Origin of the sequence: Azotobacter bryophylli, from assembly GCF_042643485.1 — a bacterium.
GTDB classification, from domain to species: Bacteria; Pseudomonadota; Gammaproteobacteria; order Pseudomonadales; family Pseudomonadaceae; genus Azotobacter; species Azotobacter bryophylli.
Genome location: NZ_JBHRSJ010000002.1, coordinates 1 through 53,238, shown reverse-complemented (window position 1 = coordinate 53,238; position 53,238 = coordinate 1). Strand labels below are relative to the sequence as shown.

The 53,238-nt window shown below is 66.8% G+C and carries 58 protein-coding genes and 1 tRNA gene (1 of these 59 only partly in view); 36 read left to right on the top strand and 23 right to left on the bottom strand.

Annotated features, from left to right (window positions below; genetic code table 11):
• Both pelF and pelG read left to right on the top strand, forming a co-directional pair.
• Positions 1–105: the final stretch of a GT4 family glycosyltransferase PelF gene (gene pelF, locus ACFOJE_RS02635; protein ID WP_377812697.1), read on the top strand. Its footprint begins 1,428 nt before the window's first position; 105 of the gene's 1,533 nt are visible here — the last part of the coding sequence; its start codon lies off the left edge, out of view; it ends in the stop codon at positions 103–105.
• Complete coding sequence (gene pelG / locus ACFOJE_RS02630) at positions 93–1,463, top strand: exopolysaccharide Pel transporter PelG (protein ID WP_377812696.1); 1,371 nt, start codon at positions 93–95, stop codon at positions 1,461–1,463. The genes pelF and pelG overlap by 13 nt, the downstream gene beginning before the upstream one ends.
• Before the next feature lie 4 nt (positions 1,464–1,467).
• On the opposite strand, the gene chrA is transcribed toward pelG, so the two are convergent.
• From chrA to phbB, 4 genes are all read right to left on the bottom strand, one after another.
• Entirely contained in the window at positions 1,468–2,685 is a 1,218-nt protein-coding gene (chrA, locus tag ACFOJE_RS02625) for a chromate efflux transporter (protein ID WP_377812695.1), read from the bottom strand.
• Between the two features lie 249 nt (positions 2,686–2,934).
• On the bottom strand, positions 2,935–4,641 hold the full coding sequence (gene phaC / locus ACFOJE_RS02620; RefSeq protein WP_377812694.1) for a class I poly(R)-hydroxyalkanoic acid synthase: 1,707 nt from the start codon (positions 4,639–4,641) through the stop codon (positions 2,935–2,937).
• A gap of 152 nt (positions 4,642–4,793) precedes the next feature.
• Positions 4,794–5,972, bottom strand: coding sequence for an acetyl-CoA C-acetyltransferase (locus ACFOJE_RS02615; RefSeq protein ID WP_377812693.1), 1,179 nt, complete (start codon positions 5,970–5,972; stop codon positions 4,794–4,796).
• A gap of 63 nt (positions 5,973–6,035) precedes the next feature.
• Positions 6,036–6,779: an acetoacetyl-CoA reductase gene (phbB, locus tag ACFOJE_RS02610; protein ID WP_377812692.1), complete on the bottom strand. Its 744-nt coding sequence runs from the start codon at positions 6,777–6,779 to the stop codon at positions 6,036–6,038.
• Between the two features lie 570 nt (positions 6,780–7,349).
• Between phbB and ACFOJE_RS02605 the strand changes: the two genes are divergently transcribed.
• The gene (locus ACFOJE_RS02605; protein ID WP_377812691.1) at positions 7,350–8,327 is read left to right on the top strand and encodes an AraC family transcriptional regulator; all 978 of its coding nucleotides are present in this window, start codon (positions 7,350–7,352) and stop codon (positions 8,325–8,327) included.
• A 98-nt stretch (positions 8,328–8,425) separates the two neighbouring features.
• Here ACFOJE_RS02605 and ACFOJE_RS02600 read toward each other — a convergent pair whose 3' ends face one another.
• Positions 8,426–11,011, bottom strand: coding sequence for a DUF3141 domain-containing protein (locus ACFOJE_RS02600; protein WP_377812690.1), 2,586 nt, complete (start codon positions 11,009–11,011; stop codon positions 8,426–8,428).
• Between the two features lie 281 nt (positions 11,012–11,292).
• Here ACFOJE_RS02600 and ACFOJE_RS02595 point away from each other — a divergent pair, with 281 nt between their 5' ends.
• Positions 11,293–11,847 carry a phasin family protein gene (locus ACFOJE_RS02595; protein ID WP_377812689.1) on the top strand — a complete coding sequence of 185 codons (555 nt, stop codon included), beginning with the start codon at positions 11,293–11,295 and terminating at the stop codon, positions 11,845–11,847.
• Between the two features lie 79 nt (positions 11,848–11,926).
• Here ACFOJE_RS02595 and phaR read toward each other — a convergent pair whose 3' ends face one another.
• From phaR to ACFOJE_RS02570, 5 genes are all read right to left on the bottom strand, one after another.
• A complete protein-coding gene (phaR, locus tag ACFOJE_RS02590; RefSeq protein ID WP_377812688.1) occupies positions 11,927–12,460 on the bottom strand; it encodes a polyhydroxyalkanoate synthesis repressor PhaR in 534 nt (177 codons plus the stop codon).
• A 170-nt stretch (positions 12,461–12,630) separates the two neighbouring features.
• The gene (gene folE, locus ACFOJE_RS02585; protein ID WP_377812687.1) at positions 12,631–13,176 is read right to left on the bottom strand and encodes a GTP cyclohydrolase I FolE; all 546 of its coding nucleotides are present in this window, start codon (positions 13,174–13,176) and stop codon (positions 12,631–12,633) included.
• Between the two features lie 102 nt (positions 13,177–13,278).
• Positions 13,279–13,836, bottom strand: a complete 558-nt coding sequence (locus tag ACFOJE_RS02580) for a Smr/MutS family protein (protein ID WP_377812686.1) — start codon at positions 13,834–13,836, stop codon at positions 13,279–13,281.
• Positions 13,837–13,882: 46 nt separating this feature from the next.
• Positions 13,883–14,206 (bottom strand): hypothetical protein, encoded by a 324-nt coding sequence (locus ACFOJE_RS02575; RefSeq protein WP_377812685.1) that lies wholly within the window; start codon positions 14,204–14,206, stop codon positions 13,883–13,885.
• 126 nt (positions 14,207–14,332) lie between these two features.
• Positions 14,333–14,929, bottom strand: coding sequence for a cysteine hydrolase family protein (locus ACFOJE_RS02570; RefSeq protein ID WP_377812684.1), 597 nt, complete (start codon positions 14,927–14,929; stop codon positions 14,333–14,335).
• 420 nt (positions 14,930–15,349) lie between these two features.
• On the opposite strand from ACFOJE_RS02570, the gene prmB reads away from it, so the two are divergent.
• The gene (prmB, locus tag ACFOJE_RS02565; RefSeq protein ID WP_377812683.1) at positions 15,350–16,270 is read left to right on the top strand and encodes a 50S ribosomal protein L3 N(5)-glutamine methyltransferase; all 921 of its coding nucleotides are present in this window, start codon (positions 15,350–15,352) and stop codon (positions 16,268–16,270) included.
• 12 nt (positions 16,271–16,282) lie between these two features.
• On the opposite strand, the gene ACFOJE_RS02560 is transcribed toward prmB, so the two are convergent.
• Positions 16,283–17,224: an alpha/beta hydrolase gene (locus ACFOJE_RS02560; RefSeq protein WP_377812682.1), complete on the bottom strand. Its 942-nt coding sequence runs from the start codon at positions 17,222–17,224 to the stop codon at positions 16,283–16,285.
• Between the two features lie 136 nt (positions 17,225–17,360).
• On the opposite strand from ACFOJE_RS02560, the gene aroC reads away from it, so the two are divergent.
• The 7 genes from aroC (at position 17,361) to ACFOJE_RS02525 (ending at position 23,183) form a co-directional block, all read left to right on the top strand.
• Entirely contained in the window at positions 17,361–18,452 is a 1,092-nt protein-coding gene (aroC, locus tag ACFOJE_RS02555) for a chorismate synthase (RefSeq protein ID WP_377812681.1), read from the top strand.
• Between the two features lie 61 nt (positions 18,453–18,513).
• Entirely contained in the window at positions 18,514–19,665 is a 1,152-nt protein-coding gene (locus tag ACFOJE_RS02550) for an MFS transporter (RefSeq protein ID WP_377812680.1), read from the top strand.
• A complete protein-coding gene (locus tag ACFOJE_RS02545; RefSeq protein WP_377812679.1) occupies positions 19,662–20,282 on the top strand; it encodes a methylthioribulose 1-phosphate dehydratase in 621 nt (206 codons plus the stop codon). The genes ACFOJE_RS02550 and ACFOJE_RS02545 overlap by 4 nt, the downstream gene beginning before the upstream one ends.
• A 38-nt stretch (positions 20,283–20,320) precedes the next feature.
• Entirely contained in the window at positions 20,321–20,866 is a 546-nt protein-coding gene (locus ACFOJE_RS02540) for a 1,2-dihydroxy-3-keto-5-methylthiopentene dioxygenase (protein WP_377812678.1), read from the top strand.
• Positions 20,867–20,892: 26 nt separating this feature from the next.
• Positions 20,893–21,576 (top strand): acireductone synthase, encoded by a 684-nt coding sequence (gene mtnC, locus ACFOJE_RS02535; RefSeq protein WP_377812677.1) that lies wholly within the window; start codon positions 20,893–20,895, stop codon positions 21,574–21,576.
• A gap of 114 nt (positions 21,577–21,690) precedes the next feature.
• Positions 21,691–22,551: a polyamine aminopropyltransferase gene (gene speE, locus ACFOJE_RS02530; protein WP_377812676.1), complete on the top strand. Its 861-nt coding sequence runs from the start codon at positions 21,691–21,693 to the stop codon at positions 22,549–22,551.
• A gap of 281 nt (positions 22,552–22,832) precedes the next feature.
• Positions 22,833–23,183 carry a ribonuclease E inhibitor RraB gene (locus ACFOJE_RS02525; protein WP_377812675.1) on the top strand — a complete coding sequence of 117 codons (351 nt, stop codon included), beginning with the start codon at positions 22,833–22,835 and terminating at the stop codon, positions 23,181–23,183.
• Between the two features lie 76 nt (positions 23,184–23,259).
• On the opposite strand, the gene ACFOJE_RS02520 is transcribed toward ACFOJE_RS02525, so the two are convergent.
• On the bottom strand, positions 23,260–24,063 hold the full coding sequence (locus tag ACFOJE_RS02520; RefSeq protein WP_377812674.1) for a c-type cytochrome: 804 nt from the start codon (positions 24,061–24,063) through the stop codon (positions 23,260–23,262).
• Between the two features lie 159 nt (positions 24,064–24,222).
• Here ACFOJE_RS02520 and ACFOJE_RS02515 point away from each other — a divergent pair, with 159 nt between their 5' ends.
• From ACFOJE_RS02515 to ACFOJE_RS02505, 3 genes are all read left to right on the top strand, one after another.
• The gene (locus ACFOJE_RS02515) at positions 24,223–25,110 is read left to right on the top strand and encodes an AEC family transporter (protein WP_377812673.1); all 888 of its coding nucleotides are present in this window, start codon (positions 24,223–24,225) and stop codon (positions 25,108–25,110) included.
• Between the two features lie 521 nt (positions 25,111–25,631).
• Positions 25,632–25,862 (top strand): hypothetical protein, encoded by a 231-nt coding sequence (locus ACFOJE_RS02510; RefSeq protein ID WP_377812672.1) that lies wholly within the window; start codon positions 25,632–25,634, stop codon positions 25,860–25,862.
• A gap of 82 nt (positions 25,863–25,944) precedes the next feature.
• Positions 25,945–26,034: transfer RNA gene (locus ACFOJE_RS02505), tRNA-Ser, on the top strand.
• Positions 26,035–26,275: 241 nt separating this feature from the next.
• Here ACFOJE_RS02505 and ACFOJE_RS02500 read toward each other — a convergent pair.
• The 3 genes from ACFOJE_RS02500 to ACFOJE_RS02490 form a co-directional block, all read right to left on the bottom strand.
• Positions 26,276–26,560 (bottom strand): hypothetical protein, encoded by a 285-nt coding sequence (locus ACFOJE_RS02500; protein WP_377812671.1) that lies wholly within the window; start codon positions 26,558–26,560, stop codon positions 26,276–26,278.
• A 177-nt stretch (positions 26,561–26,737) separates the two neighbouring features.
• Positions 26,738–27,133, bottom strand: a complete 396-nt coding sequence (locus ACFOJE_RS02495; RefSeq protein ID WP_377812670.1) for a diacylglycerol kinase — start codon at positions 27,131–27,133, stop codon at positions 26,738–26,740.
• 94 nt (positions 27,134–27,227) lie between these two features.
• A complete protein-coding gene (locus tag ACFOJE_RS02490) occupies positions 27,228–27,710 on the bottom strand; it encodes an MgtC/SapB family protein (RefSeq protein ID WP_377812669.1) in 483 nt (160 codons plus the stop codon).
• Between the two features lie 161 nt (positions 27,711–27,871).
• Here ACFOJE_RS02490 and ACFOJE_RS02485 point away from each other — a divergent pair, with 161 nt between their 5' ends.
• Positions 27,872–28,096, top strand: coding sequence for a hypothetical protein (locus tag ACFOJE_RS02485; RefSeq protein WP_377812668.1), 225 nt, complete (start codon positions 27,872–27,874; stop codon positions 28,094–28,096).
• Between the two features lie 60 nt (positions 28,097–28,156).
• Here the strand turns inward: ACFOJE_RS02485 and ACFOJE_RS02480 are convergent, their stop codons facing one another.
• Positions 28,157–28,627 (bottom strand): hemerythrin domain-containing protein, encoded by a 471-nt coding sequence (locus ACFOJE_RS02480; protein WP_377812667.1) that lies wholly within the window; start codon positions 28,625–28,627, stop codon positions 28,157–28,159.
• Positions 28,628–28,829: 202 nt separating this feature from the next.
• Between ACFOJE_RS02480 and ACFOJE_RS02475 the strand changes: the two genes are divergently transcribed.
• Entirely contained in the window at positions 28,830–29,957 is a 1,128-nt protein-coding gene (locus ACFOJE_RS02475; protein WP_377812666.1) for a DUF3182 family protein, read from the top strand.
• Positions 29,941–30,711 (top strand): alpha/beta hydrolase family protein, encoded by a 771-nt coding sequence (locus tag ACFOJE_RS02470; protein ID WP_377812665.1) that lies wholly within the window; start codon positions 29,941–29,943, stop codon positions 30,709–30,711. Before ACFOJE_RS02475 ends, ACFOJE_RS02470 begins: the two co-directional genes overlap by 17 nt.
• 3 nt (positions 30,712–30,714) lie before the next feature.
• Here the strand turns inward: ACFOJE_RS02470 and ACFOJE_RS02465 are convergent, their stop codons facing one another.
• Positions 30,715–31,785 carry a DUF748 domain-containing protein gene (locus ACFOJE_RS02465; protein ID WP_377812664.1) on the bottom strand — a complete coding sequence of 357 codons (1,071 nt, stop codon included), beginning with the start codon at positions 31,783–31,785 and terminating at the stop codon, positions 30,715–30,717.
• A 154-nt stretch (positions 31,786–31,939) separates the two neighbouring features.
• On the opposite strand from ACFOJE_RS02465, the gene ACFOJE_RS02460 reads away from it, so the two are divergent.
• Together ACFOJE_RS02460 and treF are read left to right on the top strand one after the other, a co-directional pair.
• Positions 31,940–32,707 (top strand): SDR family NAD(P)-dependent oxidoreductase, encoded by a 768-nt coding sequence (locus ACFOJE_RS02460; protein ID WP_377812663.1) that lies wholly within the window; start codon positions 31,940–31,942, stop codon positions 32,705–32,707.
• Positions 32,704–34,314 (top strand): alpha,alpha-trehalase TreF, encoded by a 1,611-nt coding sequence (treF, locus tag ACFOJE_RS02455; protein ID WP_377812662.1) that lies wholly within the window; start codon positions 32,704–32,706, stop codon positions 34,312–34,314. Before ACFOJE_RS02460 ends, treF begins: the two co-directional genes overlap by 4 nt.
• Positions 34,315–34,333: 19 nt before the next feature.
• Here the strand turns inward: treF and ACFOJE_RS02450 are convergent, their stop codons facing one another.
• Positions 34,334–34,768, bottom strand: coding sequence for a hypothetical protein (locus ACFOJE_RS02450; RefSeq protein WP_377812661.1), 435 nt, complete (start codon positions 34,766–34,768; stop codon positions 34,334–34,336).
• On the opposite strand from ACFOJE_RS02450, the gene ACFOJE_RS02445 reads away from it, so the two are divergent.
• Positions 34,767–34,898, top strand: coding sequence for a hypothetical protein (locus ACFOJE_RS02445; RefSeq protein WP_377812660.1), 132 nt, complete (start codon positions 34,767–34,769; stop codon positions 34,896–34,898). The genes ACFOJE_RS02450 and ACFOJE_RS02445 overlap by 2 nt on opposite strands.
• A gap of 508 nt (positions 34,899–35,406) precedes the next feature.
• Positions 35,407–35,799, top strand: coding sequence for a DUF421 domain-containing protein (locus tag ACFOJE_RS02440; protein WP_377812706.1), 393 nt, complete (start codon positions 35,407–35,409; stop codon positions 35,797–35,799).
• A gap of 57 nt (positions 35,800–35,856) precedes the next feature.
• Here ACFOJE_RS02440 and ACFOJE_RS02435 read toward each other — a convergent pair whose 3' ends face one another.
• Positions 35,857–36,033 carry a con-10 family general stress protein gene (locus tag ACFOJE_RS02435; RefSeq protein WP_377812659.1) on the bottom strand — a complete coding sequence of 59 codons (177 nt, stop codon included), beginning with the start codon at positions 36,031–36,033 and terminating at the stop codon, positions 35,857–35,859.
• A 199-nt stretch (positions 36,034–36,232) separates the two neighbouring features.
• Here ACFOJE_RS02435 and ACFOJE_RS02430 point away from each other — a divergent pair, with 199 nt between their 5' ends.
• Complete coding sequence (locus ACFOJE_RS02430; RefSeq protein ID WP_377812658.1) at positions 36,233–36,661, top strand: CopD family protein; 429 nt, start codon at positions 36,233–36,235, stop codon at positions 36,659–36,661.
• Position 36,662: 1 nt separating this feature from the next.
• Here the strand turns inward: ACFOJE_RS02430 and ACFOJE_RS02425 are convergent, their stop codons facing one another.
• Complete coding sequence (locus ACFOJE_RS02425) at positions 36,663–37,112, bottom strand: DUF2231 domain-containing protein (protein ID WP_377812657.1); 450 nt, start codon at positions 37,110–37,112, stop codon at positions 36,663–36,665.
• Between the two features lie 66 nt (positions 37,113–37,178).
• On the opposite strand from ACFOJE_RS02425, the gene coxB reads away from it, so the two are divergent.
• From coxB to ACFOJE_RS02400, 5 genes are read left to right on the top strand one after another with little or no spacing between them, the layout of a single operon-like run.
• On the top strand, positions 37,179–38,126 hold the full coding sequence (gene coxB, locus ACFOJE_RS02420; protein WP_377812705.1) for a cytochrome c oxidase subunit II: 948 nt from the start codon (positions 37,179–37,181) through the stop codon (positions 38,124–38,126).
• Positions 38,123–40,633, top strand: a complete 2,511-nt coding sequence (gene ctaD, locus ACFOJE_RS02415; RefSeq protein ID WP_377812656.1) for a cytochrome c oxidase subunit I — start codon at positions 38,123–38,125, stop codon at positions 40,631–40,633. The genes coxB and ctaD overlap by 4 nt, the downstream gene beginning before the upstream one ends.
• Positions 40,630–40,959: a hypothetical protein gene (locus tag ACFOJE_RS02410; RefSeq protein ID WP_377812655.1), complete on the top strand. Its 330-nt coding sequence runs from the start codon at positions 40,630–40,632 to the stop codon at positions 40,957–40,959. The genes ctaD and ACFOJE_RS02410 overlap by 4 nt, the downstream gene beginning before the upstream one ends.
• Positions 40,950–41,783: a cytochrome c oxidase assembly protein gene (locus ACFOJE_RS02405; protein ID WP_377812654.1), complete on the top strand. Its 834-nt coding sequence runs from the start codon at positions 40,950–40,952 to the stop codon at positions 41,781–41,783. The genes ACFOJE_RS02410 and ACFOJE_RS02405 overlap by 10 nt, the downstream gene beginning before the upstream one ends.
• 34 nt (positions 41,784–41,817) lie before the next feature.
• Positions 41,818–42,114: an encapsulin-associated ferritin-like protein gene (locus tag ACFOJE_RS02400; RefSeq protein ID WP_377812653.1), complete on the top strand. Its 297-nt coding sequence runs from the start codon at positions 41,818–41,820 to the stop codon at positions 42,112–42,114.
• A gap of 38 nt (positions 42,115–42,152) precedes the next feature.
• Here the strand turns inward: ACFOJE_RS02400 and ACFOJE_RS02395 are convergent, their stop codons facing one another.
• Complete coding sequence (locus tag ACFOJE_RS02395) at positions 42,153–42,446, bottom strand: hypothetical protein (RefSeq protein ID WP_377812651.1); 294 nt, start codon at positions 42,444–42,446, stop codon at positions 42,153–42,155.
• Positions 42,447–42,645: 199 nt separating this feature from the next.
• On the opposite strand from ACFOJE_RS02395, the gene ACFOJE_RS02390 reads away from it, so the two are divergent.
• The 5 genes from ACFOJE_RS02390 to ACFOJE_RS02370 all read left to right on the top strand — a co-directional run bounded on the left by ACFOJE_RS02390 (position 42,646) and on the right by ACFOJE_RS02370 (position 46,915).
• The gene (locus tag ACFOJE_RS02390; RefSeq protein WP_377812650.1) at positions 42,646–43,395 is read left to right on the top strand and encodes a hypothetical protein; all 750 of its coding nucleotides are present in this window, start codon (positions 42,646–42,648) and stop codon (positions 43,393–43,395) included.
• Between the two features lie 116 nt (positions 43,396–43,511).
• Positions 43,512–43,925, top strand: coding sequence for a phage holin family protein (locus ACFOJE_RS02385; RefSeq protein WP_377812704.1), 414 nt, complete (start codon positions 43,512–43,514; stop codon positions 43,923–43,925).
• On the top strand, positions 43,922–44,680 hold the full coding sequence (locus tag ACFOJE_RS02380) for a DUF3618 domain-containing protein (RefSeq protein WP_377812649.1): 759 nt from the start codon (positions 43,922–43,924) through the stop codon (positions 44,678–44,680). The genes ACFOJE_RS02385 and ACFOJE_RS02380 overlap by 4 nt, the downstream gene beginning before the upstream one ends.
• Positions 44,681–44,717: 37 nt before the next feature.
• Positions 44,718–45,578: an SDR family oxidoreductase gene (locus tag ACFOJE_RS02375; protein WP_377812648.1), complete on the top strand. Its 861-nt coding sequence runs from the start codon at positions 44,718–44,720 to the stop codon at positions 45,576–45,578.
• Positions 45,579–45,724: 146 nt separating this feature from the next.
• On the top strand, positions 45,725–46,915 hold the full coding sequence (locus ACFOJE_RS02370; protein ID WP_377812647.1) for an NnrS family protein: 1,191 nt from the start codon (positions 45,725–45,727) through the stop codon (positions 46,913–46,915).
• Between the two features lie 12 nt (positions 46,916–46,927).
• Here the strand turns inward: ACFOJE_RS02370 and ligD are convergent, their stop codons facing one another.
• Positions 46,928–49,432 carry a DNA ligase D gene (ligD, locus tag ACFOJE_RS02365; protein WP_377812646.1) on the bottom strand — a complete coding sequence of 835 codons (2,505 nt, stop codon included), beginning with the start codon at positions 49,430–49,432 and terminating at the stop codon, positions 46,928–46,930.
• A gap of 189 nt (positions 49,433–49,621) precedes the next feature.
• Positions 49,622–50,131, bottom strand: coding sequence for a ferritin-like domain-containing protein (locus ACFOJE_RS02360; RefSeq protein ID WP_377812645.1), 510 nt, complete (start codon positions 50,129–50,131; stop codon positions 49,622–49,624).
• A gap of 266 nt (positions 50,132–50,397) precedes the next feature.
• On the opposite strand from ACFOJE_RS02360, the gene ACFOJE_RS02355 reads away from it, so the two are divergent.
• From ACFOJE_RS02355 to ACFOJE_RS02345, 3 genes are all read left to right on the top strand, one after another.
• On the top strand, positions 50,398–50,895 hold the full coding sequence (locus ACFOJE_RS02355; protein WP_377812644.1) for a DUF4142 domain-containing protein: 498 nt from the start codon (positions 50,398–50,400) through the stop codon (positions 50,893–50,895).
• 291 nt (positions 50,896–51,186) lie between these two features.
• The gene (locus ACFOJE_RS02350; protein WP_377812643.1) at positions 51,187–52,356 is read left to right on the top strand and encodes a hypothetical protein; all 1,170 of its coding nucleotides are present in this window, start codon (positions 51,187–51,189) and stop codon (positions 52,354–52,356) included.
• An 11-nt stretch (positions 52,357–52,367) separates the two neighbouring features.
• A complete protein-coding gene (locus ACFOJE_RS02345) occupies positions 52,368–53,087 on the top strand; it encodes a ferritin Dps family protein (RefSeq protein WP_377812642.1) in 720 nt (239 codons plus the stop codon).
• The last annotated feature ends 151 nt before the right edge of the window (positions 53,088–53,238 follow it).

The following is a 53,238-nucleotide window of genomic DNA, read 5'->3' as shown; positions in this document are numbered from 1 at the left end:
GTGGGGCTGGAGCGGGTCGGGCGCTATTACGGCGAGGCCCTGATGCTGGAGCGCTACCGGCGCCTGTACCGGGACGCCATGGAGGGTGCCCGATGGCCGGCATAGGCTTCCAGTTGCGGCGAATCCTCTCCGAGGACACCTACACGGCGACCCTGCGCGCCTATTTCTACGCCGGGCTGATCGGCTCCGGGCCCTGGGTGCTGTCCATCGTCAGCGTGATGCTGATCGGCGTGTTCAGTCTCGGCGAGCGGATGCCGGCGCAGCACGTGCGCCAGTTCCTGGTGACCGTCACCTACCTGATGGCGGTGTCGCTGATCGTCACCGGAGGGCTGCAGCTGTTCTTCACCCGCTTCGTCTCCGACCGCCTGTTCGAGCGCCAGCACGGGCGGGTCGTGCCCAACCTGCTGGGCATCCTGCTGCTGGTGAGCGTGGTCGCGGCAGTCCTCGCGCTGTTGGCCCTCGGGCTGCTGTTCGACCAGCCGTTCGCCTACCGGCTCCTGGTGCTGGCCAATTTCGTGGTGCTCTGCAACCTGTGGCTGGTGATCATCTTCCTGTCCGGGATGAAGGCCTACAACCGCATCCTCGCGGTGATGCTGGTCGGCTATGCGCTGATGGTGCTGAGCGCCTATCTGCTGCGCTTCCTGCAGATGGAGGGGCTGCTGCTGGCCCTGCTGATCGGCCACGCCAGCCTGCTGTTCATCTTCCTCCACGACATCCTGCGTGAGTATCCGGCCGACCGTCTGCTGGCCTTCGACTTCCTCGACCGCCGGCAGACGTTCGTCAGCCTGCTGACCACCGGGTTCTGCTACAACCTGGGGATCTGGGTGGACAAGTTCATCTTCTGGTTCAACCCGCACACCTCCTCGGCGGTGATCGGGCCGTTGCGGGCGTCGATCTTCTACGACCTGCCGATCTTCCTCGCCTACCTGTCGATCATTCCCGGCATGGCGGTGTTCCTGGTGCGCATCGAGACGGATTTCGCCGAGTGGTACGAGCGCGTCTACGCGGCGATCCGCGGCGGCGAGACGCTGCAGCGGATCGGCCGGCTCAAGGAGGAAATGACCCTGTCGATCCGCCAGGGCCTGCTGGAGATCTGCAAGGTGCAGGGGCTGACGGTGGTGCTGCTGGTCCTGCTGGCGCCGCGCCTGCTCGAATGGCTGGGCATCTCCAGCTACCACCTGCCGCTGTTCTACGTGGACCTGGTCGGGGTGAGCGTCCAGGTGGTGTTCATGGCGCTGCTCAACGTGTTCTTCTACCTGGACAAGCGCGCCACGGTGCTGAAGCTCTGCCTGCTGTTCGTCGTTCTCAACGGGGCGCTGACGGTATTCAGCCAGCGGCTCGGGCCGGTCTTCTTCGGCTACGGCTTCACCCTCTCGCTGCTAGTCTGCGTTCTGGTCGGACTGCAGCTGCTCTCCAGCGCCCTGGAGGATCTGGAGTACGAGACCTTCATGCTCGGCCGCTGAGGTCTCAGGCCGGCAGGGCGAGCAGCCAGCCGGCGATTCCGCTGAGCAGGACCACCAGCCAGGGCGGCAGCTTCCAGACCATCAGGGCGACCAGTGCCAAGAGGGCCAGCCCGAAGTCGCCGGGGCCGTGGATGGCACTGGTCCAGACCGGCTGGTACAGCGCCGCCAGCAGCAGCCCGACCACCGCCGCATTGATGCCGGCCAGCGCCGCCTGCACCCGCATGCTGCCGCGCAGCCGCTCCCAGAAGGGCAGCGCGCCGATCACCAGCAGGAAGGACGGGGCGAAGATGGCGATCAGGCAGATCAGGCCGCCGAGCCAGCCGTTCGGCGCGACCTTCGAGGAGGCACCGAGAAAGGCCGAAAAGGTGAACAGCGGACCGGGCACCGCCTGGGCGGCGCCATAGCCGGCCAGGAAGGTGTCGTTGTCCACCCAGCCCGGCGGCACCACCTCGGCCTGCAGCAGCGGCAGCACCACGTGGCCGCCGCCGAACACCAGCGAGCCGGCGCGGTAGAAGGAGTCGATCAGCCGGGTGGCCTGATTCGGCCAGAGCTCGGCCAGCAGCGGCAGGCCCAGCAGCAGGGCGAGAAACAGCCCGAGCGACAGGCTGGCCGCGCCGCGTCCCACCCGTATCGTCAGTTGATCGTGGGACTCCGGACGGGCCGGCTTGAACAGCCAGAGGCCGAGGGCCCCCGCCGCGAGGATCACGCCGATCTGGCCCAGGGCCGTGGGGCGGAGCAGCACGGCGCAGGCGGCCGCGGCCATGATGGTGATGCGCGGGGTATCCGTGCAGAGGTTGCGCGCCATGCCCCAGACCGCCTGGGCCACCACGGCGACGGCGACGACCTTGAGTCCGTGCAGGGCGCCGGATGGCAGGGCCTCGCCCCAGGTCGCGATGCCCTGCGCGAACAGGATCAGGGCGAGCGCGGAGGGCAGGGTGAAACCGGTCCAGGCCGCCAGTGCCCCGGCATAGCCGGCGCGGGACAGGCCGAGCGCCATGCCCACCTGGCTGCTGGCCGGGCCGGGGAGGAACTGGCAGAGGGCGACCAGATCGGCGTAGCTGCGCTCGCTCAGCCAGCGGCGGCGGGCGACGAACTCCTCCCGGAAGTAGCCCAGGTGGGCGATGGGGCCGCCGAAGGAAGTGAGCCCGAGGCGCAGGAAGGCGAGGAAGACCTCCCAGGCGCCGGCCGCCCCGGTGGCGGTGGCCTGTCGTGGTGGCAGCATGATTCCGATGCTCTCCTGATAGGGCGATGACCATGTTCCGGAAGACGTTCGCCATGGCTCCGGAGTCTCTCCGGGTCCATTCATCGACCGTTGAGTTGGGCAGAGACTACCCCGAACGACCCGGGGCCCGTGCATGAGTTTTACCTACTCATCAGGCGGCTGCTGGAGAGCGGAGCCGGAAGCGGATGGCCGGCGAGGGGGAGGGGCAAGGCCGACCGCGACTAGCGGGCCGGCCTTGAGGCGGGACGATCAGCCCAGGACGTAGCGGCCGGGGGCCGCTTCCAGCGGCGGGAACTTGGCGTTGCCGCTGCGCTTCACGGCCGGGCGCTGCTCGCCGGCATGCTGGGCCAGCCAGGCGAACCAGTCGCTCCACCAGCTACCGGGCTTCTTCTCGGCGCTTTCGAACCAGGCGTCCGGGTCGGCAGGGGTCTGCTCGTTGATCCAGTACTGACGCTTGTTCTGCGCCGGCGGGTTGATGATGCCGGCGATGTGCCCCGAAGCGCCGAGCACGAAGCGGGTGTCGCCGGAGAGCAGGTTGGCGCTCTGGTAGGCACCGCGCCAGGGCACGATGTGGTCGTCCTGGGTGCCGACCAGATAGGCCGGTGCGGTGATCTTGCTCAGGTCCAGCTTCACCCCGCAGCAGTCCAGCTCGCCGGACTTGAGATCGTTCTGCAGGTAGGTGTGGCGCAGATACCAGCAGTACATGGGGCCGGGCAGGTTGGTGCTGTCGTTGTTCCAGAACAGCAGGTCCAGCGCGCGCGGCTTCTGGCCCTTCAGGTACTTGTCGACGTTGTAGTTCCACCACAGCTCGTTGGGGCGCAGCAGGGAGAAGGTGTTGGCCATGTCCTGACCGCGGAACAGGCCGATCCGCCCGCCGCCTTGGCCGCCGATGGCCCGCTCCCAGTAGGTGACCAGCTGTTCGTCCACGTACACGTCGAGAACGCCGGTATCGGAGTAGTCGAGGAAGGTGACCAGCAGCGTCAGGCTGCTCGCGCTGTCCGTGTCGCCCTGCGCCGCCAGGACCGCCAGGGCGCTGCACAGCAGGGTTCCGCCGATGCAGTAGCCGACGCAGTTGACCCGGCGTTCGCCACTGATCGCCTGGGTGACCCGGATGGCCTTGATCACGGCATCCTGAACGAAGTCGTCCCAGGTCAGCTCCACGCAGCTGTCGTCGAAGTTGCGCCAGGAAACCAGGAACACCTGATGGCCCTGCTCAAGGGCATGGCGGATCAGCGAATTTTGCGGCTGCAGATCCAGGATGTAGTACTTGTTGATCGCCGGCGGAACGATCAGCAGCGGACGCTTGTACTGCTGCTCGGTGCGCGGGCGGTACTGGATCAGCTGGAACAGCTCGTTCTCGAATACCACGTCGCCCGGCGTGGTCGCCATGTGCTCGCCGACCTTGAAGTCGCCGCTGTCGCACTGGCGCAGCTTGCCTTCCTTCAGGTCGCTGGCCAGATGCAGCATGCCGTTGAACAGGCTGACCCCGTTGGTCTTCACCAGGGTGTCGATGGCGTCCGGGTTGCTGGCGAGGAAGTTGCTCGGCGCACTGGCGGCGATCGCCTGCTCTACCAGGTAGCGCAGGCGCAGGCGAGGCTTGTCTTCCTCGATCTTCAGCTCGTCGAGCAGCGCCATCATGTAGCGGGCGTTGAGCAGGTAATAGGCTGCCAGCGAACCGAACAGAGGCGTGTTCCAGTTCTCGCTGGCGAAGCGCTTGTCGGTGAAGCTGAAGGGCTGGCGGGTGAGAAGCTGCACCCCTAGCTGATACCACTCGCGCTGGTAGTCGTCCTGCATCTGCCGAAGGCGATCTTTCGGGACATCGAACCATTCCGCATCGTCCTCCCCGGAGAACCAGGGAGTGGTTTTGATCCAGAGGCGCAACTGCTGCAAGGCGAAGCTGGCGATGAACGGCGTCTGAGCTGTCCAGAAGCTTGAAAACGGTGTGGCTTGATCCATGGAATTCTTCCCGTAAGGCATACCGGATTTGAGGCTGTAGCGATCCTGCCCGAACGGCAGATGACCGAAGGATATGGGTGGCTGGAATACAAATGAGCCCCACAGGGGCTCATTCGCTCTGATGACTGGCAGATATCGCGAGGCCCGGGCGATCAGCGCTCGATGGCGATAGCCACGCCTTGGCCGCCGCCGATGCAGAGGGTGGCCAGGCCTTTCTTGGCGTCGCGACGGATCATTTCGTGCACCAGGGTCACCAGGATACGGCAGCCGGAGGCACCGATCGGGTGACCGAGGGCAATGGCTCCGCCGTTGATGTTGACCTTGCTGGTATCCCAGCCGAGCTCCTTGTTGACGCTCAGGGCCTGGGCGGCGAAGGCTTCGTTGGCCTCGATCAGGTCCAGATCGTTCACGGACCAGCCGGCCTTTTCCAGGCAGCGGCGGGTGGCCGGGACCGGGCCGATGCCCATGATCGACGGATCGACGCCAGCGTTGGCATAGGCGGCGATGCGGGCCAGCACCGGCAGGCCGAGAGCCTTGGCCTTTTCCGCGCTCATCAGCAGGACTGCGGCGGCGCCGTCGTTGATGCTGGAGGAGTTACCGGCGGTGACGGTGCCGTCTTTTTTGAAGGCCGGCTTGAGCTTGGCCAGGGCCTCGCTGGTGGTTTCGGCGCGCGGCTGCTCGTCGGTGTCGAACACGAGCGGGTCGCCCTTGCGCTGGGGAATCGAGATCGGGGTGATCTGGTTCTTGAAGTGGCCGGCTTCGATGGCGGCTACGGCCTTCTGCTGGGAGGCAGCGGCGAAGGCGTCTTGCTCTTCGCGGGTGAGGCTGTATTTCTCGACCAGGTTTTCCGCGGTGATGCCCATGTGGTAGTCGTTGAAGATATCCCACAGACCGTCCTGGATCATGCTGTCGACCAGCTTGGCGTGGCCCATGCGCAGGCCGGTGCGGACGGCGGGAGCCACGTAGGGGGACAGGCTCATGTTTTCCTGGCCGCCGGCGATGATGACGTCGGCGTCGCCACAACGGATGGCCTGGGTGGCCAGATGCAGGGCCTTGAGACCCGAGCCGCAGACCTTGTTCAGGGTCATCGCCGGAACGGCTGCCGGCAGGCCGGCCTTGATGACGGCCTGGCGGGCGGGGTTCTGACCCACGCCTGCGGTCAGCACCTGGCCCAGGATCACTTCATCCACCTCAGTACCTTCGAGCCGGGTCTGCTGGAGCAGTTGGCGGATCACCGCTGCACCCAGATCGGCGGCAGGGATGTTGGCAAGGGAGCCCTGGAAGCTGCCGACGGCTGTACGGGTCGCGGCGACGATTACAACCTCTTTCATGTAACACCTCTTGAAATGGGGGAGAGGGACGGCTCGGGAAGCTTAGTCGCTTCCCGAGGGGCGTCATTGCATGTTCAGACCGCCGTTGACGGAGAAGTCGGCGCCGGTGGCATAGGCCGCGTCTTCCGAGGCGAGCCAGGCGACCATGCTGGCGATTTCTTCCGGCTGACCCAGGCGGCCGACCGGGATGCCGGCAGCGATCTGCTCGAGGACTTCCGGACGCATGGCACCGGTCATTTCAGTGAGGATGTAACCGGGGGAGATGGTGTTGACGGTCACGCCTTTGCCAGCCACTTCGCGCGCCAGGGCCATGGTGAAACCATGGATGCCGGCTTTGGCAGCGGAGTAGTTGGTCTGGCCGAATTGGCCGCGCTGACCGTTGATGGAGGAGATGTTGATGATCCGGCCCCAGCCCTTGCCCAGCATGTCCTCGACCACCTGCTTGGTGGTGTTGAACAGGCCGTTGAGGTTGGTGTTGATCACCGCGTGCCAGTTTTCCGGAGTGAGTTTGCGGAAGCTCGCGTCGCGGGTGATGCCGGCGTTGTTGACCAGTACGTCGATGCTACCGACCTGCTCGCGCAGTTCGGCGAAAGCCCGGCTGGTGCTTTCCCAGTCGGCCACGTCATGTTCGCAGACGAGGAAGTTGAAGCCCTCGTCGCGCTGGGCTGCTAACCAGCCATCCTTGCGCTTGGATTGCGGAGTGCAGCCGACGACTACCTTGAAGTTTTCCTTGTAGAGGCGACGGCTGATTGCGGCTCCGATTCCACCCATGCCACCCGTTACGAACGCAATACGTTGATTGCTCATAGATTTCCCTTCCTTTGTCGGGGACCGAGGCAGACTCGCGACTGGATGAGCAGTACACGTGCTGCACTGGGTCGATGGTGTGATTGCCGAAATCGATTCTGTGCCGTGACGCGTCCGAGGGTAGTGCCCGTCGGTGACATCGTACTGGCTATCGGTGCCACCTCGGGATCGACCGGCGGATGACTTTTGCGATGGGTTGCGGCACCCTAGTCCGGCTTGCCCGACGCACGCTCGTAACACAATGGCTTTTTAATTTCATGGCGTTATGAGGTGCAATCAAGCGGCTATCAGTCGGGAAAGGAAAGCAATCGGCCAGCCGAGCCTGGGTGTCATGCGCCCCGCCAAGGAAGAGCGTTCGGTATGCGCATTGCACAGGCGGTAGTGGCTGTCTGGATATGGAAATCCGGGAACAGACGAGAGTGATCCGGCCAGGAACCAAGGCCGCGGCCTCAAGGTCTCTCGCTTCTGTTTCGGTCTTATGGGCCCATGGAAAATAGAGCGGTAAGGGATATGTTTACAGTCAGTGTGGGATATGCACGACTCGTCGAGGAGACGCTCAGGGCTGAGGGATTGAAGGTCGAGACCCTGCTGAGGGAATTGGAGCTGAGTTCCGATCTGTTCAAGGACCCCGCAGGGTGTCGCGTCAACGATCTGGCCCGGCTTATCAGCCGGGCGGTTGTGCACAGCAGCAACCCGGATATCGGATTGAAGGCATACGGGCAGGTCAGGCCGGGGATTTATGACGTGGTGGGCTACGTGATGATGTCCAGCCCCACCTTGAAGCGTGCCCTGGAACATTTGGTCCGGTTCAGTGCATTGATCGATAACGGCATGGAGCTCTCCTTGCAGAAGGAGGGTTCCGTTTATCGGCTGCGAAGTGATCGGCATGGCGGCTGCAAAGGCATACCGCGCCAGTTCTACGACGTGGGGACGGCGGCGTTGCTGTCCTATCTGCGCTGGATGTGCGGCGACCGGCAGTTCAAGCCGCTGCGTGTAGAGTTCATGCACGCCGAGCCGGCCGATACCAGCGAGTACGAGCGCGTGCTCCAATGCCCCTTCCAGTTCGACTCGTCCTCCTATTCCATCCTGTTCGAGCAGGAGGCGCTCGAGGCCCGTCTGAGCACGGCCGACGAGGCCTTGGCGGATATGCACGAGCGTTTCGCCGAGCTGCGCCTCAACGAGCAGACCTCTCAGCTCAGCGCCTGGCGCGTCCAGCAGTTGATCATCGAGCGTCTGACCGAGGGCGAGCCGACCATCGAGGAAGTCGCGGCAGCGCTCTTCGTCAGCAAGCGCACCTTGCAGAGGTGTCTCAAGAAGGAGGGTACCCAGTACAAGGACCTGCTCAATGAAACCCGCCGCCAGCAGGCGCACCTGTATTTGCGTCATTCCCATTTCAGTCTGCAGGAAGTGGCCTATCTGCTGGGTTTCCATGAGCACAGCAGCTTTTTCCGGGCCTGTTCGCGCTGGTTCGGCATGACGCCGGGCCAGTATCGCGCCGATCGCGGGTTCGCTGCGGGGGGCGGAGCGCCTTTGGCTGCCTATGGTTGACCTGGCATAGCGTGGATCCTCCGTCTGGGTGCATCCCGCTCCTTGTGTGGGTTGGCATGAGGCCATACCCGTGCGGGAATGGCCTTGCCCCGGGCCCGTTATTCGGGCCGGTCTTCCTGACGTGGTTTGGTCGTTCTCCGCCGGCCAGGCTTCCATGGGCCGCTGAGGATTTCCGCCGAGGTCTTGGCTGCCTTGCTGGCCGCCTGGGGCCTCGCCGCCGCTTTGCTGCGTGCGCTCTTCCTGGCCGGGGCCGTCTCGGCGAGTGGGGGCTCCAACGAGGTGATATCGGCGCAGGGCGTCGGTGCCACAGCGGTCTCGCCCGCGTCGGGCAGGCTATTCCAGGCGCCAGCTTGGGAAACCTCGTCCGTTGCCGGCAGGGTCTGAGTATTATCGACTGGTAGCGGTTCATCGTCCTGCCGAGGCCGGATGGCCGGCTCCGCCAGCGGCTGTCCCAGCACGGCATGCAGCTCGCGCCAGCACTCGCCGAGGCGACCTTCCGCATGCGCCAGCATGGGCTCGCTCCTGAGGGCGAGCTCCAGTGCCTGCTTGCGCGATGCATCGTCGGGCAGCAGCAGGGGGAGGGTGCGCAGGCTTTCTGCGGGATGGGCGAAGACCAATAGGCTCTGCAGGCGTGCCGTTTCGCGCAGAGCCACCGGATCGAGCGATCCGCTCGGCCCGAAAAGGTCGCGGAGATGTTCGGCAAAGCGGTCGATGCTGGCTTTGCCGTGCGCCCCCGCCGCCTGTCCGAGCAGAAGGAAAATGCGCAGGATGGCTTCGATGCGGCCCCCCGCGGGCAAGGCTTCCTGCAGCCGCTCGCTCAGGTCACGGTCCTGCTGGAGGGCGTGCTCGTTCTCTCGTTTCGGTGCCTTCTCGCCCATCATGGCGGCGAGCCAGCCGTAGGCACCATGGAAGCAGGCTTCGTGGATGGCATCGCGGATATCCCGGTATGTGTCCAGCGCGTCCTCCACCTGCAGGGAGAACAGGGTCTGCCATTGGAAGAGCGGATTCTGCGGGTGGACCCGGTAGCGGTTTTCTCGGGCAGCGGTGGAGGCAGCCGGGAGCCACCATAGCGCCGGATTCAGGCTGCTCCAGACGGCTTGGCTCATCTGGAACGGATGAGCTTTGCGCAGGGCTTCGGCCGTGGGTTCGTTGATCGCACGGCTCAGCCAGGGGCGCACGCAACAGTCGTAGAGGCTGCTGTTCAGTCGGGAGATGCGGTCGACCAGGGCAAACTCCCGTTCGTCCTCTTTTCCGTCCCGGTCATGAGCGAGGATATCGGCGATCTGCCGGTGCTCGAAATGAACTTGGTAGCTTTCCTCCCCGTCCAGCGTCTCTTCGCCGTCGATGATCAGCTCGTACAGCCCGGGCGGAAGAGCGGTGATGACAGCGAAGGCGTCGATCAGTTGGCGGTGCTCCCGGCGAGTGACCTGGGACGAGGTGAATATCCCCAGGTGGCCGATGCTGGTGTGCTTCAGATAGACAATGGTGCGTCCGGCATCGCGCAGGGCCAGATCGCTCGGATAGATGTCGGCGATCCAGTTGAGCGCCTGTTGCGGGGGCGTGATGTTGTCGCCATCGGAACAGAACACGACCACCGGCGCTTCGATCCGGCGCAGGTCGACATGGCGCTGGCCAGGGTCGCCGCCGACCAGACGGTTGCCGATGAACAGGTCGTCGACGATGGTTTCGATCTCCTCGCTGTTGTGCAGGGTCGGGCTGCCCCACCAGCGCTCGAAGTCCAGGAAGCGCGGAGCCTCGCTGTCGATGTTGGCGAAGAGGTTGTAGTACTTGTTCCAGAGGTTGGTGGCAGGGTCGAGGGCCTCGAAGTTGCTGACCAGCCAGGTGCCGTCAAAGCGTCCGTTGCCCAGGTCGCTGCCCAGACGGGTCATCCAGGCGCCGCCGAACAGCCCGCCGACATAGCGCATCGGATTGCTGCCGCTGACCCCGGCCCAGTAAGACAGCGGCGCGCCGTTGATGACGACGAGGCCGGGCAGCTCAGGCCGGGTCGCGGCCAGGCCCATGATCGCCCAGCCGGCCTGACAGTTGCCGATGATGATCGGCTTTCCGCTTCCCGGATGGCGCTGGGCGACCAGTTCGATGAACCGGGCTTCGGCATGGGCGATGTCGGCAAGGGTCTGGCCCCGGGCCGGCGCATGGCTGAAGCCGACGAAGTAGGTCGGGTGACCCGCGCGCAGGCTCTCGCCGATGATCGAATCCTGCTTGAATCCGCCGATACCTGCGCCCTGGCCGCCGCGCGGATCGACCACGATGACCGGCGGGTGATGGTCGTCAATCATCAGGTCTTCTGCGGGAAGAATGTGCAGCAGCGAGTAATTGACCGGGCGCGGCAGATCTTGCCCGTCGAGCAATACCTCGTAGTCGAACTTGAGCAGCAGGGGATAGCCCGCGCGGGCGTAGTCCAGGGAGTTGTCGCCGCGCTGGCGCAATGTGTCCCAGAACAGCAGGCTGCGCTGGCCGAGGTCCACCAGATATTCGGACCAGTCGGTCATGCTCGGCGGCTGCAGGCGACCTTCGCGCAAGAGTCGAAGCTTGCCCTCCTGGCGCCGTTGCAATCCATCCGCAATCACTTGGCCCTGCCGGTTCAGCAATGCACCTAGGCGCTTGATCAATCCTGCCAGTAAGACAACTGTATCTTGCTTCGCAAAAAAAGAATCCCTGTTCATGGCTGTGCCTCCTGGCTCGGATCGTGTGGTCGCGTACGGTAAGGAACGTCCTCAAGGGGCTGGAAGTCTAGTTTTCACCCTTGCGCGCACCGGTCGGCGCGCTGGAGCCCTGGGGTTTATAACGTGACGGGGTAGGCTTGGCAAAAATATTTTTTGCAGTGCAAAAAGTGGTTGCGCAAATCATTTTGCGGCGCAACAATGAATCTGCCCGTTGAGCCAGTCATTCGTAACCAGCGGCACGCAAGGCCGGCACGGCCCAAATCCTTCGTAGGAGATACGACATGTCCGTTTTTGATCTGGAAAAACTGGAAAGCGCTTCGAAATCCCACCTGGATACCCTGCAGCAGCTGAACAGCCGGCTGTTTGCGAGTGTCGAAGAGTTCTCCCAACTGCAGTTCAAGACCCTGCGCCAAACCACCGACGACAACTTCGAGAACGTGCGCAAGCTGCTGTCGGTCCGTGATCCGCAGGCCTTCATCGAACTGCAGGCCTCCTTCTTCAAGCCGAACGAGCAAGCCGAGCGTTTCGTCGAGTTCAGCCGCCAGGCTTACGACCTGTTCTCCCGCTTCCAGGGCGAGGTCACCAAGCTGGCCGAGCGTCAGATCGAAATCGGCACCCAGCAGGTGCAGGAACTGGTGGAAGAAATCAGCAAGAACGCTCCGGCGGGCGCCGAGCCGGTGGTTTCCGTGTTCAAGTCGGCTGTGGAAAGCGCCGGCAACGTCTACGAAAGCGCCCAGAAGGCCGCCAAGCAGGCCTCGAAGCAGGCGGCCGATATTGCTGAGAGCGGCATCGACGCTGCCGCTGCCGCTGCTGCGCAGGGCAAGAAGACTGCCTGATCGGCAGATCGCGGCTCCCGCTTCCGAAGCCGCCGTGGTGTGGTTGTACCCTCCTAACAAGTCCCCCTAGGCGGTGAGGTCAGGCTTTCTGACCCTCATCGCCCTCTTTTTTGCTGCTGCCTGCGCCGGCGCCTCCTAGTCCGGAGAACACTCCGAACATGTTCTGCGTGTTCAGGTAGAGCTTCTTGGTTTGCTCGACGTACTGACGCATCAGGTCCTGCATCATCGGGGCCTGGGCTTGCATGAACTCGCTCCAGGCTTGGCTCGACTGCAGCCCGGCTTGGGTCTGCACGTCGATGACCGACTGGATGCTCTTCTCCAGATAGCTGCCGAGCATGCCCTGGAAGGGGCCGTAGAAGCGGATGATCCCCTTGAGCATCTCGGTGCTGAAGATCGGTTCGCCGTCACCTTCGGCCTCCTGGATGATCTGCAGGAGAATGCTCCGCGTCAGATCTTCGCCGGTCTTCGCATCGACGACCTGGAAGGGCTCTTCGCTGATCACCAGCTGGCGGATATCGGCAAGCGTGATATGACTGCTGGTGCGTGTGTCATACAGGCGGCGGTTGGGGTATTTCTTGATCAGGCGGACATCGTTCCGGCCAGTGGCAGACATACGCGTATCCCGTTACATGACAGATGTTGTCATGTTAGCCGAACGAGATCGGCCTGTCTGGCCGGGACCTGTACCTGGGCGAGGAGGAGGGCTGTCCGGCGCCAGTGGAGGTCACTGGCGGCCGACGGATGGCGCGTCGATTCTGTCCGGAGGGGCGCTCGGCTTCCGATTCAGTTGATCAGGCTGAGGAACTCGCTGCGGGTCGCAGCATTGGCCCGGAACTGGCCGAGCATCACCGAAGTGACCATCGAGGAGTTCTGCTTCTCCACGCCGCGCATCATCATGCACATGTGCTGGGCTTCGATCACCACGGCGACCCCGGCCGCGCCGGTGACCGACTCGACCGCCTCGGCGATCTGGCGAGTCAGGTTTTCCTGGATCTGCAGGCGACGTGCATACATGTCGACGATGCGTGCGACCTTCGACAGGCCTAGCACCTTGCCGTTGGGCAGATAGGCCACGTGAGCCTTGCCGATGAATGGGAGCATGTGGTGCTCGCAAAGGGAATACAGCTCGATGTTCTTCACCAGCACCATTTCGCTGTTGTCCGAGCTGAACAGCGCGCCGTTGACGATTTCCTCGAGGGTCTGCTGATAACCGCGGCAGAGATACTGCATGGCTTTGGCTGCACGCTTGGGCGTATCGACCAGACCTTCACGGCTTACGTCCTCGCCAAGATAGCCGAGAATCGCGGTGTACTGCTGTTCCAGGGACATGGGTCTTCCTGTGGGGGGCTTGTTTGAAGTACCAGGCGCAGGTTAGGGCGCGCGCGTCAGGCTTGCAAGCGTACCGTGATGTGGTCGAGGGAGGTCAGGACTTCATTCATCGCGGCCTTCGAGCATGTTTCGCTTGAGCAGGACGTAGAGAGCGCCGGTGCCGCCGTGCTTCGCCTGGCAGGAGACGAAACCGAGCACTTGCGGATGCTGGCGCAGCCAGGTGTTCACATGGCTCTTCAGCATCGGCCGCTTGCCGTCCAGGCGCGCAGCCTTGCCGTGGGTGACCCGTACGCACCGCACCTCGAATTTCACTGCTTCGGCGAGAAAATCCCAGAGTGTCTCGCGAGCCTTCTCCATGCTCATGCCATGCAGGTCCAGACTGCCTTCGAAGCTGATCTGGCCAGCCTTGAGCTTACGCATCTGGCCTTCCTGAACGCCTTCGCGAGCCCAGTACAGTTCGTCCTCGGCGCCTACGTCGATGACGAACTGATCGGAGAGTCCGTCGACCCGGATGGTTTCCGTGCGCTCGGTGGCGGCTTGCCGGCGGTCGGCGATCTGCCGACGGTCTGGCCTGGGCTTGCCGGTGTCGGCCTGCTCCTGCTTGAGCGGCTTGACGCCGCGTACTGCGGCCTGGAACAGGGAAAAGTCGTCGTCGGACATGGGCTCACCTCCGTGAAGAGGGATTAGTTTACCCAGTACGTCCGTCTCAGTTGCGCTTTTTCAGCAGATGCGGCGCAAGGCTCAGGTCGTCGCTCGGACGTCGCAGGCGCCGTCGACAAAGACGCCAGGCCAGGACGCCGATCCAGAGCGACAGCAGGCCGAGGATCAGGAGGGGAATCGCCGAGATTCCAGATGCGTCCAGCCCGGGCAGGTTCGGCGGGCGGCCGAGCAGCGAGGCGGCACCGGCCATGGAGAGCAGGATGCCGAGGGCCGCGCAGAGGGCGGAAAGCGCCGCTCCGATGCGCCAACGATGGATCTGTGGCTTGGGCGGACGTAGGCGGCGAGCATCGAACCCGTCGGGTAACTTCATTCCGACTTTCTCTCGTTGAGGTTACGGCCTGAGACCGGCGAGGCTGGCGGCGGTTCAGTTCGTCACCGTGCTGGGCGTCCGCTGCCCAGTATCGGCTCGATTTCCGGTAGTCCGGAAGGATTGATCCTAGAGCAGGGCCTTGGTGTCGGGGACGACGACCGCGAAGTTGTCGGCGAGCGCCGCGACCTCGATACGGTGAACTTCGGCCGCACTGAGGATGCCGCTGGGCGTCGGCAGGTTCCGGGTGGCACAGGCCTTGTCCACCAGGGTGCAGCGATAGCCGTAATCCTTCATGGCCCGCACGGTGCTGCTGACGCTCGAGTGGGTCATGAAGCCGCAGACGATGAGGTCCAGATGGCCGATGGCCTGCAGCTGGTCGTGCAGGTCGGTGCCGGAAAATGCGTTCGGCAGGCGCTTCTCGACCACGAACTCACCCTCCTGTGGGGCGAGTTCGGGAAGGAACTGGCCGCGTTCGCCTTGGGGGTCGAACAGGCCGCCGGTTATGCCCAGATGCTTGACATGCACAATAGGAGTGCCGCAAGCGCGAGCTGCTGCCACCAGATCGACGATCTCCGCCACGGCCGCTTCGAGGTCGGGCAAGGGCAGTGCTCCCATGCGGTATTCTTCCTGCACGTCGATGACGAGCAGGGTGGCGTTCTTCAGTTTTGCGGGAGCGAAGCCGCGACCGGTGAGCTGCAAAATTGTTTTATGGGATTGGGGCATGCTGGCTCCTCCTTGGACAAACGGCGCCGATTGTCGCTTCCCGACAGACATAAGTGAACTGTTATCGCTCTAGCCTATGGGAGGGGTTGGAGGCTAGCAAGGTACCGATGCCACCTCTCACGACCGTCGGGCAGAGGAACCATTTCCTGCGGCGGATGGTCGTAGCTCCGGTTCGAAAGGAGTCGATCATGGCCTGGTTCGTCGAGTTGTCCGCGTATTTCTGGTTGTTGTTCACCCTGGTGGTATCGGTCGCCGTGCTTCGCGAGCTCAGACGTCACCCCGAATGAAGCAAGAGAGTGTGTGGGGGCGTGCGGGCATATGTCGCACTTCACGACGGCCCGAGCCGCCCGTCCTACCGCCGCTGCTGCGTGCTCGTCCGGATCGGCTAAACTGCCGCATTTCCCGGGCCTGGAGCCGACGATGCTCGCTACTACCTCTCGCCTGCGCACCCTGCGCGACCATATCCGCTGGGCCGTGAGCCGCTTCCATGCCGAGGGTCTGTTCTTCGGCCACGGTACCGACAACGCCTGGGACGAGGCGCGTCAGTTGGTGCTTGGAGCCCTGCATCTGCCCTGGGAAATGGCTGACAGCTATCTCGATTGCCGCCTGGAAGAGGATGAGTGCGTCCACTTGCAGGCGTTGCTCCGGCGGCGCATCGAGGAGCGTGTCCCTGCGGCCTATCTGATCGGCGAGGCCTGGTTCTGTGGCCTGCCATTCCTGGTCGACGAGCGGGTGCTGGTGCCGCGCTCGCCGATCTCCGAGCTGATCGAACAGCACTTCGCACCCTGGCTGCCCCGGGAGCCCGCGCGCATCCTCGACCTCTGCACCGGCTCGGGCTGCATCGGCATCGCCTGCGCCTACGAGTTTCCGGAGGCCGAAGTGGTGCTGGCGGATCTGTCCTTCGAGGCCCTGGAGGTGGCCAACCAGAACATCGAGCGGCATGGCCTGGAGGAGCGCGTCTATACCGTTCAGGGCGATGGCTTCGACGGATTGCCGGGGCAGCGTTTCGACCTGATCCTGTCGAATCCGCCCTACGTGGACGCCGAAGATTTCGCCGACATGCCGGCCGAATACCATCACGAGCCGGCCGTCGGCCTGGCCTGCGGGGCGGATGGCCTGGATCTGGTGCGCCGGATCCTGGCCGAGGCCGCCGACCACCTGACCGAGCAGGGGCTGTTGATCGTCGAGGTGGGCAACAGCCAGGTGCATGTCGAGGCGCTGTACCCGGAGGTGGACTTCACCTGGCTGGAGTTCCAGCGCGGCGGCCACGGTGTCTTCCTGCTCGCCGCGGCCCAGTGCCGCGAGCATCGGGAACTGTTCCGTTCGCGGCTGTCCGCGTAGGTCGAGCCCTTTCTACTGGCGCAGGACGAAGTCGCCGACCACCTGTTTCAGCTCCTGGGCCAGGGGCAGGTCCGGCTCGTCGTAGGACGCCAGCTGCCGCTGCAGGTCCGCCGGCACGATGCGCAGCACGTGGTTCATGCCGTCGATCAGCGCCAGCTCGGCATCGGGCTTGGCCCGCTTGAGCGCTTCGGCGTCCGCGACGCCCACCTGGATGTCGCGGGTGCCTTGGACGATCAGCGCCGGGATCCGCAAGCGGGCGAAGGCCGCCGCCGGGTCCTGGCGGAATAGGGTAATCAGGTAGGGCTGCACGCTGGGGCGGAACAGGATCCGCAGCGGATCGGGAACGTCCTCGCGCGTGCGGCCCGCTTTCAGGTCCCCGACCAGCGCCCTGCTGTAGGCCAGCAGGGGCAGCGGCAGGCGACTCCGCAGCTGCTCGAGCAAGACCTGGTCGATCGGCCGGCCGCTGCCGGCGATGGCGACCAGCGCGTCGGCGCCGGCCTGTTCGGCTGCCAGCGTGGCGATCAGGGCGCCTTCGCTGTGGCCGATCAGCACCAGCCGGGAAAATCGCGGGTCGGCCTTGAGCTTCCGGCCCCAGGCCGCCGCGTCGGCCACGTAACCCTCCACGCTCAGCATTCGCTCGTCGGGCGCGGCGTCCCGGCTGGCGGCGACGCCGCGCTTGTCGTAGCGCACGCTGGCGATGCCGCGTTCGGCCAGGGCCCAGGCCAGGCGCTTGAGGCTGTCGTTGCGTCCGGCGGGGTTGTTGCCGTCGCGGTCGGTGGGGCCGGAGCCGGCGATCAGCAGCACCACCGGCAGTGGCGGCGTGCGTTTCGGCAACAGCAGGGTACCGTGCAGCTCGCCGGTGGCGGTCGGCAGATCGACGGGGCGCTGGAGAAGGGACTCGGCACGGACGGAGGCGGCCGCCAGGAGGATGAGCAAGAGGAACGCGCGCAGCATGGCGGACAACCATTCCGGATCAGTGGCGGGGAGTTTGGACGTGCCGGCTGGCGAAATGTTCGCAAGGTGAACTCGCCGAGCCTCGCCGGTATACTCGCACACCTTCGTTCAGGCTGATTGTTCGCGGAGCTCCTGCATGTCCGGCAATACCTACGGCAAGCTGTTCACTGTCACCACCGCCGGCGAGAGCCACGGTCCGGCGCTGGTCGCCATCGTCGACGGCTGCCCGCCGGGGCTCGAACTGTCGGCCGCGGACCTGCAGTGCGACCTGGACCGGCGCAAGCCCGGCACCAGCCGGCACACCACTCAGCGCCAGGAGGCCGACGAGGTCGAGATCCTCTCCGGGGTGTTCGAGGGCAAGACCACCGGCTGCCCGATCGGCCTGCTGATCCGCAACACCGACCAGAAGTCCAAGGACTACTCGGCGATCAAGGACCTGTTCCGCCCGGCCCACGCCGACTACACCTACCACCACAAGTACGGCATCCGCGACTACCGTGGCGGCGGCCGCAGCTCGGCGCGCGAGACCGCCATGCGCGTCGCCGCCGGCGCCATCGCCAAGAAGTACCTAGCCAGCCTCGGCATCAGCGTGCGCGGCTTCATGAGCCAGCTGGGGCCCATCGAAATCCCGTTCAAGAGCTGGGAGTCGGTGGAGCAGAATGCCTTCTTCAGCCCCGACCCGGACAAGGTGCCGGAGCTGGAGGCGTACATGGATCAACTGCGCCGCGACCAGGACTCGGTCGGCGCCAAGATCACCGTGATCGCCGAAGGCGTGCCGCCGGGCCTCGGCGAGCCGATCTTCGACCGTCTCGATGCCGAACTGGCCCATGCGCTGATGAGCATCAACGCGGTCAAGGGCGTGGAGATCGGCGCCGGTTTCGCCTGTATCGCCCAGCGCGGCACCGAGCATCGTGACGAGATGACCCCGGACGGTTTCCTGTCCAACAACGCCGGCGGCATCCTCGGCGGAATTTCCTCGGGGCAGCCGATCGTCGCCCATCTGGCGCTCAAGCCCACCTCCAGCATCACCACGCCCGGTCGCTCCATCGACATCGAGGGCAATCCGGTGGAGGTGGTCACCAAGGGCCGTCACGACCCTTGCGTTGGCATCCGCGCCACGCCCATCGCCGAGGCGATGATGGCCATCGTGCTGATGGATCACGTGCTGCGCCAGCGGGCGCAGAATGCCGAGGTCTGGGTGGACACCCCGGTGCTGCCGCAGCTGTGAGGGGCGTAGCCGGTTGGGCGGAGGCCCTGGCCGCCATCCGTCCGCTGGCTGCCCGTAGCCTATGACCACGGCTCTTCCTTATTGGCGACTGTCCGGTTTCTATTTCTTCTACTTCGCCCTGCTCGGGGCGACGGCGCCGTTTTTCGCCCTGTATTTCGACCACCTGGGCTTCTCCGCCGCGCGGATCGGCGAGCTGGTGGCGATCCCCATGCTGATGCGCTGCGTCGCGCCCAACCTGTGGGGCTGGCTGGGCGATGCGACCGGTCGGCGGCTGGCCATCGTACGTCTGGGCGCGCTCTGCACCCTGGCGTCCTTCGCGCTGATTTTCGTGAGCCAGAGCTATGCCTGGTTGGCGCTGGTGATGGCCCTGCATGCCTTCTTCTGGCATGCGGTGCTGCCGCAGTTCGAGGTCATCACCCTGGCGCACCTGCGCGATCAGGCGGCGCGCTACAGCCGACTGCGCCTGTGGGGCAGCATCGGCTTCATCGTCACCGTGGTCGGCCTCGGCCAGCTGTTCGAGCGGGTCAGCCTGGATGCCTATCCCTGGGCGCTGATCCTGATCATGGGCGGCATCGTCCTCGGCAGTCTCTGGGTGCCGAACGCCCAGCCGGCCCATCGTGAGGAAACCGCCGGTCATGGCGGCTTCCTTGCGCAGCTGCGCCGGCCGGGGGTGCTGGCCTTCTACGTCTGCGTGGCCCTGATGCAGCTGAGCCATGGGCCCTATTACACCTTCATCAGCATCCATCTGGAGGCGCTGGGCTACGAACGCGGGCTGATCGGTCAGCTGTGGGCGCTCGGCGTGGTGGCGGAGATCCTGCTGTTCCTGGTCATCCCCCAGCTGCTCGTTCGCTGTTCCCTGCGTCAGGTGCTGCTGGCGAGCTTCCTGCTGGCCGCGCTGCGCTGGCTGCTCCTGGGCAATCTGGCCGATCATCTGGGCGTGCTGCTGTTCGCCCAGGTTCTGCATGCGGCGACCTTCGGCAGTTTCCACGTAGCCGCGATCCATTTCGTCCAGCGCAGCTTCGGGGCGCGCCAGCAGGGCCAGGGCCAGGCGCTCTATGCCAGCCTGTCCGGCGTCGGCGGCGCCCTGGGGGCGCTGTATTCCGGTTACTGCTGGACGGCCCTGGGCCCGGCCTGGACCTTCGGTCTGGCCAGTCTGGCCGCGCTGGCGGCCGCCTGCGTCACCGCCATCCGTTTGAAAGAGGAGGGGCCATGAGCCTGACCCGAGCACAACTCGCCCAGCAGATCATCGAGGCCGGGCGCTTCCTGTATGGCCGCGGCTGGTCCCCGGCCACCAGCAGCAACTACTCCGCGCGGCTGTCGGCCAGCGAGGCGCTGCTGACCGTTTCCGGCAAGCACAAGGGCCAGCTCGGCGAGGACGACGTGCTGGCCACCGACATGGCCGGCAACAGCCTGGAGCCGGGCAAGAAGCCTTCCGCCGAGACCCTGCTGCATACCCAGCTGTACACTTGGAAACCGGAGGTCGGCGCGGTGCTGCACACCCACTCGGTGAACGCCACCGTGCTGTCGCGGCTCACCCTGAGCGATTCCCTGGTGTTCGCCGATTACGAACTGCAGAAAGCCTTCGCCGGCATCTCGACCCACGAGTGCCAGGTCTGCGTGCCGATCTTCGACAACGATCAGGACATCGCCCGCCTGGCGCGCCGGGTACAGCCCTGGCTGGACGAGCACCCCGACTGTGTCGGCTACCTGATTCGCGGCCATGGCCTCTATACCTGGGGCGTCACCATGGCCGACGCCCTGCGTCAGGTCGAGGCCTTCGAGTTCCTGTTCGAGTGCGAACTGAAGATGCGTGCGTTGCACAAAGCCTGAGGCATCATCCGCCCCCTACCCAAAGGAGAAACCTGCCCATGAGCTGCCTGAGCGTCTACCACGACACCAATTCCGCCCAGCCCTTCAAGGTGCTCACCCACGGCGAGGACATCGCCGCCACCCTGGCCGAGGTCGGCGTGCGCTTCGAGCGTTGGCAGGCCAGTGCGCCGATCGCCCCCGGCGCCAGCCAGGAGCAGGTGATCGCCGCCTACCGTCCGGAGATAGAGCGGCTGAAGGCGGAGGGCGGCTACGTCACCGTCGACGTGATCAGTCTCACCGACGATCACCCGCAGAAGGCCGAGCTGCGCTCCAAGTTCCTCGACGAGCACACCCATGGCGAGGACGAGGTGCGCTTCTTCGTCGCCGGCCGCGGGCTGTTCTCCCTGCACATCGGCGACAAGGTGTACGCGGTGCTCTGCGAGAAGAACGACCTGATCTCGGTGCCGGCCGGTACGCCGCACTGGTTCGACATGGGCGAGCACCCGCACTTCGTCGCCATCCGCCTGTTCAACAATCCGGAAGGCTGGGTCGCCCGCTTCACCGGCAAGGACATCGCCAGCCACTTCCCCTGCCTGGAAGACTGAGCAAGGGATCACCCAAGAGACACGACATGCCGATAAAAGCCATCCTGACCGATATCGAAGGCACCACCAGCTCGGTGCGTTTCGTCTTCGATGTACTTTTTCCCTATGCCAAGGCGCACCTGCCGCAGTTCGTCCGCGAGCGGGCCGCCGAGCCCGAGGTCGCCGCCCAGCTCAATGCCGTCCGCGCCGAGAGCGGCGAGACGGGGGCCGAACCGGAGCGGGTGATCGAGATCCTCCTCGGCTGGATCGCCGAAGACCGCAAGGCCACGCCGCTGAAGGCGCTGCAGGGCATGGTCTGGGAGCAGGGCTACCGGAGCGGGGAGATCCAGGGGCATGTCTACGCGGATGCCGTGCAGGCGATGCGCTACTGGCAGGCCGTGGGTTATGCGCTCTACGTCTATTCCTCCGGCTCGATCCAGGCGCAGAAGCTGATTTTCGGCTATTCCGAGGTCGGCGACCTGACGTCGCTGTTCTCCGGCTACTTCGACACCACCTCCGGCGGCAAGCGCGAGGCGGCTTCCTATGCCCGGATCGCCGATGCCATCGGCCTGCCTGCCGGCGACATCCTGTTCCTCTCGGACGTGGTGCAGGAACTGGACGCCGCCCGTGAGGCCGGCCTCAAGACCTGTGGACTGGCTCGCGAGGGCGGCTCTCTGGCCGGGCACCCGACGGTCGCCAGCTTCACCGAGATCCTCCCGGAGAACTTCTGACACGCGGTGACCGGTGCCCGGTTCGACCTGCCATGCTCGTCCACGTAGAATGCCCGGCCTTTCGGCCGGCCGCGAGGCTGCCTTTTCGCCAGTACCCACCGGGGAGAATCATCCATGAGCGACTACCAGGAAACCCTCTACGACGGCTACGGCCAGCGTTTTCGCATGGACAAGCTGCTCCATGAGGTGCGTACCGAGCACCAGCATCTGGTGATCTTCGAGAACGCTCGCATGGGCCGGGTGATGGCCCTCGACGGGGTGATCCAGACCACCGAGGCCGATGAGTTCATCTATCACGAGATGCTCACCCACGTGCCGATCCTCGCCCACGGTCTGGCCAAGCGGGTGCTGATCATCGGCGGCGGCGACGGCGGCATGCTGCGCGAGGTGTGCAAGCATCGCAGTGTCGAGCACGTCACCATGGTCGAGATCGACGGCACCGTGGTGGACATGTGCAAGGAATTCCTGCCCAACCATTCCAAGGGGGCTTTCGACGACCCGCGTCTGAATCTGGTGATCGACGACGGCATGCGTTTCGTTGCCACCACCGAGGAGAGGTTCGACGTCATCATCTCCGACTCCACCGATCCGATCGGGCCGGGCGAGGTGCTGTTCTCGGAGAACTTCTACCAGGCCTGCCAGCGCTGCCTGAACGACGGCGGCATTCTGGTCACTCAGAACGGCACGCCGTTCATGCAGCTGGGCGAAGTGCAGACCACCGCCTCGCGGATGAACGGCCTGTTCGCCGATTGGCATTTCTACCAGGCCGCGGTGCCCACCTACATCGGCGGCGCGATGACCTTCGCCTGGGGCAGCACCGTTCCCGAGCAGCGCAAGCTGCCGCTGGACACCCTGCGCCAGCGCTTCGCCGGCAGCGGTATCGTCACCCGCTACTACAACCCGGAGATTCACCAGGGCGCCTTCGCGCTGCCGCAGTACGTGCTGCAGGCGATTGGTAAACCAAGCAACGACTGAACCAAGAGTCTGGCCGGTTGTCTGTTTGATTGTTTGACCCTTCCCCCGTTCGGGGGAGGGGATGTTCCATTGGGCTCGCGTAGCCGTCATCTGGCCAGCAATCTGGCCTGTTTGGAGCTATGCTTGTCAGGCAGCATCTTAGCTCGCTTTGCGCGGCTCAGCCCTTGGCCAACTGCTCAGCGAATTTTCGGGCAATCCGAAAAGAAGTTTTCGTTGCCATGAGTCTGTCGTGACCGTTTCTTCCATCGCAATCTTCGATCCATCACTGAGGAGGTCGTGTCATGAGCAGCAGCACCTTCCCCGATGATGTCAGCAGCGCTGTGCTTCGGCGAATGAAGGAGGGCGGGTTCGATTTCACCCGCGTCCATCCCATCGAGTTTTACGCCATCTTCCCCGACGAGGACCGGGCCCGTATGGCAGCTAGAAATTTTCGCGGTGAATCCCTGAATGCCCAGGTATCCGCGCGGGATGACGGAGCCTGGCACCTGCAGGTCAGCAAGGTGATGTACGCCACCCATGAGGGTATCGGCGACTTCGAGCAGGATCTGGAGTCGGTCGTGGCCCCCTTGGGTGGGGTGATGGACGGCTGGGGCGTCACCCAGGAAATCACGCTGTCCCATCCCTGGCAGTAAACGCGTTGCCGCACCGGCCGGCCAGGGTCGGCCGGTGTCATGTCCCTCCCGACTCTTCCTTCGCGCCTCCCTCCGTTTACCTGGACGCCACCTTGCGTCCCGCCATGTGTCGCAGATAGGCCAGCAGTTGCTCCAGTTCGCTATCGCTCAGTGCCTGCGCGGAGAAGGCCGGCATGCGAGCCTGCGGCCAGTGGCGCAGGCTCTGGGGATCACGGATGTAGCGGCGGAGGAACGCCTCGTGGAAGTATTCGGTGGGGTTGTTCGGCACGTTGAGATCCGGGCCGAACTGGGCATCTCCCTGGCGGTTCAGGCGGTGACAGGCCATGCAGTGCTTCTGAAACTGGGCGAAGCCCGCCTTGACCGACGGGCTCGCGTCTTCGGCCGGCAACAGGGCCGGAAAACGCTGGGCGAGGGGGGGCAGCCCGGCTATCCGGGTGACGCGGAACGGCCACTGCTCCGGGCCGATCCTGCCGGCTTCGGGATGGGTCCAGACCAGATAGAAGGGACCGGCGCTGGCTCCGCCCTTGCCCAGGCCGGGCCAGGGCGCATCCGGGGCCTCGACTGCCAGCCAGGCACGAGCGCCCTTGCTGTTCAGCAGCGGGGCGGCCGGCAGTTCGGCGGCGAAGCCATCGGTCGCCACCGCCTGGATATGGTCGCCCGGTGCGACGCCCTGCAGCAGGGCGGCCATCGGTACGGCGCGATAGCGCATGGGGCGTTTGTAGCTGACATCCGCCGGAATCTCGATTTCCTGCGCCTGCGGATGGGCGAGCAATTCGGCGGTGCTCCAGCGCCGGGAGTGGCCGGGCAGGTCCAGGATCAGTTCGGCGGCGGCCAGGGGCAGGCTCGCCGCCAGCATCAGCATGAGTAGAAGGGAACGCATCGAATCACCAGCCGGATGAAGGGAGCCGGGACCATAGCATCTCGGCGGAGCCGTTGCATTACAGTGGCCAGCCGGCGCGCACCGGGGCCGGCAATGGCCAAGGCCAGGCCGGAACGCTAGGATGTGCGCCCCAAAAACAGCGGGATAAGGAAGAGGCGTATGCTGGCCGAACTGTTCGCCGTAATGGCTCCCATCTTCATCGTCGCCGGCATCGGCTATGGCTGGGTGCGCTTCGGTCACGTCTATCCCACCGACTTCATCACCCGGCTGATCCTCAACGTCGGCACTCCCTGTCTGGTGCTGTCGACCCTGAGCAAATCCAGGATCGACCCCGCCGCCTTCGGCCAGATGGCTGCCGCCTGCGTGGCGGTGACCCTGCTCATGGGGCTCATCGGCCTGCTGCTCAGCCGCCTGTTCCGGCAGGACTGGAAGGTGCTGGTGCCCGCCTACCTGTTCCCCAACTCCGGCAACATGGGGCTGCCGATCAGCCTCTACGCCTTCGGCGAGCAGGGCCTGGCATTGGCGGTGGCCTTCTTCCTAGTGCTCTCCGTCTCGCACTTCACCCTGGGCATGGCGCTCGCCGGGGCCGAAACCTCCATCAAGCGGCTGCTCGGGCACCCCATCATCATCAGCCTGGTCCTGGCGCTGCCGATCATGCTGTTCGACCTCGAACTGCCACGCTGGCTCGACAACACGGTGGGGCTGCTGGGTGGCATGACCATCCCGTTGATGCTGGTCACCCTCGGGGTTTCGCTGGCCTCCATCCGAACCCAGCAGCTCGGCCAAGGCATGCTGCTGGGCGCCCTGCGGCTGCTGTGCGGCGCCGGGGTGGCCTGGGCGATCGGCCGGCTGCTCGAGCTGCCGCCCCTGGTGCAGGGCGTGCTGATCATGCAGTCGGCCATGCCGGTGGCCGTGTTCAACTATCTGTTCGCCGTCAAGGCCGGCCGTTCGCCGGAGCGGGTCGCCAGTCTGGTGCTGTGCTCGACCCTGCTGGCCTTCGGCTTTATGCCGCTGTTGCTGGCCTGGCTGCTGCCGACGCTGCGCTAACTGACGAAGCGGCTCAGGTTGGGAAGGATCAGGAGAACGGTGATGGCGAAAATGATGAGGCCGGCTTGCCGGACCTTGTCGGGGCGCTGGATCATGGCTTTGCCTTTTCTTATTGTTGATATGACGATAAGCCACTCGGCACTCATGCATGCGCTGCATGATTTGCAGATAGAAACGACATCCCGTGGCTCGCTGCTAGCCCTCGCTCCCTGCCGGACTCACAAACAACTCTAAAGGCTTTTGCCTGACGACTTAGAAGAGTTGGGAATTTCTTTTTAGTGAGTTGCTTTCAAATGATTATGAGAGAAGTCCCGCCGAGGGGCGCAGCTCCCAAGGCAGAGCCTTTTTTCCAGCCTGCTGCCGTTTGTCCGACTTCCTGCCCGTCGACTCGTTGAAAAAGTTCCCCTCCCTTCGATTGGATGGCCGTTTCTGTGCACTGCATGGAATTCTCGGCAGGCAGCTGTTGGTCCGGTATTTCCGGGGGCGGTATGGTGGCTCGTCCCGGCTGGAAGGAGTCTCCCATGAGCTTCCGAGATCTATTCACTAAGCGAAATCACCTCACCCTGACTTGGCTTGCGCTCGTGACGCTGATCGTCTTGGCCCGATCCCCGATGGTCCAGTGCCCGGTGGGGGTTCTGCTGCTGTTCCTGATCAGTCTGTCCGTCTCTCTGGCGCTGTGGTGGCTGAGGTCGCAGAGTCTGGTCACGGGCCGTTTGCTGCCCACGATTCAGGCGGTTTGTCTAAACGCATGAATTTTTTGAAAAAAGCTTTGCATTCGATAGGGAGGTCGGCTAAATTAGCGCGCCTCGACGGACGATGCGTTCGGCGAGATCAGGTGAGGTGTCCGAGCGGTTGAAGGAGCACGCCTGGAAAGTGTGTATACGGGAAACCGTATCGAGGGTTCGAATCCCTCCCTCACCGCCAGCTTTCCACCAAAAGCCCTGCTTTATGCAGGGCTTTTGCGTTTCTGGCGTCTGGCCGATGGGAAGCGGGCGATGCGCGCACGAGAGATAACGCTTGTGCGGAGCCAGGGAAACGGAACAGCTTGGTGCATGGTGGCTTGGCAAAGCCCGCTTTCGTACCGGATCTGTTCCGGTAGAAGGGAACTTCCGATGGCCCCGGCGTTATCGAAGGCTTGGCCGCAGGCAAGGCGTCGTTCGGCGCCCTAGTAACAGATATGAAGAAACCCCCCGTCTTGATTGGTCGAGGGTTCGCTGGCCCTTACCACCCGGCAATCCGGGCTGGTTTCCCGGCTTGCCAGCCAATCCGGTTCCTGTGCCCCGGCTTTCGGGCGTTCGTGCCTGATGGGGTTGGCGGATTGGCTTTCCGTCTGCCAGACCAACTGGTCGAGAAACATCGAGCCGCTGATGATGAGCGCGGCATTCAGCAGGATGCAGCCGAAAATGACGGCCTCTGTTGTGATCGGGACAGCACTTTGTTGATTTTTCATACAGCAAATCAGCAAAAAATGTAGGTATAAACGGTTTTGGTTTCAGCTTCATTTCCAATGCATCATTGATGCCGACTTTTCGGTTTCTTCGACCGAGGCTCTAGGAATCGCCCGAGCGTCAGCGTTCCTGCCTGCTTTCGAGCGCTCTTCCGAAGGGGGAGGGACGCTCCGAGGCTTTCACAGCAGTATTCCCGCCCAGACCAGCACGACCAGCCCGAGCGCGAGAAACTGCGCGGCGCTGCCCATGTCCTTGGCCCGCTTGGAGAGGGGATGCGTGCTCAGGGAGATGCGGTCGATCGCCGCCTCGATGGCCGAGTTGAGTAGTTCGACGATCAGCGTCAGGAACACCGTGGCGATCAGCAGGACGCGTTCGGCCCGCTCCACTTCCAGAAGGCAGGCGAGAGGGATCAGCAGCAGGTTGAGCAGGACGAGCTGGCGGAAGGCCGATTCGCCGACGAAGGCTGCCCGCAGTCCGGCCATGGAGTAGCCCGCGGCATGCAGCACCCGGCTGAATCCCTTGCGGCCTTTCCAGGGGCGCCCGGCGGTATCTCGGTCGGCTGGCTCGGTGCGCATGGAAGGTTCTCGCGAGCGGGGCGTCGGGGGAGCGGTGGCTCGCGCATCAGGTTAACGAGGGGGATGTGACGCCTTCATGACTGGGGCGGGCGGCTCAATCCTGGCGGGGCTCCTCGATGATCTTCGGCAGCACGTTGAGGATGAACAGGGCGAGCAGGGTGCCGAGCACCGCGGTCGCCTCGTGGCCGAGACCGACGCAGACGCCCACTGCCGTGTTCAGCCAGAGGCCGGCGGCGGTGGTCAGGCCGCGGACCTTGCTGTCGCCGCTGGTCTTGAGGATGGTGCCGGCGCAGAGGAAGCCGACCCCGGCCACGATGCCCTGGACCACCCGGCTCATGGCGTCGTGGGAGACGCCGGTCAGCTGCGGGGCCAGGACGAACAGGGTGGAGCCCAGCGCCACCAGCATGTGGGTGCGGATGCCCGCCGCCTTGCCGTGGTGCTCGCGCTCGTTGCCCAGCAGGCCGCCGAGCAGCGCCGCCAGCAGCAGGCGCAGGACGGTCCGGATGGCCGGCTCGATACCGGACAGGTCGGAGAACTCGTCCGCGATGGTCGCTATCGCGATGTCCCAGGCCGTCACGCGCGCCTCCCGAGGAATGGCCGGTCGAGCGGACCGTTCGCTGCGTCGACTGGACAGATGGCACCCGGGCGCGGGGTCGGCCACCCGTCCCGGACGGAGGAACCATTTCTCCTCTCGTCGGGGTCGAAACAGAACGACGCCCCGGATAGGAGGAACTGGAAATGTCCGAGAAACATCTCTTTCTGGTCAGCTACATCCTCGACAACCAGCCGCAATCGACCGAACTGGAGTCGGACAAGGACAGCATCACGCCCGAAGAGGCGCAGCGTTACGTCGAGGCCCTGCACACTTCGGCCCAGCCCTCCGACATCACCGACGTCCAGGTGACCAGGATCGTGCATCCCCACGAGCCGGGCACCACGCCCGGGCATTACCAGCAGCCCTGAGGGCCGTCCCGGCACGAAAGGACGCGCAGGGCCTGCCCGTTGCCGGGCAGGCCCGCCGGTTCAGGAAAGCTTCGCGCTCAGCTCCTTCTTCAGCGCCTTCTTGCGGTTCTCCATCTCCTCGCCCAGTTCCTCGAGCCGGTCCTTGCCCAGGAGTTCGCTGGCCTTGGGGAACATCTCCTGTTCCTCTTCCTCGATGTGATGGTCGACCATGTCCTTGAGTACCTTGACCCGGCCGGCGAACTCGACGGCGGAGGGATCGGTTTTCTCCAGGTCCGGCATGACCAGCGAGTCCACGGCGCGGTGCTCCTCCTTGGCCTCGTGGAACATGATCTCGTCCTCCTTGCCCCCGGCCTGCCTGTAGGCGGGATAGAAGATCTCCTCCTCGAGGGCGGTGTGCACCGCCAGTTCGAGGTGCAGGTGATGCAGCAGCTCCTCCCGGGTCTTGACGCCCCGCTCGGTGGTCTTGCCGAGCCGGTCGAGGAGTTGATGGACGGTTTCGTGATCGTGCTTGAGCAATTCGACGGCGTTCATCGCGATCTCCCGGCGTGAGGGTCTTTGAAGGTCACTCTGTTTAGCTGACCTCCCGCCCACTCGTGGGGTTCTATGCTTGATGTCGACCGTTCGTCCATTGCACCGTGCCTCCCCCGCGGGGGAATGATCCCGGTGCGTCGGGAGTCAATAGCGGAGAGAGGCGCGGTCCTCACCCCGATCATCCGAACGAGGAGGGCAGACCATGGCACGGCTTTCGTCAGAGTCGCTGCTGCCCGGCGGCTGCGTGGTGGTGTACTGCAACCGGGGCGGGGAGGCGCAGCACGAGCGTGCCGTCCATCTCGAACTGGGGCGGCGGCTGGCGGCGCTGCAGGGGCTGGACTTCGCCGGCGAGTTCGACCCCGGGCACACCTACACGGGCCCCCTGTATTTCGTCCCGACTGGCACCGTGATCGGCCGGCAGAGCGCGTTCCGCCTGGGCATCGGCGGCGAGGAGGATCTCTTCGGCGGCGTGGTGCCCCATGCCTTCGTCGCCACCAAGGCGATCACCCATCCGCTGCTGCGGGCCGGCGTGCAGGCGCCGCCCGGCTGGTCCAACGCCTTCGCCCGGCGCGTGGCGGACGCCGTGCTGCGCGGCTACACGGTGTTCGATCTGGCCGAGGCGCGCGAGGCCGGGCGGCTTCTGCTCGCCGAGGGGCCGCTGCGGATCAAGCCGGTGCGCGCCACCGCCGGCCGCGGGCAGAGCCTGGTCCGCGACGAGGCTGAGCTGGAGGCGCGGCTGCAGACGCTGGACGTGAAGGAGGTGGAGGAGTTCGGCCTGGTGCTGGAGGAGCACCTGGAGCAGGTGAGCACCTTCAGCGTCGGTCAGATCCGGGTCGGCGACCTGCTGGCGACCTACTACGGCTCCCAGCGCCTGACCACCGACAACCGCGGCGAGGCGGTCTACGGCGGCTCCGACCTGCACGTGGTGGCCGGCGACTACGACGCCCTCCTGGCGCTCGGACTGGACGAGCCGGTGCGCCTGGCCGTGCGGCAGGCGCGGACCTACGACGAGGCGGCCAGGGAATGCTACAGCGGCCTGTTCGCCTCCCGGCGCAACTACGACGTCGCCCGCGGCCTGGACAGCCGCGGGCAGGTTCGCTCCGGGGTACTCGAGCAGTCTTGGCGCATCGGCGGCGCCAGCAGTGCCGAGATCGCCGCGCTGGAGGCGTTCCGCGAGGGCGGGCGGGTGGTGCGGGCCTCGTCCCTGGAGCTGTTCGGCGAGGCGAGCGAGCCGCCGCCCGGTGCGCGGGTGCTGTTCCGCGGCGAGGACGAGCAGGTCGGTTTCATCACCAAGTGCGTGACGGTGGAGAGCCATGACGACGCGCAGTGAGTCGGTCGATCTGCTGGTGGGGGAACAGCGGATCGCCGGCACCTTCCTCGCCCCGGACACCCAGATGCCGGGCCTGCTCTTCGTCCACGGCTGGGGCGGCAGCCAGGAGCGCGACCTGAAGCGCGCGCGGGGCATCGCCGGCCTCGGCTGCGTCTGCCTGACCTTCGACATGCGCGGACACGCGGCGACCCTGTGGCAGCAGCAGTGGGTCACCCGCGAGGACAACCTGCGCGACATCGCCGTCGCCTACGACCTGCTGGCCCGGCACCCGGCCATCGACCGCGACGGCATCGCCGTGGTCGGCAGCAGCTACGGCGGCTACCTGGCGGCCATCCTGACCACGCTGCGCCCGGTGAAGTGGCTCGCCCTGCGCGTGCCGGCCCTGTACCGGGACGCCGAATGGACCCGGCCGAAGCGCGAGCTGGACCGCGACGACCTGCAGCTGTACCGCCGGGAGCCGGTCTCGCCGGAGGACAACCGGGCCCTGGCGGCCTGCGCCAGGTTCCGCGGCGACGTGCTGATCGTCGAGTCCGAGCACGACAACCTGGTGCCCCACGCCACCATCATGAGCTACCGCGGCGCCTTCGTCCGCGCCCATTCGCTGACCCACCGCATCATCGACGGCGCCGACCACGCCCTGAGCGGCGAGACCTGCCAGCAGGCCTACACCGCGATCCTGGTCAACTGGGTCGGCGAGATGGTGATCGGCGCCCGGGTCGGCAACACCGCCTGGGGCCATGCCCTGCACGGCTGAGGCTCAGCTCTCCTCCTTCAGCGAGCGCTCGAAGCGCGGGGTGAAGGCCTGGACGAAGGCGTTGCGCAGGATGGCGACGAAGGCCTGCAGCGGGCTGACCTTCTGCTGGGTGATGGTCCCCGAGAGCTCGATGCGGGTGGCGAACTGGTCCTTGCGCTGGTTCTTCAGCAGCGTCTCGCCGCCGCCCACCAGCGCCTCCCACAGCCCGCGCAGGAAGCCCTTGTCCTCCTGCTCGACGTCCTGCTTCCAGTCGAACACGTCGACATCCTTGAGCAGCGGCTTGACGTAGCCGCCGAGGCGGCCGTCGTCGGACTCCACCTCCATCACCAGATCGCCGCGTCCGGCGTTGAAGTCGAAGCGGCCGTAGGCCCGGGAGAAGTCGTTCAGGCGGCGCAGGTCGACGTCGGTGACGCGCAGGCGAAATTTGAAGTTGCGCCATTCGTCGAAGGGGTCGAACCGGGAGCTGGTTTCCAGCGGCGCCTGGCCGAGGACCTTGGCTGTGGCGTCCAGGCGGGCGACCCGGCCCTTGCCGCCCTCCACGTTGGTCAGGTTGCGCAGGCTGGCGTCGAGCCCGGTGATCTGCACGTTCACCGGCGGGTCGGACTTGAAGTTGCGGAAAGCCAGACGGCCGTTCTCGACGCGCACCTCGTTGAGGGTGATCGGCAGCAGCTTCTCCAGCTGCTGGCGCCAGTCCACCCCTTCGCCGCTCTGCGAATCCTCCTCGCTCTCGCCGTCGACGAAGTTCAGCTCGGGCCGCTGGAACACGACCCGGGCGACCACCGCGTGGTCGTACCACAGCGAATGCCAGCTCACCGCCAGGTCGGTGCCCGGCACGTCGAGGAAGGGCACCGGGACCTTGCCGCTGAGCTTGGACACCTTCAGCCCCTCGATGCGGTAGGCGCCGCGCCAGAGGGCGAGGTCGACGTCGGCGATGTGGCCGCGATAGCCGCCCATGTTCGCCAGGCGGTCGTTCAGGTAGTCGCGCACCAGATAGGGCAGGGCGATGTGCAGCGCCACCACGAGTAGGGCCAGGCCGCCGAGGATGGCGAGGGGGAGGCTGTAACGTCTCTTCATGCAGGGATGACTGCCGACCGGCCGCCGCAGTTCCGCCGCGGCGAAGAACGGCGCAGTCGACGGAAGGTCGGGCGTTCCCGCGGCCGGGCGTCTGTACTTTCCCGAGGGGCGGGGGCCTCGGTCCCCGGTATTGCCCGTCCGGAGAGCCATCACGATGAGACTGAAGCACAAGGTCGCCCTGGTCACCGGCAGTTCCCAGGGGATCGGCCGCGCCATCGCCGTCCGGTTGGCCCAGGAAGGGGCGGACATCGTCATCAACGATCTCGAGGAGGACGAACAGGCACGACTGACGGCCGAGCAGATCCGCGTCCTCGGCCGGCGCGTCTGCATCGTGGCGGCGGACATCGCCCAGGTGGACAACTGCCGGCGCCTGGTGCGCGAGAGCGTCGAGCGGATGGGCCAGCTGGACATCCTGGTCAACAACGCCGGCATCGAGAAGCGCGCGGCCTTCCTCGACGTGCGCAAGGAGGACTTCGACCGGGTCCTGCAGGTGAACCTGCGCGGCGCCTTCTTCCTCACCCAGTCCTTCGTCCGGCATCTGGCGAGCAGCGGCCGCGGCGGCAAGATCATCAACACCAGCTCGGTGCACGAGGAGCTGGCCTTCCCCCATTTCACCAGCTACTGCGCCAGCAAGGGCGGGCTGAAGATGATGATGCGCAGCCTGGCGGTGGAGCTCGCGCCGCTCGGCATCACCATCAACAACATCGCCCCCGGCGCCATCGAGACGCCGATCAACAGCGCCCTGCTGCGCCAGCCGGACCAGCTCGCCGCGCTGCTCGCGCGGATTCCCCTGAAGCGCCTCGGCCAGCCCCAGGACGTCGCCGGCGCGGCGGCCTTCCTCGCCTCGGCGGATGCCGACTACATCACCGGCACCACCCTGTTCGTCGACGGCGGCCTGCTGCGCGACTACCACGAGCAATGAACGGCAACGGTCTGTCCGACCCTTTCGAGCAGCGCATCGCGGCGGTCTCCCCGGCCGACCCGCTGACCCCGGCCGACCGCTATCAGGAGCTGTTCGTCGAGGTGCAGATGAACCGGGTCTTCGCCGACAGCAAGACCTTCGTCGACTGCGCGCCGCGGCTGCACCCGGAGCGCATCCTCGCCGCCTACCGCGCCCGCTGCCGGCAGCCCGGCTTCGACCTGACGGCCTTCGTCACCGAGCACTTCAGTCTCTTCGTCATCCCGCCGAGCCATTTCGTCGCCGACCCGAACTGCGGCCTGGAGCAGCACATCGACCGCCTCTGGCCGGTGCTGACCCGCCGGCCCATCGAGCATCCCGGGCGCTCCTCGCTGCTGCCGCTGCCCCACGACTACGTGGTGCCCGGCGGGCGCTTCGTCGAGCAGTACTACTGGGACGCCTACTTCATCATGCTGGGGCTGGACCAGAGCGGCCAGCGCCACCTGCTGCGTTCCATGGCGGACAACTTCGCCTACCTGATCGACACCTACGGCCACGTGCCAAACGGCAACCGCACCTACTACCTGAGCCGCTCGCAGCCGCCGGTGTTCGCCCTGATGGTCGAGCTGTTCGAGGAGAAGACCATCTGCCGCGCCCACGACTACCTGCCGCAACTGCGCAAGGAGTACGCCTTCTGGATGGACGGCGCCGACTGCCTGCGCCCCGGCGACAGCCACCGGCGCTGCGTGCGCCTGGCCGGCGGCGAGGTGCTCAACCGCTACTGGGACGACCGCGACACGCCGCGCGAGGAGTCCTACCTGGAGGACGTGCTCACCGCCCGGGATTCCGGCCGCCCGGTGCACGAGGTCTACCGCGACCTGCGCGCCGGCGCCGAATCCGGCTGGGACTACAGCTCGCGCTGGCTGGGCGACCACCGGCGGCTGTCGAGCATCCGCACCACGGCGATCCTGCCGGTGGATCTCAACGGCCTGCTGTACCGGCTGGAGCGGCTGATCGCCCGGCTCAGCGAGCGGCACGGCGACACGGCCTGCGCCGAGGACTACCGGCGGCGCGCCGAAGCCCGCCGAGCGGCCGTCGACCGCTACCTGTGGAGCGAGAGCGCCGGGGCCTACCTGGACTACGACTGGCAGCTCGAACGCCCGCGTCCCGACCTCACCGCCGCCATGCTCGCGCCGCTGTTCGTCCACCTGGCCAGCCCGGAGCAGGCCCGGCGCGTGGCCGACACCGTGCGCCGGCGGCTGCTCGCCCCCGGCGGCCTGAGCACCACCGAGATCGACGTCTGCGGCCAGCAGTGGGACCGCCCCAACGGCTGGGCGCCGCTGCAGTGGATCGGCATCCGCGGGCTGGAGCGCTACGGCGAGGTCGAGCTGGCCGCGGAGATCGCCCGGCGCTGGCTGCGGGTGGTCGGCGAGTTGTTCGAGCGCGACAACAAGCTGGTGGAGAAGTACGTCCTGCGGCCCAACGCCGAGCACGCCGGCGGCGGCGAGTACCCGCTGCAGGACGGCTTCGGCTGGACCAACGGCGTCACCCGCAAGCTCTTGCAGGAAGACCCGCTGCACGAGGCGAACCGCTGCCGCTCCGGGCAGCCGGGCGTCTGCTGCGTGATCTAGCCCGACCCGGACGGGCCGCTCACTGGCTCCAGCGGCCGCCGCCGGTCTCGCAGTCGATCCGCGCCTGGGCCTGGTCCTGCGCCCGGTAGTAGTAGGTGACGATCTGCGCGTCCTCCGGCAGCGTGTCGGGCGAGGCGCCGCCGCCGTAGCTGCCGCTGGCCAGCTCGTTGGCCAGGGCCTCCTGGGTCAGCTTGCCGGTGCAGATGCCGAAATGGCCCGAGGGGCAGCGCTCGCGCCGCTCCTTGCGCGTCCCGGCCACGCTGTCGCCCTTGGTGCTGCAGGCCCAGTCCAGGGAATCGGGCGGCATGCCCCGGTACTCGAAGCAGGTCTGGCTGGCCACCCCCGGCGTGCCGGCCGTCGCCGGCTGCTGGGTGACGTAGCAGGCGTCCGCCCACAGCTGCGCGCTGCCCAGCCCGGCGAAGAGGAAGATCCCGATGCGTAGAGGACGAGTCATGGCCATGCTCCTGGATACCCTGGAAAGCGGGCGCGAACGCCGGCCCGATGAGACTGGGACACGCCCGGCTCGGCCCGAGTTCGGCAGCGAAGCCGGCACGGGACGGCTGGCCGGCTACGCTCTCTGGTGAGGCGGGTCGCGCCGCCCGCAGCGAGGAACTGGCCTTGAACCGCGAAGAGGAACTGGACAGCCGGCGCTACCCGATCGCCGAGGACATGGCCCTGCAATGCCGCATCTGGCGCTTCGAGCGGATCGGCTGGTGGGGCCTGGGCCTGGTCGTGCTGCTGGCCCTGCTCGGGCTGTTCTCCCGGGGGCCGCTGAGCCGGGCGGAGCGGGCGACGCCGGGCGGCGAACTGGTCCTGCGCTATCAGCGCTTCGAGCGGCAGAGCGCGCCGACCGAACTGCGCGTGCAGCTGGATGCCGCCCGCGGCGGCCGGATCTGGCTGGTGCTGGGCGGCGACTTCCTGCGCAGTTTCGCGGTGGAGGGTATCCAGCCGCCCCCCGCCGCGGCGCGCAGCGAGGGGGCCGGACTGGCCCTGGCGTTCGAGACCGGCGGAGCCGGCCGCGCCGAGGTGTATCTGGCGCTGCGGCCCAAGCGCACCGCCGCCATCTACCTCGTGCTGCTGGTCATCTTCCGCATGGCCGGCCGGCGCGCCCTGTCGGAAATCACCACCTTCGACTTCGTGCTCCTGCTGATCGTCGGCGAAGCCACCCAGCAGGCGCTGCTGGGCGAGGACTTCTCGGTGGTCAACGCCGTCCTGGTGATCGTCTCGCTGATCGCCATCGACGTGGCCCTGTCGCTGCTCAAACGCCAGTCGAAGCGGCTGTCGCGGATGCTGGACGGCGAGCCGATCATCATCGTCGAGCACGGCGAGGTGCTGAGGCGAAGGCTCTACCTGGCGCGGGTGGAGGAAGTGGACATCCTCGAGGCGGCGCGCAGCAGCCAGGGGCTGGAGCGCATCGATCAGATCAAGTTCGCCATCCTGGAGAAGAACGGCAGCATTTCGGTCATCCCGAAAGCCGAGGGATAGGGGCGGGAGAGGCCCGGCGCGCGGCCCTGGCCGTTCGTCCCGCCCCCGTTTCGGGGGTTACGAGCGACGGCCGCCGCCATGGCTGTGCTGGCCGCCCTTGCGGCCGGCTTCGGATGCCCTCTCGCGGTCGTTGGCGAAGTTGCCGCCGCTGTTGCGGCCGCCCTTGCGGCCGGCCTCGGAGGCTTTCTCGCGGTCGTTGGCGAAATTGCCGGGGTTGCTGTTCTTGCTGGGCATGGCTGTTCTCCTCGAATGCATGTAGGAGTGACGGGGGATCGCTCCCCTACCAAAGTTTCTGAAGCGCCACCGCGTCGAGAGTTCCGATTCGTTTCCCGGCCAGGGCTGACACCGGATGAACGGTTGGCAATCAGGCTGGCAGCACTGAACGCCGCCGGGGCCCCGCGTTCTAGAGAAGAAAGGGAGCAGGGGAGGGGCCATGCCCTGGCTGCTGGTGCTGCACATTGCCGCTCTGCTCGTCTGGTGCGGGGCGCTGCTCTACCTGCCGGCGCTGATCGCCGCCGGTCGGACGGGCGCCGCGGGTGAGCCGTTCGCCCCCGCCGCGGAGGCGCTGCCCCGGGCGTTCTTCACCCGGCTGGCGACTCCGGCGGCGCTGCTGACCATCGCCAGCGGCACCCTCTTGTTCCTCGGTCGGGGCGTCCACGGCGTCTGGCTGATGCTGAAGCTGAGCGCGGTGACGCTCATGGTCGTCTGCCACGTCCTGCTCGGTGTGCTGATCCTGCGCCTGGAGGACGACCCGCGCCGGCCGCTGGCCGGGCGCTGCGCCGCCCTCGGCCTGCTGGCCGCGCTGGCCATCGGCGCGGTGCTCTGGCTGGTGCTGGCCCGGCCGTTCCGGGGGGCGGGATGACTCACTCCTTGGCCTCGACCCCCACCGCGTGCTCGTAGACCAGCCGGCTGCCGAGCCAGGCGGTCAGCAGGATCAGCAGGGCGGTGAGCAGGGAGAGGTAGAGGCCCCAGGGCAGGATGGGTTCGGCCGCGAGATAGCGCTGCAGCCAGTTCAGCGAGGCGAGCGAGAGCATCATCATGGCGAGGACGGCATGACACCAGGCAGTCATCAGGCAGCGGATGCGGCGCACCGCGATCAGGTCGATCAGGCCCAGGCCGCTGGCGAGCCAGCCGCCGAAGGCGCCGACCCCGGCCAGCCAGAGGCCGGCGCGGGCCCAGAACGGATCGCCGCTGAGGACATAGCCGAGGTCGCTGGCCACCAGGCCGAGCAGGGCGGCGACCGGGAAGTGGATCAGCATCGGGTGCAGCGGATGGCTGCCGAGGGCGGCGAAGCTGGGGATCGGCTCGGGCATCGGGGCATCCTCGGGGCCGGGGCGCGGCGGGGCGGCTACCGGCATTGGACCGTGCCGCCGCCGGCTCTGCTCCTGGCCGGCTGCCAGGGCCCGCAGTCGGCGCTGGCGCCGGCCGGCCCCGCGGCGCAGGCGGCGGCCTGGCTGTGGTGGGGAATGCTGGGCTGGTTCGCCCTGGTCTGGGCTGCGGTGCTGGGGCTCTGGCTGTACGCCCTGGTGCGCCGGCCGCCGGACTGCGACGAGGCGCGGGCGAAGCGCCTGGGGCGGCGCTGGATCGTCGCCGGCGGCCTGCTGCTGCCCGGCTTCAGCATCCTCGCCCTGCTGGTCTTCGGCATCCCCCAGGGCCTGTGCATGCTGCCCCTGCCGCGGGAGGGCGAGGCGCCGCTGCGCATCGAGGTGATCGGCCACCAGTGGTGGTGGGAAGTGAGCTATCCGCAGAGCGGGGTGGTCACCGCCAACCGCCTGGCGCTGCCGGTGGGACGGCCGGTGGACCTGGAGCTGACCAGCGCCGACGTGATCCATTCCTTCTGGGTGCCGAGCCTGGCCGGCAAGCTGGACATGCTGCCCGGCCGGCGCCTGACCCTGCGCCTGGTCGCCGGGCGGGCCGGGGTCTACCGCGGCCAGTGCGCGGAGTTCTGCGGCGCCCAGCACGCGCGCATGGCGCTGAGCGTCGAGGCCCTGGTACCGGAGGAATTCGAGCGCTGGCAGGCGGCGCGCCAGGTCGCGCCGCCGGTGCCGGCCGAGCACGCCGCGGCGGTGGCTGCCTTCCGTCCCTATTGCGGCCAGTGCCACCGGGTCGCCGGGGTCAGCCCGGGCGGCCGCGGCCCGGACCTCACCGACGTGGGCTCGCGGCCGAGTCTCGGCGCCGGCACCCTGGCCATGGGCGAGGGCGCCATGCGCCGCTGGCTGGGCGAACACCAGCGGCTCAAGCCGCACAACGGCATGCCCCGGCACGACGCGCTGCCGGCCGGGACCCTGGACGCCATCGCCGCCTGGCTGGAGAGCCTGGGGCCATGAGCGAGGCCGAAGGCGACCGCCTGCACCGAGCCCTGCTGGCCGTATGGGCCGATCCGCGCGGCTGGCGGGCGCTGTCGGCGGTCAGCCACGGCCGCATCGGCCGGCGCTTCCTGCTCACCGGCGGCGCCTTCTTCCTGATCGGCGGGCTGCTGGCGATGCTGATGCGCGCCCAGCTGGCGCGCCCGGAGCAGGCGCTGCTGGACCACCGGGTCTACAACCAGCTGTTCACCCTGCACGGCACGCTGATGATGTTCCTCTTCGCCGTGCCGATCCTCGAGGGCCTGGCGTTCTACCTGATCCCCAAGATGCTCGGCGCCCGCGACCTGCTGTTCCCGCGCCTGAGCGCCTTCGGCTACTGGTGCTACCTGTTCGGCGGCCTGATCCTGCTCGCCAGCCTGCCCCTGGGCCTCGCGCCGGACGGCGGCTGGTTCATGTACACGCCGCTGAGCGGCGCCGCCCATTCGCCGGGGCCGGGCGCGGACGTCTGGCTGATGGGCACCACCCTGGTGGAGATCTCCTCCCTGGCCGGTGGCATCGAGCTGGCGGTGTCGATCCTGCGCGGCCGCGCCCCCGGCATGAGCCTGGACCGGATGCCGCTGTTCGCCTGGTACATGCTGGTCACCGGGCTGATGATCGTCTTCGGCTTCCCGCCGCTGATCCTCGCCGGCGTCCTGCTGGAGCTGGAGCGCGCCGCGGGGTTCGCCTTCTTCGACCCGGCCCGGGGCGGCGATCCGCTGCTCTGGCAGCACCTGTTCTGGCTGTTCGGCCATCCCGAGGTGTACATCATCTTCCTGCCGGCGGCGGGCATCGTCAGCACCCTGCTGCCGGTGTTCGCCGGCCGGCCCCTGGTCGGCTACCGCTGGGCGGTGCTGGCGGCGATCGGCACCGGCTTCCTCAGCTTCGGCCTCTGGGTGCACCACATGTTCACCGTCGGCATCCCGCTGCTGGCCCAGGCCTTCTTCTCGGCGGCGAGCATGCTGGTGGCGGTGCCCACCGGCATCCAGGTGTTCGCCTGGCTGGCGACCCTGTGGACCGGGCGGCCGCGCTTCGCCGTGCCGATGCTGTGGCTGGCGGGCTTCCTGGCGATCTTCGTCGCCGGCGGCCTGACCGGGGTGATGCTGGCGCTGGTGCCCTTCGACTGGCAGGCCCACGACAGCCACTTCGTGGTGGCGCACCTGCACTACGTGCTGGTCGGCGGCATGTTCTTCCCGCTGGTCGCCGGGCTCTACTACTGGCTGCCGCACTTCTCCGGACGCATGCCTTCCGAGCGCCTGGGACGCTGGGGCTTCTGGCTGACCTTCGGCGGCTTCAACGCCACCTTCCTGGTGATGCACTGGACCGGCCTGCTCGGCATGCCGCGGCGGGTCTATACCTATCCGGCCGGGCTGGGCTGGGACGGGCCGAACCTGATCTCCTCCCTCGGCAGCTTCGTCATGGCCATGGGCGTGGCCATGCTGCTGCTGGATCTCGGCCTGCATTTCCGCTTCGGCCGCCGCGCCCCGGCCAATCCCTGGCGGGCCGACACCCTGGAGTGGGCCACCGCGCTGCCGCCGGCGGCCTACAACTTCGCCAGCCTGCCGGCCTGCGCGACCCGCCATCCGCTGTGGGAGAACCCGGCGCTGGCGCAGGGCATCGCCGCGGGGCGGCACGGGCTGGCCGCCGCCGATCACGGCCGGCGCGAGACCTGGAGCAGCGAGCCGCTCAGCGGGAGGGTGCGGGAAGTCGTCCAGCTGCCGGGCAACAGCTGGCTGCCGCTCGGTGCGGCGCTGGCGCTGGCGGCGCTCTGCCTGGCCCTGCTGGCCGGCGCCTACGGCCTGGCCGGCGCGGCGGCGCTGGCGAGCCTGGCGATCCTGCTGCGCTGGTCCTGGGTCAACGGCGCCCATCCCTTGGCCGCGCCCGATGCGCGCACTGAACCGGGCGATCCGCCGTTGCACTGGCGCACCTTCGACGGCCCCGGCCTGTGGGGCATGGGGCTGAGCCTGCTGGCCGACGGGGCGCTGTTCTTCTCGCTGATCTTCGCCTGGTTCTATTTGTGGGCTGTGGCGCCCAACTGGCAGCCGCCGGCACGCTCGCCGCTGCCCGCGCTGGCGCTGCTGCTCGACGGATTGCTGCTGGGCGGCATCGTCCTCGGCTTCCGCCGGCTGCTGGCGCGTCTGCGCCGGCGCGACTGCCGGCATCTCGAGGCCCGGCTCTGGGGACTGGCCGCCGCGGGGCTGCTGCAGGCGCTCGGCCTCGCCTGGATTCTTTGGCGCACACCGCTCGCACCGGGCGCCGGCGCCCACGACGCGCTGGTCGCCGCGATCCTCGGCTACCTGCTGCTGCACTGCGCCCTGGGCCCGCTGCTGACCGCACTGCAGGCCTGGCGGGTGCGCCTCGGCCTGGTCGGCGAGCGGGCACCCTACGAGCCAGCGGTGCTCGCCCGATGGTGGAGCTACTGCCTGCTGGCGTTCGCGATCGGCTACTCCGCGCTGGTGCTGTTGCCCGCCGGCTGGGCTGCGGGCCGATGAGGGCAGGGCATCCGCTGCAACTGGCGGTCGGGCCCGCGCTCTGGGGGCTGTGGCTGGTTGCCGTCTATGCCGGGCTGGCGCTCGGCTGCCTCTTCGGAGCGGCGGCGGGGCCGGACGCCCGCCGCGGGCTGAATGTCCTGCTCGGCGCCGCGACCCTCTGCATCGCCGCCGGGCTGCTGTGGCAGGCCTGGCGACTGTGGCGGGCGTCGCCGCCGTCGGCCACCGAACGCTTCGTCGCCCGCACCGGCGCCGCGCTGGACCTGTTCGCCGCGCTGGCCACGCTGTTCGTCGGCCTGCCCATCGCCGAGCTGCCGCCATGCGTCTGAGCGTCGCCGTCGCACTGTGGCTGCTGCCGGCGCTGGCCCGGGCCCACGGCCTGTTCGACGAGCGGCTGGCGCCGCGCCTGCCGTCGCTGCTCGGCGCGCTGCTGCTGGCAGTGGCCTGGCTGGGCCATGCGGCCGGCTGCCGCCGCCGTCCGCCGCCGGCCCGGCGCTTCTGGGCCTTCCAGCTGGCGCTGCTGCTGAGCGTGCTCGCCCTGTTCGGCCCGCTGGACGAGCGGGCGGAGAGCAGCGCCGCCCTGCACATGATTCAGCACATGCTGCTGATGCTGGCGATCGCGCCGCTGCTGGCGCTGGCCCGGCCGTTGACGCAGTGGCGGCGCCTGGGCGGTCGGCCTCTGGCTCCGGCCTGGCGCGCTCTGGCACGGCTGGCTCGGCGGCCGCCGGCCTGCGCCGCGCTGCACGGTGCGGCGATCTGGATCTGGCATGCGCCCGGGCCGTACCGGCTGGCGCTGGAGCAGCCCTGGTGGCATGTCGGCGAGCATGCCTGCCTGCTGGGCAGCGCCTGGCTGTTCTGGTGGTCGGTGCTGCAGGCCGGCCCGCGCGAGCGGGGCCGGGCCCTGCTGGCGCTGCTGCTCACCGGCATGCACACCGGCCTGCTCGGCGCCCTGCTGACCTTCGCCCGCCTGCCGCTGTACCGGGACGGCGGCGCGCTCGCCGACCAGCAGCTGGCCGGCCTGCTGATGTGGGTGCCGGGCGGGCTGGTCTATCTCCTCGCCGCCGCCGACTGCGCCCGCCGCGGCCTGCGGCGGATCGGCCATGGCCGGCCGGAGAGCGGCTACAGTCAAGGAAGAGGGGACGACTCGTCCTGAGATTCCCGCCAGACAGCCAGACAGGAGAGAGGAAATGGCCAGCGTCGGTTATCACGAGCCCATCGGGGAAATCTCCGCGGAGACCCGCGACATGCACCGGGCCATCGTTTCGCTGATGGAGGAGCTGGAAGCCATCGACTGGTACAACCAGCGCGTCGATGCCTGCCAGAACCCGGAGCTCAAGGCGATCCTGGCGCACAACCGGGACGAGGAGAAGGAGCACGCCTCCATGGTGCTGGAGTGGATACGGCGGCGCGATCCGAAGTTCTCCCAGGAACTCAGCGAATACCTCTTCAGCACCGCGCCCATCGCCCACGACAGCGAGGACTGACGGCCGCCGGCGGGCGTTTCCCCGCCGCCGACCGTCCGTCAGTAGCGCATCTCCCAGTTCCTGCCGATCATCCCCGCCGCCTGTTCCATCTGCTCCATGCGCTGGTCGTAGGCGGTGCATTCGTTGGGCAGCGTGTCGTCGACCTTGCGCAGCACTAGGTAGTGCATCTCTTCGCTGAGCGCGGCGGCCTTGCGCGGGTCGTTGCCGGTCAGGGCATGGATCTTGGCGGCCAGTTGCCTGGCCTTGTCGGTGGCTTCGTCCGGGGTGCAGGCGAGGCTGGAGACGGAGGCTAGCAGGGCGGCAGCGGCGCCGAATCCGATCAGGGCGTTCATGGGCGGGTCCTCCGATCAGGGTGTATCCGGTGGATAGCCGCGCCGGCGGAAAAGTTCAGCGGACGATCTTTCCGCCCTCCGCCTCGCTAGAACTCGCGGAAATGGTCCCTGTCACCTTTAGAGCGACACGCAAAAGGCAACTTCCCTGTCCGCGCACCGTTGTCCGGTGTGCCCGAGCTTTAGAAAGGTGGATAAGCCAATGCCTACACCCAGAGACCGCACACCGCGCCCCGACCAGCCGAATCCGGGGCACTCGATGCAGGACATCGCCGGCGACCTGCAGGGCCAGGCCGGCCAGATCGCCGAGGAGGCCAAGCGCCAGGGCAAGGAGCAATTGGAAAACTATCGGCAGAGCGCCGCGGACGAACTGGAGAAGATCGCCGAGGGCGCCCGCGCGGCGGCCACCGAGCTGGAGGAGCAGGACGAGTCGGCGCTGTCGAGCTACGTGCTGGACACCGCGGAAAGCCTCTACCAACTGGCCGACAAGCTGCGCGGCAAGAGCGTCGAGGAGCTGATCCAGCAGGCCGGGCGGCTGGCCCGGGAGAATCCCGCCCTGTTCGTCACCGGCAGCGTCGCCCTCGGCTTTGGCCTGATGCGCTTCGCCCGCGCCTCCGGCCGCCGCGTGGGACAGCAGCCGGAGCGGGAGAGGCAGCCGGGCGCCGAGCTGCAGGCGATGGGCGGCGAGCCGATGGCGACCGGCGCGAACATCCCGCCGCACGTCACGGTCACCGCCACCCCGGACGGCACGGTGACGGCCAGCAGCAGCCGGATGCCCGGGCGGGGCACCCACCGCCTGCCGCCGGGCGACATCGGCCACGGCCTCACCGGCGCCGCCGCCGGCACCCCCACGGGCGCCGCGGCGGGCACCCCGACCGGCTCCCCCGAGGAGACGCCCCGGGTCTCCCCCAACCCCAGTGATCGGCAAGGCCCCAGCGGAGGAATGCAGTGATGAGCAACCAGACCGGCAAATCGACCATGCAGACGCAGAGCGAAACCGAATACCGCAAGGCCGAGACGTTCCGCCCCGATCCGCGCGGGACCGACATCCCCGGCCCCGAGGTCCGCATGCCCGGGCCCGAGGTCGGCGCCAGGCTGGATGAGAGCGCCACCGGCATCGGCGGGCTGATCCGCCAGCTCGGCCGCGAGGTGCCGTCGCTGGTGACCAAGGAGCTGGCGCTGGCCAAGGTGGAGATCACCGAGGCGATCAACGCCACCAAGACGGCCACCGGCGCCGTGGCCGGCGGCGGCGCGGTGCTGCTCGCCGGCTTCATCGTCCTGCTGCAGGCGGCCGTCTACGCCCTGAACCTGGTGATGGACGCCTGGCTCGCCGCCTTCATCGTCGGCGCGGTGGTGTCGGTGGTGGGCTACGCGATGATGCAGGCCGGCAAGAAGAAATTCGAACCCTCGGCCCTCAAGCCCGAGCGCACGCTGCACAGCCTGCAGAAAGACAAGGCCGCGATCAAGGAGGCCACCCGATGAGCACGCAGAGCAGAGTCGACGAGGAATCGCGCAAGGATTCGGCCACCCTGGAACGGGAGATCGACCAGCAGCGCGCGGAGATCGGCAGCATCGTGCAGGCGCTGGAGAACAAGCTGTCCCCCGGCCAGTTGCTGGACAGCGTGCTGCACTACTCCAAGGGCCACGGCGGCGAGTTCATGGGCAACCTGGGGCGGACGGTGCAGGCCAACCCGGTGCCGACCCTGCTCACCGGCATCGGCCTGCTCTGGCTGATGACCAGCCAGAACCGCACGAGCGCCCCGGCCTACGTCGAGACCCAGGCCAGCACCGGCCCGAGTCTCGCCGAGAAGGCCCGGCAGCAGGCGGCCGGCATCCGCGAGAAGGCCGGGCAGATCGGCGAGAGCGTCACCGACACCCTGGGCTCGGCCCGGCAGCGCCTGAGCGAGTCCGGCCACCAGGTCGGCGACTCCCTGCGCCAGGGCGCGCAGCGGGCCCGCGGCAGCTTCGAGCGCATGCTCGACGAGCAGCCGCTGGTGCTCGGTGCCATCGGCGTCGCCGCCGGTGCCGCGCTGGCCGCCGCGTTGCCGCCGACCGTACAGGAAGACCGGATGCTCGGCCGGGCCAGCGACCGGCTCACCGATCAGGCCCGGCACAAGGTCGAGGAGGGCTACGAAAAGGCCAGCGAAATGGGCCGGGACATGGCCGACCAGTTGAGGGGCGAGTCCGCCCAGCAGCCCTACGGCCAGCAGAGCGCCCAGCCCGGCAGGCCGCACTGAGCCCGCCGCATCGCCACCCGCCGACCGGAGTAGAGATATGTCCGAGCAAAAACAGACGCTTCCGCCGCAGCACCAGGATCATCGTCCCGGCACGGAAAGCGAGATGCACCCGCGGCCGGAATACAAGGCCGAGGACTACAAGGCCGCCGGCAAGCTGCAGGGCAAGGTCGCGGTCATCAGCGGCGCCGACAGCGGCATCGGTCGGGCGGTGGCGGTGGTCTACGCCAAGGAGGGCGCCGACGTGGTGGTGCTCTACCTGGACCAGCCGGAGGACGCCGAGGAAACCCGCCGCCAGGTGGAGCAGCTCGGCCGGCAGTGCCTGACCCTGGCCGGCGACGTGGCCGACGCCACCTACTGCCGGCTGGTGGTCGACCAGACCATGGCCAAGTGGGGACGCCTGGACGTGCTGATCAACAACGCCGGCGAGCAGCATCCCCAGGACCGGCTGGAGGACATCAGCGAGGAGCAGTGGGAGCGGACCTTCCGCACCAACATCTTCGGCATGTTCCAGTTGACCAAGGCGGCGCTGCCCTCGATGAAGGAGGGCGGCGTCATCATCAACACCACCTCGGTCACCGCCTACAAGGGCAATCCGAAGCTGATCGACTACTCCTCGACCAAGGGCGCGATCACCGCCTTCACCCGCTCGCTGTCGATGAACCTGGCATCCCGCGGGATACGGGTGAACGCGGTGGCGCCCGGGCCGATCTGGACGCCGCTGATTCCCTCCACCTTCGACGAGGACACCGTCGCCCACTTCGGCGCCTCCACCCCCATGGGCCGCCCCGGCCAGCCGGAAGAGGTGGCGCCGGCCTACGTCTACCTGGCCTGCAGCGACTCCTCCTACATGAGCGGGCAGGTACTGCACGTCAACGGCGGCACCGTGGTCAACGGCTGAGCGCCGCCTTGTTAGGCTCCCCGGCCGCTGCGTGCCGGGGAGCCTCTCCGGCCTGGCTCCCGGAAAACTGATTTCCATCAAGTCGGCGAAACCCGTTCAGACTGTAGATAGTAGGCAAGGCACGGGACGACTCAGGAGACTTGGCCGTGGAAATCATCGATCGACGCAAGGCGCTTGGCATTCCGCCACTCTGGCGCCTGGCCTTTCGCCCGTTCTTTCTCGCCGGCAGCCTGTTCGCGCTGCTGGCGGTGCCGCTCTGGGTGGCGGCCTGGGCCGGCGCCTGGCACGGCTGGCAGCCGGCCGGCGGCTGGCTCGCCTGGCACCGCCACGAGATGCTGTTCGGCTTCGCCATGGCCATCGTCGCCGGCTTTCTGCTCACCGCCGTGCAGACCTGGACCGGCCGGCCGAGCATTTCCGGCCAGCGGCTGATGCTGCTGGCGCTGCTCTGGCTGGCGGCGCGCCTGGGCTGGCTGTTCGGGCTGCCGATAGCGCTGCTGACCGTTCTGGAGCTGGGCTTCATGCTGACCCTGGCCGGTCTGATGGGGCGGATGCTCCGGGCCGTGCGGCAGAAGCGCAACTATCCCATCGTGGCGGTGCTGCTGCTGATGACGGCGGCCGATGCCGAAGTCATGGCCGGCCTGTTCCGGGGCGACGACTCCCTGCAGCGCCAGGGCGTGCTCGCCGGCCTCTGGCTGGTGGCGGCGCTGATGGGGCTGATCGGCGGGCGGGTGATTCCCTTCTTCACCCAGCGCGGCCTCGGTCGTCAGGAGATGGTGAAGCCCGTCGTCTGGCTGGACATCGCCCTGCTCGTGGGCACCGGCCTGGTCGCCGTGCTGCATGCGGCGGGGCTGGCGCTGTCGCCGAATCCGCTGCTCGGGCTGCTGTTCCTGGCCATCGGCGGCGGGCATCTGTGGCGCCTGCTGCGCTGGTACGACGCCGGCATCCGGGGCGTGCCGCTGCTCTGGTCGCTGCACCTGGCCATGCTCTGGCTGGTGGTCGCGTGCGTCGGGCTGGCGCTCTGGCATTTCGGCCTGCTGGCCGCCTCCAGCCCGTCCCTGCACGCGTTGACCGTGGGCTCCATGGGCGGGCTGATCCTGGCCATGATCGCCCGGGTCACCCTGGGGCACACCGGCCGGCCGCTGGAGCTGCCCGCGGGCGTGCGCTGGGCCTTCGTGCTGTTCAATCTGGGCGCCGTGGCGCGGGTGTTCCTGGTGCCCGTCTGGCCGCTGGCGGGGCTCTGGCTGGCGGCGACCTGCTGGTCGCTGGCCCTGGCCCTGTACGCCTGGCGCTACGCGCCGATGCTCACCAGGGCGCGGGTGGACGGCCATCCGGGCTGAGCCGCGGCCGGCTCACGCCTCCCGCAGGCGCAGCCTCCGGCGCATCTCGGCGGTGATGCGCTGGCGGACGGACGCGTAGTCGGCCCAAGGCGCCGGATCGTCGGCCAGGCGCTCGTGCAGGTTGCGGAGGGTCCAGGCGTCGGCGCCCTTGAGTTCGGCGACCTCCTCCGGGAAGACCGGCACCGACACCGGCAGTCCTTCGCGGGCACGCACCGAGTAGGCGGCCACGGTGGTGGCGCCCTGGCCGTTGCGCAGGTAGTCGGCGAAGATCCGCCCGACCCGGTTCTTCGGCCCAGCCACCGCGGAGAAGCGGTCCGGCAGCAGTTTCGCCAGGTGGCGGGCGATGGCCTGGGCGAAGGCCTTGACCCGGGCCCAGTCGTCCCCGGGCGTCAGCGGCACCACCAGGTGGATGCCCTTGCCGCCGCTGGTCTTGACGAAGGCGCGCAGGCCCAGCTCCTCCAGCAGGGTCAGGGTCAGCCCGGTGGCCTCCGCCATGCGCCGCCAGGGCAGCGCGGGGTCCGGGTCCAGGTCGAGGATGAAGCGGTCCGGGTGCTGCAGGTCCGCTGTCGTGGCGTTCCAGGTGTGCAGTTCGATGGCGTTCATCTGCACCGCGCCGAGCAGGCCTTCGGCGCTTTCGACGACCATCGCCGGTTGTCCCGCCTCGGCCTCGTCCAGGGCGGCGATGCCCGCGACTCCCAGTTTCTCGGCGCTCTTCTGGAAGAACAGCTCGCCGGCGATGCCTTCGGGGGCGCGGATCAGCGCCACCGGGCGGTTCGCCAGCTGCGGCAGCAGCCAGGGCGCCGTGCGTTCGTAGAACTCCGACAGATCCCGCTTGGTCGCGCCGCTGCGGGCATCGATCACCCGTTCCGGATGGGTGAGCGTGAGCTTGGCGTCGCCGCGTGTCCGCGATCGCTTCGGCGTCGCCGCCGGCCCGACTTCCTGCGGGCGTTCCCGGGTGATGGCCTCCGGCGGCTTGTCCTCGCGCAGGCCGTGGAAGACCGCATGGCGAATGAGGCCGTCGCGGGTCATCTCGGCGTAGGCCACTTCGGCCAGCAGTTGCGGCTGCAGCCAGTGCACGCCGCGCGCCTCGGCGCAGCCGGGCGGATTCGTCACGGCCGGGCGTGTGCTGCGCAAAGGCTGCATCTGCCGGTAGAGGCTGCGCAGGGTGGGGCCGTCGAAGCCGGCGCCGACCTTGCCGGCATAGCGCAGCGCCCGGCCCGGCGCATCGTGCAGGCCGAGCAGCAGGGCACCGAAGCCCTGGCGCGTACCCTTGGGGGCGGTGTAGCCGACCACCACGAATTCCTGGCGGTTCTGGCACTTGAGCTTGATCCAGTCGCTGCTGCGCCGGGATAAATAGTGACTGCCGGCGCGCTTGCCGATCAGCCCCTCCAGCCGGATCTTGCAGGCGCTGTCGAGGATGGCGTCGGTGGCTTCGCCGAAGTCCTCGGAGAAGCGCAGGGTCTCGTGCTCGCCGTGGCGCAGCAGCCCGGCGAGGAGGGCGCGTCGCTCCTCGATGGCGACCTGGCACAGATCCCGGCCGTCGAGGTAGGGCACATCGAACAGGTAGTAGAGGATATCGTCGCTGCCGCCGGCCTCGAAGGCGTTCTGCAAGGCCTGGAAGTCCGGCAGCCCTTGCCGGTCGAGCACGACGATCTCGCCGTCCAGCCAGGCCGACTGCAGGCCCAGGCCGGCCAGCTCCGCGGCTTGGCGCGGCATCTTCGCCGTCCAGTCCTGGCCGCTGCGGGTGAACAGGCGTACCTCGCCGTCGCGGATGCGGGTCAGGATGCGGTAGCCGTCGAACTTGATCTCGTAGCGCCAGTCGCCGGCGGGAACCTGGTCCACCAGGGTGGCCAGCTCGGGGGCGAGCTGGTCCGGCTGCGCCGCCCGGCGCGCGCCTTTCAGCGTCCGCTGCGGCGTTTCCGTCTCGGCCTTGCCGCGGCGCCTCGGCACGAGAGTACGATCGCTCAGCACGCTGTCGGGCATCGCTCCGACCACGTCGAACTCCGCTTCCGGCCTGGCCGCGCCGTCCCGCGACTTGATCAGGAACCACTGCTCCTGGTTGCCGGAGCGGCCGGTGCGCACCAGATTCCACAGGCCGGCGAGTTTTTCCCCCTGCAGCTCGAACTTGAGCCGGCCCTTCCGGTAGCCCTCCCGCGGATCGCCTTGGGGTATCCAGATGCCGCGATCCCAGACGATCACGTCGCCCGCCCCGTAGTGGCCCTCCGGGATATGCCCTTCGAAGGTGGCGTAGGCCAGCGGGTGGTCCTCCACCTGCACGGCCAGCCGGCGCACGCCGGGATCGAGGCTGGGGCCCTTGGGGACGGCCCAGCTCTTCAGGGTCCCGTCCAGTTCCAGGCGGAAGTCGTAGTGCAGGTGGGTGGCGTCGTGCTTCTGGATGCAGAACTGCAGGGCATGGGCTTGGCCTTCCCGTGCCGCGGGGCCGGGTTCGCCACCGGCTGGCTCGGGCGTCGCGGCGAAGTCGCGCTTGCGCTCGTACTCTTCCAGGGACTTGCTCATCGGGAAAACCCCTGCCGCTCTTCTTATCGGTATAGAGAGTGCCGGGCTTTCTCGGGTTCATTCGGTGGGGGAGAGGGAGGCGGTGGTCACGACCGGGCGAGCCGATCGAGGTCCACCGCCTTGCTGCGCGAGGGTTTTGGTTCGTTGCATCCAAGCCGGATCTTCCTGTGTCGGAAATGTCCCGGGCGGTCAGCGTTTGGCCTCGACGTCGGGCGTTTCGGCACGGGTCAGGAAGGCCGTGGTGAGTTCGGGCAAGTGGGCCAGCATCCATTGGGCCATGGCCTCTTCCTGGGCGAGGATTTCCTGAACCACGCGTTTGGTTTCCAGATCGCCCACGGTTTCGGCGGCGGCGCTGAGGATGGTGTACGAGGCGATTTCCATGTTCTCGAACACATAGCCGCTCATGGCGCCCTTGATCACCTCGTCGCTCATCACCACGCCACTGAGTCCCTGGCCGAACGCCATGAGCTTGCCGGCGATGTCCTTGAGGGTAGAGGTGCTGCTGCCCAGCCGCTTGATGCAGTTTTCCACCTGTTGCTGTTGCCAGCGGGTTTCCTCGATGTGCTGATCGATCCGGGTCTTCAGTTGGGGATAGTGCTCGATGCGTTCGGAAAACGACTGGAGCATCTGCTCCGCTTGTTGCTCCATCGCGTGAGCGTCACGCAGCCAGTCAAGCAGGTGTTCTTGTGCAGTAGCCATATGCAGATCTCCTGATTGAAACAAGTGGAACCTCTGGTAGAAGTCCCGGGCCGTTTAAAAGTTCAGGCCATCTGATCGGCGTGGAATGGAGTGATTGTTGCGATTGTTTTCCTCGCTCGGCTTGCACGTGTCGGGTTATTGGCGTTGATCATTTGTCTTGGTGAGTGGCTGAACTCCATGGAGTGCCTCGCATCCTAATTAAGGGCGAGTACAGCCTGATTGCCTGTGTCCCTTTCTTTCATCCGTCCATGCGGAGGAATTCAGAGATGAGAACATATAAGGCTTTATTGGCAAGTGTGTTGCTCTTGGGCTTTAGCGCCGTTTATGCGGCGGAAAAGCTCAGCCCTGCCGAGTTCGTCGACGAGGCGTCCGCCAAGAGCGTCGCCGAAATCGAAGGCGGCAAAATGGCCCTGCGCAAAAGCTCATCCGAAGACGTGAAGGCCTATGCCCAGCGCATGATCGACCACCATACGACCGTCAATACCGAACTGGCGAAGATCGCTCACCAGAAGAATCTGAAAGTGGCCAATGAAGCCGAACTCATGAGCAAGGCGCAGGAGTTGATCCTCAAGTTGCGCGAGGGCGAGTCGTTCGACAAGGCATATGCCAAGAATCAAGTTTCGGCCCATGAGGCCACCATCAAACTCTTCCGCGAAGAGTCGCACAGTTCCGCCGATCCCGAACTGAAGGCCTTCGCGACCAAAAGCTTGCCGATGTTGGAGCAACATCTGGAAGAGGCAAAGAGACTAGCCGAAGCGCATTGAGCGGGGAATATCGATATCCTGTCTCTGCCTCTTAGTTGGAAGCGAATCATGCAGGCGCGTCTTGGCATATATGGTTCGCTTCCGGCTGTCTGACTTCTGGTTTTATTCCTTTCCGTTAATCCGAGCCGGCTGTTTCACTCTCTCCGACCGGTTATCAGTTCGCTGCAACCTCCTTTATCTGCACGCCGTCCCTTCCTTGTGGCCTGCGTGGTCAGTTGGAACCTGCTCCAGCCCGAGAGGCCCCAGGACACGCGTCATGCATTCCTCAACGCAATCTGCCTGGAGGCATTGATGGATACCCTGACCAACCTACTCGATGCCAAGGGCTGTCCCCTCGACATGCAGAAGTTCACCTGGCGGGAAATGGCCAGCAAACCGATCAGCAAACTGGATGACGATGCCTTCACCAGGGTACGGGTCATCCTGATGAACGGCATCGAGGTCGATGCGCTGCGACTCAAGAACATCGGCGCGCGTTTCCATGGAGCTCTGCGCCTGCCGCTGGCCCAGGTGAGACGCAGCGAGCAGCATCAGGCGACTATGATCAACTGGCTCGTCTCGGCCGATCATTCGCCGCTGGAAACCACCATCGCCTATGAGCAGGTCGCCATAGAGGTCACCGCCGCGGTGGCCCAGAGCGAACCCGATCCCTATCAGGCCCAGACCTATCGCTTCGGCCTCCTGGAGGACTTCGACCACCTCTATCGCTACTCGGCGATGCTCGACCGCCTCGAGGGCAAGGACGCCAACAATATCCTGCAGGGCTACACCGACATCATCCCCAGCCGTCCGACTCCGGAACACCATCGAGCCCCGGAGGACGATCTGCGGGAGAGCTATCGACGCGAGTCCGCCGCGCTGATCACCAAGATCCACGCCGCCATGATCACCGCGGCGGAATACCAGACCCATGACTACTACATGAACGTCGGGCCGACCTTCGCCGATCCGGTGGCCCGCCAGCTGTACGCCGAGATCGCATCGGTGGAGGAGCAGCACGTTACCCAGTACGGCTCGCTGCAGGATCCCGAGGAGACCTTCCTCGAGAAGTGGCTGATCCACGAGGCCATGGAGGCCTACAACTACTATGGCTGCGTCGAGCAGGAGAGCAATCCGCGGATCAAGGCGATCTGGGAGCGTTTCCTGGATTACGAGCTCGGTCATCTCAACGTGGTCTGCGAACTCTTCAAGCAGCACGAGCGACGCGATCCGCAGGAGGTTCTCGGCGGTACGCTGCCGAAGATGGTCGAGCTCAAGAGCCAGCGCGACTTCGTGCGCAAAGTGCTGGCCGACGAGATCGACCTGCGCGCGAAAGGCACCCGGTTCGTGCCCAAGCGGGAGGAGGACGCCGTTTCCCTGGAATACCGCAAACAGCTCAACTCGGCAGGCTCCGCTGCCCAGAGCGCTTCTGCCGGTTACCAGTGGACACCTGGTACCGAACTGCAACGCAAGGCTTCCTGAGGAGAATCGCCATGCAAAACGCGACCAAGATCGGCCTTAACTATACCGGCACGCAAATGTCTCCGAAGGATTGTGAGCGGCAGGTCAGGGCGTCCATGGAGGTACAGCCGGATTTCACCGGCGATGAACGGAATATCGCCATTTTGCGTAGTACCACCATCGCCGAGGCGGACGCCATCGGCTCCGTACCCATTCCCGGCTCGGCCAAGGGGATGGTGATCACGGGGCTCAGCAAGCTGGCCGGGCAGAGCCCGGAAGTCTTGACCGACAAGCTCGGCGAGCGGCTGGCCTTCGAGCGCGGCGGTACCCGGCTCTACGAGGCGCTGATAGCCAAGGTCGAAAGCATCCCGGATACGTCTCCCGAAATGCTCGGGCGCTTGAAGCACTTCCATGATGAGGAAGCCTCTCACTTCAAGCTGGTAGCTGGAGCCCTGGAGAAGCTCGGCGCTGATCCCACTGCTATGACGCCTGGTGCCGACGTATCGGGTGTGACCGCTATGGGCGTGTTGCAAGTCATCAGCGATCCCCGGACCAATCTCGCCCAGTCGCTGAATGCCTTGCTCACCGCCGAACTGGCCGACAATGCCGGCTGGGAGCTGCTGATAGATCTGGCCAACGCGGGAGGCCATGCCAGTCTGGCCGAGTCCTGCGGTCAAGCACTGGCCGAGGAGCATGTGCATCTGGAAACCGTACGCGGCTGGCTGAAAAGTGAACTCATGAGTCAGCTATAATCTTTAAGAGAGAGGTGGGGTAGAGGGCAACCTGCTCCATCCGGTCAAAAAATCGGTTGACGGCTGTTTTGATGTCCCTATAATGCGCACCACTTCCGGCGCGGTCCTCACGGAAAACCTCTTTCGAATCAAGGGGTTGGCTAAGAGGGTG

Excerpts from the sequence above, each read along its gene's own strand:
- pelG (WP_377812696.1), top strand. The coding sequence starts at position 93 with ATGGCCGGCATAGGCTTCCAGTTGCGGCGAATCCTCTCCGAGGACACC.
- chrA (WP_377812695.1), bottom strand. The coding sequence starts at position 2,685 with ATGCTGCCACCACGACAGGCCACCGCCACCGGGGCGGCCGGCGCCTGG.
- phaC (WP_377812694.1), bottom strand. The coding sequence starts at position 4,641 with ATGGATCAAGCCACACCGTTTTCAAGCTTCTGGACAGCTCAGACGCCG.
- ACFOJE_RS02615 (WP_377812693.1), bottom strand. The coding sequence starts at position 5,972 with ATGAAAGAGGTTGTAATCGTCGCCGCGACCCGTACAGCCGTCGGCAGC.
- phbB (WP_377812692.1), bottom strand. The coding sequence starts at position 6,779 with ATGAGCAATCAACGTATTGCGTTCGTAACGGGTGGCATGGGTGGAATC.
- ACFOJE_RS02600 (WP_377812690.1), bottom strand. The coding sequence starts at position 11,011 with ATGAACAGGGATTCTTTTTTTGCGAAGCAAGATACAGTTGTCTTACTG.
- ACFOJE_RS02595 (WP_377812689.1), top strand. The coding sequence starts at position 11,293 with ATGTCCGTTTTTGATCTGGAAAAACTGGAAAGCGCTTCGAAATCCCAC.
- phaR (WP_377812688.1), bottom strand. The coding sequence starts at position 12,460 with ATGTCTGCCACTGGCCGGAACGATGTCCGCCTGATCAAGAAATACCCC.
- folE (WP_377812687.1), bottom strand. The coding sequence starts at position 13,176 with ATGTCCCTGGAACAGCAGTACACCGCGATTCTCGGCTATCTTGGCGAG.
- ACFOJE_RS02580 (WP_377812686.1), bottom strand. The coding sequence starts at position 13,836 with ATGTCCGACGACGACTTTTCCCTGTTCCAGGCCGCAGTACGCGGCGTC.
- ACFOJE_RS02575 (WP_377812685.1), bottom strand. The coding sequence starts at position 14,206 with ATGAAGTTACCCGACGGGTTCGATGCTCGCCGCCTACGTCCGCCCAAG.
- ACFOJE_RS02570 (WP_377812684.1), bottom strand. The coding sequence starts at position 14,929 with ATGCCCCAATCCCATAAAACAATTTTGCAGCTCACCGGTCGCGGCTTC.
- prmB (WP_377812683.1), top strand. The coding sequence starts at position 15,350 with ATGCTCGCTACTACCTCTCGCCTGCGCACCCTGCGCGACCATATCCGC.
- ACFOJE_RS02560 (WP_377812682.1), bottom strand. The coding sequence starts at position 17,224 with ATGCTGCGCGCGTTCCTCTTGCTCATCCTCCTGGCGGCCGCCTCCGTC.
- aroC (WP_377812681.1), top strand. The coding sequence starts at position 17,361 with ATGTCCGGCAATACCTACGGCAAGCTGTTCACTGTCACCACCGCCGGC.
- ACFOJE_RS02550 (WP_377812680.1), top strand. The coding sequence starts at position 18,514 with ATGACCACGGCTCTTCCTTATTGGCGACTGTCCGGTTTCTATTTCTTC.
- ACFOJE_RS02545 (WP_377812679.1), top strand. The coding sequence starts at position 19,662 with ATGAGCCTGACCCGAGCACAACTCGCCCAGCAGATCATCGAGGCCGGG.
- ACFOJE_RS02540 (WP_377812678.1), top strand. The coding sequence starts at position 20,321 with ATGAGCTGCCTGAGCGTCTACCACGACACCAATTCCGCCCAGCCCTTC.
- mtnC (WP_377812677.1), top strand. The coding sequence starts at position 20,893 with ATGCCGATAAAAGCCATCCTGACCGATATCGAAGGCACCACCAGCTCG.
- speE (WP_377812676.1), top strand. The coding sequence starts at position 21,691 with ATGAGCGACTACCAGGAAACCCTCTACGACGGCTACGGCCAGCGTTTT.
- ACFOJE_RS02525 (WP_377812675.1), top strand. The coding sequence starts at position 22,833 with ATGAGCAGCAGCACCTTCCCCGATGATGTCAGCAGCGCTGTGCTTCGG.
- ACFOJE_RS02520 (WP_377812674.1), bottom strand. The coding sequence starts at position 24,063 with ATGCGTTCCCTTCTACTCATGCTGATGCTGGCGGCGAGCCTGCCCCTG.
- ACFOJE_RS02515 (WP_377812673.1), top strand. The coding sequence starts at position 24,223 with ATGCTGGCCGAACTGTTCGCCGTAATGGCTCCCATCTTCATCGTCGCC.
- ACFOJE_RS02510 (WP_377812672.1), top strand. The coding sequence starts at position 25,632 with ATGAGCTTCCGAGATCTATTCACTAAGCGAAATCACCTCACCCTGACT.
- ACFOJE_RS02500 (WP_377812671.1), bottom strand. The coding sequence starts at position 26,560 with ATGAAAAATCAACAAAGTGCTGTCCCGATCACAACAGAGGCCGTCATT.
- ACFOJE_RS02495 (WP_377812670.1), bottom strand. The coding sequence starts at position 27,133 with ATGCGCACCGAGCCAGCCGACCGAGATACCGCCGGGCGCCCCTGGAAA.
- ACFOJE_RS02485 (WP_377812668.1), top strand. The coding sequence starts at position 27,872 with ATGTCCGAGAAACATCTCTTTCTGGTCAGCTACATCCTCGACAACCAG.
- ACFOJE_RS02480 (WP_377812667.1), bottom strand. The coding sequence starts at position 28,627 with ATGAACGCCGTCGAATTGCTCAAGCACGATCACGAAACCGTCCATCAA.
- ACFOJE_RS02475 (WP_377812666.1), top strand. The coding sequence starts at position 28,830 with ATGGCACGGCTTTCGTCAGAGTCGCTGCTGCCCGGCGGCTGCGTGGTG.
- ACFOJE_RS02470 (WP_377812665.1), top strand. The coding sequence starts at position 29,941 with ATGACGACGCGCAGTGAGTCGGTCGATCTGCTGGTGGGGGAACAGCGG.
- ACFOJE_RS02465 (WP_377812664.1), bottom strand. The coding sequence starts at position 31,785 with ATGAAGAGACGTTACAGCCTCCCCCTCGCCATCCTCGGCGGCCTGGCC.
- ACFOJE_RS02460 (WP_377812663.1), top strand. The coding sequence starts at position 31,940 with ATGAGACTGAAGCACAAGGTCGCCCTGGTCACCGGCAGTTCCCAGGGG.
- treF (WP_377812662.1), top strand. The coding sequence starts at position 32,704 with ATGAACGGCAACGGTCTGTCCGACCCTTTCGAGCAGCGCATCGCGGCG.
- ACFOJE_RS02445 (WP_377812660.1), top strand. The coding sequence starts at position 34,767 with ATGGCCATGCTCCTGGATACCCTGGAAAGCGGGCGCGAACGCCGGCCC.
- ACFOJE_RS02450 (WP_377812661.1), bottom strand. The coding sequence starts at position 34,768 with ATGACTCGTCCTCTACGCATCGGGATCTTCCTCTTCGCCGGGCTGGGC.
- ACFOJE_RS02440 (WP_377812706.1), top strand. The coding sequence starts at position 35,407 with ATGGCCGGCCGGCGCGCCCTGTCGGAAATCACCACCTTCGACTTCGTG.
- ACFOJE_RS02435 (WP_377812659.1), bottom strand. The coding sequence starts at position 36,033 with ATGCCCAGCAAGAACAGCAACCCCGGCAATTTCGCCAACGACCGCGAG.
- ACFOJE_RS02430 (WP_377812658.1), top strand. The coding sequence starts at position 36,233 with ATGCCCTGGCTGCTGGTGCTGCACATTGCCGCTCTGCTCGTCTGGTGC.
- ACFOJE_RS02425 (WP_377812657.1), bottom strand. The coding sequence starts at position 37,112 with ATGCCCGAGCCGATCCCCAGCTTCGCCGCCCTCGGCAGCCATCCGCTG.
- ctaD (WP_377812656.1), top strand. The coding sequence starts at position 38,123 with ATGAGCGAGGCCGAAGGCGACCGCCTGCACCGAGCCCTGCTGGCCGTA.
- ACFOJE_RS02410 (WP_377812655.1), top strand. The coding sequence starts at position 40,630 with ATGAGGGCAGGGCATCCGCTGCAACTGGCGGTCGGGCCCGCGCTCTGG.
- ACFOJE_RS02405 (WP_377812654.1), top strand. The coding sequence starts at position 40,950 with ATGCGTCTGAGCGTCGCCGTCGCACTGTGGCTGCTGCCGGCGCTGGCC.
- ACFOJE_RS02400 (WP_377812653.1), top strand. The coding sequence starts at position 41,818 with ATGGCCAGCGTCGGTTATCACGAGCCCATCGGGGAAATCTCCGCGGAG.
- ACFOJE_RS02395 (WP_377812651.1), bottom strand. The coding sequence starts at position 42,446 with ATGAACGCCCTGATCGGATTCGGCGCCGCTGCCGCCCTGCTAGCCTCC.
- ACFOJE_RS02390 (WP_377812650.1), top strand. The coding sequence starts at position 42,646 with ATGCCTACACCCAGAGACCGCACACCGCGCCCCGACCAGCCGAATCCG.
- ACFOJE_RS02385 (WP_377812704.1), top strand. The coding sequence starts at position 43,512 with ATGCCCGGGCCCGAGGTCGGCGCCAGGCTGGATGAGAGCGCCACCGGC.
- ACFOJE_RS02380 (WP_377812649.1), top strand. The coding sequence starts at position 43,922 with ATGAGCACGCAGAGCAGAGTCGACGAGGAATCGCGCAAGGATTCGGCC.
- ACFOJE_RS02375 (WP_377812648.1), top strand. The coding sequence starts at position 44,718 with ATGTCCGAGCAAAAACAGACGCTTCCGCCGCAGCACCAGGATCATCGT.
- ligD (WP_377812646.1), bottom strand. The coding sequence starts at position 49,432 with ATGAGCAAGTCCCTGGAAGAGTACGAGCGCAAGCGCGACTTCGCCGCG.
- ACFOJE_RS02360 (WP_377812645.1), bottom strand. The coding sequence starts at position 50,131 with ATGGCTACTGCACAAGAACACCTGCTTGACTGGCTGCGTGACGCTCAC.
- ACFOJE_RS02355 (WP_377812644.1), top strand. The coding sequence starts at position 50,398 with ATGAGAACATATAAGGCTTTATTGGCAAGTGTGTTGCTCTTGGGCTTT.
- ACFOJE_RS02350 (WP_377812643.1), top strand. The coding sequence starts at position 51,187 with ATGGATACCCTGACCAACCTACTCGATGCCAAGGGCTGTCCCCTCGAC.
- ACFOJE_RS02345 (WP_377812642.1), top strand. The coding sequence starts at position 52,368 with ATGCAAAACGCGACCAAGATCGGCCTTAACTATACCGGCACGCAAATG.